We start from the raw sequence: 57,671 nt of genomic DNA on the forward strand, positions 1-57,671 counted from the left end.
CCTGCGCGAGCGTAAGATTCGGGAAGGCAAATCGTTCCCGGTCGATGAAAACATTCTGGCCGCGCAGTTACTCGGCCAGGTGGAAGGCAGTCTGAACCGCTTTGTACGCTCAGATTTCAAATACCAGCCAACCGCTAACTTTGAAGAGTACTGGTCACTGCTCAGTGCGCAGATTCAGTAATCTTGAATCATGACAATCTATTTTTACTCTTAATCAGACAGACCACATTATGAGTCAAAACAAATACGCCAAACCCGAATTTACTTTGTCACTGCTGCACCCGAAAAACTGGGGGGGTGTGGCTCGGCTTTGGTTTTCTCGCTCTGCTGGTGAACCTGCTGCCCTATTCACTGCTGCTCAAACTGGGCCGGAGTCTGGGCAAACTTGGAATGCGCTTTGGTAAAAAGCGCGTCCATGTCGCCAAACGTAACCTGGAACTGGCCTTTCCGGATAAAGCGGCCGATGAAATCGAACGCATGGTGGAAGAGAACTTCAAAAACACCGGCGCGGCGCTGATTGAAACCGGCATCGCCTGGTTCTGGCCGACCTGGCGCTTCAAACGCCGCCTGATTAATAAAGACACCAGCGCACTGGCCGAGCACTTGCGTCACAAACAAGGCGTGCTGATGTGCTGTGTGCATGCACTTAATCTGGAAATCACCGCCCGTGCGTGCGGCGCACTGGGCTTGTCCGGTTACGGAGTATTCCGCCCACATAACAACCCGGCGTATAACTTTATTCAGTACTGGGGCCGCACTCACAACGGCAATAAGCTGGTTGACCGCAAAGATGTCAAACAAATGATTCGCGTCATGCGCCAGGGTGAGCTGCTGTTCTACCTACCGGACCACGACTACGGCCGCAATAAATCCGCGTTTGTACCTTTCTTTGCGGTTGAAGATGCCTGTACCACCACTGGTACTTACCTGCTGGCCAAAGCCAGTAAGTGTGCGATTGTGATGGGTTCGGGATTTCGCAACGCGGAGGGTAAATATGAGATCTTCGCAGACCTGTCGGTAGAAGATCACTTCCCGTACGACGATGAAACCGCCTCTGCCGCTTACATGAATCAGTTTGTCGAGCAGTTGATCCTGCGCGCGCCAACCCAGTGGATGTGGCTGCACAAACGCTTTAAGACCATGCAGGATCCGAAGGTGGAAAAAGGCATTCGCTATAAGTGAGGTTGAGGCTGTAGGTTCTAGGTTCTAGGTTCTAGGAGAGAAGGTCTTAATAGCGGTGAATATCTTCACTGCGATGATGAAAAGTCTTAATCTCAGCTTGATACACTAAAAATAAAGCTCCGGCCTGAATCATCAGCGCCGGAGCTTTTAGATCTGGGTCCCTAGAGAAAAGTTTGCTCTGAATATTTAGGGTCCAAAGACTGGGCCCTAAATAAAAAATCACTCCGAACGCCTAGGTCCTAGATCCTAGGGCCTTAAATACCATATTGCGCGCGGTACGCTTTGACCGCTGCCAGGTGCTCGCTGTTACCACCCTTCTCTTCGAGGTAAGTAATCAGGTCAGTCAGGCTGACAATCGAGACCACAGCACAGCCGAAATCACGTTCCACTTCCTGAATCGCCGACAGCTCGCCTTTGCCTTTTTCCTGACGGTCAATCGCCACCAATACACCGGCCAGATCCGCGCCGTTATTCTTGATGATCTCCATCGATTCACGAATTGCAGTACCGGCGGTAATGACGTCGTCTACCAGCATGATACGCCCCTGCAGCGGACTGCCGACCAGACTCCCGCCTTCACCGTGGTCTTTGGCTTCTTTACGGTTAAAGCAGTATGGCGTATCCACATCGTGGTGATCCGCCAGCGCGACGGCAGTGGTGGTCGCAATCGGGATGCCTTTGTAGGCCGGGCCAAACAGCACATCGTATTCGATAGCCGAGTCCATCAGCGCTGCGGCATAAAAACGGCCCAGACGCGCTAAATCGCGGCCAGTATTGAACAGACCAGCGTTAAAGAAATAAGGGCTTTTACGGCCTGATTTCAAAGTAAACTCACCAAATTTCAGGACTTCCTTTTCTAGTGCAAACTCAATAAATTCACGCTGGTACGCTTTCATGACTTTCTCTCTTTGATTTAGGTTCTAGGGATTAGGATCCTAGGCCCCAGGTTGGTTGCTTATATATCATCAGCTCCAGAACAACAGGTTCTGGAGTCAATATAATCGTCGACCTTGCCGGTTAAGATCCCAGGCCCCAGGTCCTGAAAACCTTGTGCTAATCGCAGCAAGGACGACGAAAAAAACACAAAAAAATAGCCCCCATAACGGGAGCTATCGATCAATTATTTTCTAACGACGCCTTCTGCGCCGAGACAATGTCTGCAATGCCTTTCTTGGCCACCGCCAGCAAATCCAGCAGTTGCTCATGGCTAAACGGTTCGCCTTCAGCCGTACCCTGGATTTCGATCATGTTACCTTCTTCGGTCATTACCACATTCATGTCGGTGTCAGCAGCCGAGTCTTCAACATATTCCAGATCACACAACACGTCCTGCCCCAGAATACCTACCGACACCGCCGCCACATGGCCTTTCATCGGGTTCTTCTTCAGTTTACCGCTCTCGACCAGCTTATCGAATGCATCCGCCAGAGCCACGCTCGCACCGGAGATAGACGCAGTACGGGTACCGCCGTCAGCCTGAATCACATCACAGTCAACCGTAATCATCAGCTCGCCCATGGCTTTCAGATCCACCACAGCACGCAGGCTGCGCGCGATCAGACGCTGGATTTCCATGGTACGTCCGCCCTGTTTACCGCTCGCCGCTTCACGGCGAGTACGCGAGTGAGTAGCACGCGGCAGCATACCGTATTCAGCGGTTACCCAGCCTTTACCCTGGCCTTTTAGCCAGCGTGGCACGCCTTCTTCTACCGTGGCGTTACACAGCACTTTGGTATTACCAAACTCAACCAGTACAGAGCCTTCTGCATAGGCGGTGTAATGACGAGTAATCTTGATCGGACGAACCTGATCCGCAGCGCGGTTATTTGGACGCATAGGGCCTCTACCTTGTTTGTGTGAACGACGTTTTATGGTTTTACACAACACTTATGGCTGCGAAACGACGCGGAGTTGCAACGACAACCGGTCGAAACGGCGGTTGAACAAAACCGCAGCCGAAGGGTCGAATTTATTGGGGCAAAATTATAGCGGAAATCCTTGCTCAATCACAGAGTCTCTACACCCACTCGGCAACTTTTCTATGCTAGTATTATCGCCAGTTCATTTTTGAATATAAACCAAGGACATTTCGATGATTTACAGCATGACGGCGTACTCACGCAAAGAAGTCAAAGGCGATTGGGGCAGTGCCGTGTGGGAAATCCGCTCGGTCAACCAACGCTATCTGGAGACCTACTTCCGCCTGCCGGAACAGTTCCGTGGCCTGGAGCCAGTGCTGCGTGAGCGTTTCCGTAAGCGTCTGGCGCGCGGTAAAGTCGAATGTCATCTGCGTTATGAAGCCAACCATGCCGCGCAAAGTGAACTGAGCATTAACGAAGACCTGGCCAATCAGGTCATTAAAGCCGCCAGCCAGATCATGCATATGACCGGCGAGCTGAGCCGTATCAACCCGTTCCAGGTCATGCAGTGGCCGGGCGTGATGGAAACGCCTGAGCAGGATATGGACGAAATCAACCAGGCTCTACTGAACGGTTTTGAAGACGCACTGAATGAGTTTATCGAAGCACGCGGCCGTGAAGGCGACAACATGAAAGCCTTGATCGTGCAGCGCCTTGATGCGATCAGTGCCGAAGTGGTCAAAGTTCGCGCGCGGATGCCGGAAATCCTCGACTGGCAGCGTGAACGCCTGCTCACTAAATTCGAAGAAGCTAAAGTCGAACTGGAGCCAACCCGGGTTGAGCAGGAACTGATCCTGCTGGCACAAAAATCCGATGTCGCCGAAGAGCTAGACCGACTCGATTCTCACGTCAAAGAGACGCACAACATCCTCAAAAAAGGTGGCTCGTGCGGTCGCCGTCTCGACTTCATGATGCAAGAGTTCAACCGTGAGTCGAACACTCTGGCGTCAAAATCGATCAGCACTGACATCACCGCCTCCGGTGTGGAACTGAAAGTGCTTATCGAGCAGATGCGTGAGCAGATTCAAAATATAGAATAGATTCCCCTCTACTCCATACACTTCCACAACGCCCTTATTTATAAGGGCTTTTTTATTTTCACCATCCATACACTTCCATAAAATTCATCAAAAGCCATGAACAAACGGGGAGTATCTTGGGTAGCACTTTGCTATTTACTCCCCACCGTAGTATAAATATCACAACATACTCCCCCACTTCTGGAGGGTGATGTCATGATAACTTCGATTAGAGCGATAAATTCAAGGAGATAGAGATGGGGAATCTCACCGTCAACCAAGTTAAGGCGATAGTAAAAGACCAAAAAACGGGTCGTCATGCCGATGGTGATGGTTTCTATCTAATGATTCCTAGAATAGGTCGACCATACTGGATGCTAAGGTACACCCTTTTTAAGAAAAGAAAGGAGGTGACTATTGGCAAGGTCGATGAACTTTCTCTTGCAGATGCAAGGTTGAAAGCATCTGAACTTCGAAAGCAAATCAGCGAAGGGATTAACCCAATTGCAGAAAGAAAACGGAGTAAGCAAGCCGATATACAAATAATCGATGATCTCTTCGAAGACTGGTACAAGGATTTGTCCAAAAGGCTCAAGCATCCCAATATACCTAAGCGTATCTATCAGAAAGAGATCTCTCCACAAATTGGTCAATACACGTTGAAACGTGTCACACCTTTAGATATCCGTAATATCATCCAAATAGTCGCTGACAGTGGCCGTCCAACCACAGCTAACGACACGCTAATGTATTGTAAGCAGCTTTTTAAACACGGTATGAAGATTGGTGTTATTGAGTCTAACCCTGCACTAGCATTTTCTAACTATGATGCTGGTGGCATTGAAGAAAGTCGAGATCGGGTCTTAGAACTGGAAGAGATTAAACATGTTTTTTCCGTCTTCAACCAAAACATTTATAGCTTCAATCGAGACAACTACCTAGCTTGTGCTCTGCTTCTTTGTCTTGGCGTTCGTAAATCAGAGCTAACAGAAGCAAAGTGGACTGAGTTCGATCTAGATAATGCTTTATGGCACCTACCAGCGGAGCGAAGCAAATCTGGCACAGGTTTCACGATTCCGCTTCCGGAGCTGTGCATTAAATGGTTTAAAGAACTACATCAGCGAGCTTGTCGCTCGGAGTACGTCTTCCCAAACAGAAGGGAAAGCAAAGTACCTCACATGGGCAAAGACACACTGAACAGGGCTATTTCAAAGCTATTTGGTCGAGAGCCCGGTCGTAAGGTACAACCACCAAATAAAATGGGCGATATCAAACACTTTGCGGTTCACGATCTACGCCGCACCTGCCGGAGCCTACTCGCTTCAGTAAAAGTTCCTAGCCATATCGCAGAGCGCTGTCTAAATCACAAGTTGAAAGGTGTTGAAGGTATCTATGATCGATATGACTACTTGGAAGAGCGCAAAGAAGCTCTAGAAAAAGTCACCAAGCTAGTAGAGGAAAACATTGCCATTTAAAGCTGGCAACTACATTCGATAACAAGATCAATTGAAAGTGCTATAGCCACGTTGGTAGGAAATTAATGTTGAAAATAAAGGAGGGGGGTTCCTGTAGAAAAATGAAGATGTAGCGTCCCATACAATCTGATTTGCTTGGGCCAGTGCGCACAGTTACATCCTTAATACTTACCCAAATGTTAATCCAACATCTCGTTACTGACCTATTTATCAGCAAAGGTCTTGAATAACAAGAATTTTATCAATGTTTTTAAGTAAGTAACAAAAGTCACAATGATAGTAATGATATATGGTGGCATACTGATAGCTCCATTTTCATTTCTTAGAACATACATGAAAAAAGTCTCGCCTTTGCTACTATCATTTCTGCTGTGCTTTCTTAGTTACTCCCCCCTAGTAGCTGCAACAAATCCATCTTTTTCTCAAGAAACACAGACTAAAACTTCTCAACTACCAACATCTACTCAAAATAATATAGAAGCTGATAATCTTGACTTAACCTTACTCAAGGTTATCGAAAATCAAAAGTCAGCTATATCTAACCTTCAAGAAAAGCAACAACAATTACAAGAGCAGATAGAGAAATCCGAAGGAAGAATGAGTTTTTCTGTCTGGGTTAGCGTGTTATTGGCATGTGTTACCATTATTGTAACTGTGTTTGGTGTGATCGTAGCTATAGTTACTTTCTTTGGGTTTAAAAACGTAAAGGAAAGTGCAATTAAATCAGCGCAAGAACTATCAACTTCTGTAGCCTCAGAAGTCGCCCGAAATGAAGCTAATCAAAAGATTAACGAAGTGGCAAAAAAGGAAATAGCATTTTTGCTAGATAACGGTGAACTTAAGGAACACTTAGAAAGTGCAGTCGACTTAATTGTAAGACGACAAATAAAAGATAACGGATCGAATGGTTTTAGTAAGTACCCTGAGTTAGACCTTGAGGAAGAACAAGCATGAGTAAATCCGCTGAATGGACAAAGCTAAGTCAGTTTCAAAAATCAGTTATTGAGAAACAACACTCTGAAGTACCCGTAAAGCTTGGTCAGATAGCTAAAGATCTAGGTTTAGTGGTAAAGAAAACAACTTTAACTGCCAACATATCAGGTCAAATAAAAGAAGAACAAGATGGTACAGTTAACATAAAAATAAATAGGCACGATGTAAAAACAAGGCAGCGCTATACTCTTGCTCACGAGATTTCACATTTCCTCTTGCATAGGCACCTACTGAAAGATGGCATCACTGATGACGTTTTATATCGTTCGTCTCAATCTACCGCCATAGAGAGAGAAGCAGATAGATTAGCGGCAGACATCATTATGCCGATGGAACATGTTCTAAGACTTAAACAACTTCATGCAACAGATAAAAAGGGAGAATTGTTGTATGAAGCTATAGCGGAAGATATGGCAGTCTCAGCAATTGCGTTAAAAAATCGATTAGGCGTCAAGTAAGGGAGGCATCAATGAATATAAAAATAGCTTCTTACATTCCTTTTATATCTCTCAAGCCAGCAGAAATGGCAGCTCTCGAAGAACTATATGATTGTGAAAAAAATCAGATACTCCCTGCTTTCTCACTAAAACGTTGGGCGACCTGTAAAAGCTTTGACAAATCAATGGATCGCATAGAGAAAGCATTTGGGGAAAGACCATGGATAGCTGATGTTGATGATGATTTCCTCAACTCACTTGAGAGTAGAGCGCAAGAGGAAGGGGCTGCCGAAGTTTTCCTTGAATTTCAGAAACTACTCAAGCCGGATGATGGCTATAAGAACTGGGTAGAATTTATCAAAAAGCATGAACATATCATCCCTACAGTTAGACTTCAGGACTTAGAACAGCTAGACAAACAATTAGACCGACTACTGGAATTAGAAAGAACTATCGTCGTCAGATTAAAAATGGCAGGCAGTCAACCTGTAACAATTCCGGACTTCCATAAGATAATACAAACATTAAGTTCGTATAAACTAGATCAGTTGTTCTTAATACTAGATTACGGTGATCTAACTCGAATCAACCTAATTGAACACCACAAATACACCCAATTCATTCAGGGCGTACATAAGATGCTTCCTAAAGCAACAATCGCTTTTTCTGGAACGTCATTCCCTTATTCTTTTGGTCGTTCTTATCGAGGGGAAGTTTCTATTTTTGAGCGCCTTATTTTCAACAAGATAGTTAAAGATTGTGAAGGAATTAAGTTAGTCTACTCAGACAGAGCAAGTGCTCGTGCTGAAGCTATGGGTGGGGGTGGTGGCTTACCTCCTCCAAGAATTGACTATGCACTAAAAAACGACTGGAGATTCATCAGAAAAGAATTTGATGATGAAAATGAAGACGAAGAAAAAGAAGAGCTCTATCAAGAAGCTGCCCAAGAAATGATAAATTCAGATTATTGGATAAAGGACCTAAAAGCATGGGGGCGACAAATGATTGAGAAGACCGCAGAAGGTAATAAATACGGTATTAACTCAGCCCAAAAAGCAACCGCGGTAAGAATTAACCTTCATCTTTACCAGCAAATTCATTATTTTGAAGAGATAAGTGAGTTAGATACCGAAGAAGATTGGGAAGATTGAAAAAAGGTGTGGCGTCCATTTAAGCGTTCGCCACAATTTTATTTGAGCAGTTCTTAGAGCCAAAGGTCTGATTTAACTCTTCTAAAGCTGAAATGAAGCTATCTATATCAGTAGATGTAAAATCTTTTTTCGGTAATTTTAAATGCTCAAGAGCATCAGGGGTGCTCATGCCGGTTTCCAAATTTTCAAAAAAACTGTCATTTCTTGATTGATAGCGCCCTTTAATGAAGTCTATAGCAGCATTTCGAAGCTTCGACACTGCAACATTGTCCAACACTCTTTCCAAGGTTTTTCTTTTAACATTTGGGCTAGGGATCTGAAGGTTTCTAGACAATTTTTTCAACTCCACAGCGGTCATCATCTCGATAAACGCTTTCCGAGAGTTTACTTCTTTAATACGGCCTTTACGTTTAATCGTAATAACACCTTGGGATATCTCCCAAACTCCAACGTTAGAAGGAGTGAGCTCTAAAGCTTTTACAGTATGCCGAGGAGCTGTAACAACAATCACCTTATCAAAATATTCTTGGTATTTAGACACCTGACCTTCGAGCCTAATCAATGAATCAGAATCACTTTTGACCTCAAATGCAAATAGACGACTTGACTTGATGACAGCCAAGTCAACTCTGCGGGAAAAGTCTCCAACAGTAAATTCATTGATAATTAAATCTTGGGAGTTCAACTTCCAGTTTTCAATTAAGTAATTAATAACATTGGATTTTATTTCCGGCTCCAAGAATGTCTCTACTGCCGACATGACCCACTACCTTGTTTCACTTCCACTAAAACTCTGTTGAAGTATACAAAATAAAACGAGTATTTTCATTCTTGTTCTAAGCCGATTTTGATACCAAAACTAAATCCAAAAATCTTCAGGCATATGTCATCAATGTGAATACCCATCATTGATTCCGACAGGAGCCCGAAATGAATCCCAAAACTTCCGAGTACCAAAAGCAGCAACGCTATCAGGAAAATGAAATCCTAGAGCATGCGGCGGAGATACTGGCAACACGCTACGTGCGTGGTGATGCTCTAACCAATCCTGATGCCACCAAGTCGTAGACGTGGAGCAGAGAAGTCGGTATCAAGACGCGTATACTACTTTCAACAATTAATATTGTATCCTGCCTTACCCATGAAATGTTGAATTTACTATCAAAATTCGGCGAACTTCTTTCCATTCTTATATGCAACTATAAACATTGATTCCTTTGAGCTTTTCCATGTCATTTCAATTTTAAAACCTACATTCTCTAGGAGCGATATGAACCCTTTATTACTTAACATTGACACAGGAGGCGCAAGATTTAATTTTTGCATTATAGAAATGAGAATCTTCAAAATAGGATTAACTTCCAACAAAAGTGGAGTGCTAGATACGAATAGTCCATTATCGTGAAGTAGTTCGTAGATGATCTTTAAAGATGCTTCTACATCATTAACCAAATGTAAAACATTGAGAGCAAGTATAGCATCAAATCTTTCCGCTTCTTCCAACAAGTCTTCTATTGCAACCTGTTTAAAATCAATATTCCTGAGACCTGCTTGTTTTGATTTTTCAATACCATGCTGAACCATTGCTGCTGAGATATCAGTAGCTAGAACATGCTTTACATTCTTTGCATGATAGATAGCTGTTTCTCCGCTACCACACCCCACTTCCAGAATCCTATCCGTCGATGATAATAAATCCTCAGTAATTTTAAGTTTCTTATTATAGGTATTCTTATCCTTTATAGGCTTAGCTATATACTTTTGGGAATTTTTATTCCAGAACTCTTCTGAACTAATCATTTTAACTCTCATTCATTTTTATAACAGTTAACTTCATACAAAAGGCATATATTGTAAATTTCAATTTAAATTACCACTAACTACTTCTAAAAATAAATTCATTGTATGACTCAGAAACTCAAAATCAATAAGCCTGTTTTTTTAAGTAATCATCTCTATTTCTAGAATATTCATCAAATGTCTCTTGGTCGTTATAGAAACAGAATTGATTTTTAAAGTCATTATCTTTAACACACTGATCTAATTTGTATTTTTGCAAATTATTATACACGGCTCGATTAGAGCACCCACTAATAAAAAACAAAAAAATAACTAACAAAATAATTCTCATGAAAAAACCACCTTATAGAAATACAAATTAAAATGTTATATTTATTATTAAAATCCTTTTAATGCAAAACATAAAAATCCGATAAAACATTTATTTATTTTAATTAATCATTCATGCTTAACTTTTCCTAACCACATATATGGCTCGCAAGGTTTGCTAAAAAAATACCCTTGAAGATATGGTACTTTTGCACTTTTAAGTTTAGTATACATCATTTCTGTTTCTACTCCTTCTGCTACAACATTTACACCACTCTCCTCGCAAAACTCACATAACTTAGCAACCAGCTTTAAGCCAAAACTAGTCTCAATAGCCTTTTTAATGAAAGATTTATCGAGTTTTACTTGATAAATTGGCAAATGTAATAAAGTAAGTATTGAAGTGCTACTAACCCCAAAATCATCAATAGAAATTTTGAAACCATAATGATGTAGCGTTATTAATGTCTTAAATATAGCTCTAGAGTCATCAATATCATAAGATTCCGTTATTTCCAATACAATTCTTTCAGGGGACAACCTGAAACGTTTAATTAAACTTTTAACTTCATTAAAAAAGTTAGGGTTCTTAATTTGAAGAATCGAAACGTTAATATTAATTAGTGGTTTTAATTCACTAACTTTATCAAAGTTAACAAGATAATTTAAGGCTTGAGAAAAAACACTCATACCTAGTTTGTTGATATAGCCATTTTTTTCAGCAATTTCAATAAATGTTTCAGGACACACCACACCAAATTTATGATCACTCCATCTAGCTAGAACTTCAAAGCTTATCACTTCCATTGTAATAGAGTTAACTATAGGTTGTACCGCTATATTTATATGTTCAAATTCGACTGCCATCTCTAACGATTCACTTATTAATTGGTACCTTTCACTATTCACTAAAATTTACCTTTAAAATGATTTCATCCTTGCTTATTCCGCTCTAATATAGTACTTAAAACTATACGGTACAGTGACTATTTTTGTATAAGGGTATACATGTTATGAAATGGGGCTCTATTTCTTTTGATTGGAATCAAACACGGGCCTTTCTGGTTACAGCAGAAACAGGGACAATGTCTGCAGCTGCTAGAGCTCTCAAGACAACCCAACCAACATTGAGCCGCCAAATATCCGCACTAGAAGAGCATCTAGGAACCACTTTATTCTATCGATCTGGAAATGAACTGAAGTTGACACGTTCAGGCCAGGATTTATTAGTTATTGCTCGAAAAATGGGAGAAACTGCAGATCAGTTCTCTATATTAGCTAGAGCTAATGCAACAAATGAAGGCGATAAAGTGACTATTTCTACTTGTGAAGTAACAGGCATTTATCGAATGCCTGATATTCTTGATAAATTAATAAAAGTCGATCCTAATATATCAACTGAAATTATTGTCACTAATGATAGCAGTGATCTTATGCAAGGAGAGGCGGATATAGCAATAAGATGCTATAAGCCATCTAATGCAAATCTCATAATAAAAAAACTTGGTAATGAAGTTATTAACTTGTATGGTACACCTCAATATATAGAATCATTATTAAGACTCCCAAGAAAGCAGCTAATTAATGATATGAGAATTATTACGTTCTATGATTACAAGCCTGCATTAGATCATTTAGCAAAATTTAATATCAATTTAAAAAATAGTAATTTTCACATATCAACAGCCTCATTCCCAGCACAGATAATGCTAGCTAAAAGAAGTTTAGGCTTGATTTATTTAGCTAAGGATATAGCTAGTCATGAAACAGAGTTATCTATATTTCCGGAAAGCATAGTGTCTTCTATATCTGTTCCAATCTGGATTGTAAGTAATAAAGAGTTACGCATCAATAAAAAAGTAAAAAAAACTTTTGATTTTATCTCCAACGAATTGATTGATAAATTAAAATATAAAAATATCTAGATGACTTTGTTTCCCTAAATCATGGGAATAAATCACTTGGGTAAAAGGTTTTTAAGTTCCTAAAGTGTATAATCTACTCTATACCGGAATATGTTCTCATCGATATCTTTAAATATACAGAGGAGTCTACAAGATAAAACGCAAGTATGGTTCCAATAATCAATTGTAGCCTGTAGAATATTTAAAAAGATGAGCTAGCGTCTACTAATTCAGTGTCTATTCACCCAAAGCCGCCACCATACACCTCAATCCAAAAATCTTCAGGCATATGTCATCAATGTGAATACCCATCATTGATTCCGACAGGAGCCCGAAATGAATCCCAAAACTTCCGAGTACCAAAAGCAGCAACGCTATCAGGAAAATGAAATCCTAGAGCATGCGGCGGAGATACTGGCAACACGCTACGTGCGTGGTGATGCCCTAACTAACCCTGATGCCACCAAAGAGTATGTACGCTGTAAGCTAGGCAGCCATGAGCGTGAAGTGTTTGCCTTGTTGCTACTGGATAACCAAAACCGACTGATTGAGTTTAAAGAGCTGTTTCAAGGAACGGTGGATGCGGCCAGCGTCTACCCGCGAGAAGTGGTGAAAGCGGTGTTAGAAGTGAATGCCGCAGCGGTGATATTTGCCCATAACCATCCATCCGGTGACTCAACGCCGTCTCAAGCCGATAGACGCATAACCGAAAGACTCAAAGACGCTTTAGCGCTGGTGGATGTGCGAGTGCTCGACCATATCGTGACAGGCGATACCTGCACCTCATTTGCTGAAAGGGGGTGGTTATGATTGGGCAACATTACGGTGATCTTTCTATTGATGATGCTTTACATCAGTCACTAGAAGCACTTCTGAATCGATACACTCTCCCAGAGAACGCCGAGCGACTCGTATTGAACTGCCGCCAAATGAGTTACTACCGACACCGACAAGGTTTGCATCCGATAGAGATACAGCTTAAACGTGAGTCTGCCTCTAGCCCTTGGCTGGTGGTGTTCTTTGCCAGCTTCTCTTATCCCGATGACAACAGCACAACCGTTGAGCCTGAGTTGTACTTTCACCTTGCTAATCGCTGGTGCTATCAACCCGATGCGGGGAGCACGGATTTATCCCACCCAGAGGTACAAGAGCTGCTCTCGGTATGGATGAAAGCCTTTGCTCGTCACCTATCCAGAAACGTCTTTGATGGCGTGCAACTGACGATGGTCGGCACGTTCCAATAATTCTCACTCTGTATTTCTTATTTGAATCCTGAAACAAGGAGGACTCACTATGTCCAAATTAACCTTCACAGCATCATTACTACCTGTGTCAAAGAAACTGCATAAGCTGTTAAGTGAGCAATTCACCGCTCATTTGCTGAGTAATGAAGCTCTGACCACCAGCCGTTATCTGGTGTTTAATTTTCGTGATAAAACATACAGCGCGGATGAAGGCGGCTTCCATCCGGTTGAGATGGCGATTTGCCAAACCTCAACAGGGGAATGGAGCATTGAGTACATCACCGACTTTGCTTATATGGGGAATTACTATCCAGAGCTAGAGCGCAACTTAGATTTTGATTTTCGGGTTGGGCAGTTCTTTGTGGCCTATCGTGGCTGGCTACCGATGCAAGGTAGCCGTGATGCGAAAGAGCTGTATCGGCTATGGGAGAATAACTTTCTTGCCTATGTCGCTACGGACGCCTACAACGAGATAGCCGTCACCCCGCAATAACTCATGACTTCCCTTCTTCTACAAATCATCAAACTTGTCACTGCTCTCATAACGCTGTTCTCCCTTTCCCCGTTCTTCGGTGCCATAGGAGCCCTATCCACTTTAGGGTTTCTGGTGGTGCTACTGATTGGGTTACTGGCGACCATTGCCGAGCTCAGTGATAAGCATAAACCTCGTTAATGTTAATTAATTCACACTTTTATGAAACGAATTGATTGCATTTTAACCGTTGGACATTATGTGTCTGACCCACCTCTATTCTCCCGACATTAAATGTCCGACTCCGGTGTGGAGCTTTGATGTATTGAGAGCGTAGTCATGAGCAATAAAACCAGCATTGAAGGGTTATCCGCTTTGCTGCACACGCTGATGCTTATTCCTCAACATCGATGGATTACCGTTAGGGAGTTGCAGCAGCAGTTAGCCCTACTCGATATCCACCGCACCACGCGCAGCATTAAACGCTACCTCGATGACATCATTGTGGACGTGTTTAACGTGGAGTGTGATTCGATGAGCATGCCCCATGTTTATCGGAAAACCTCAGAGCAATTACTGAAACTCAACAAGCAGGAAATGCTCTATTGGCAACTGACCAACAAGTACTTACTGCCGCTGGTTCCTGATGCACTGAATCATGGGCAAGGTCGCTCCTCGGAGAGAGACAAACCCTTGTCCCACAAGGGTTCATCACATTCAAAAGAGCAAGAATGGTTAGCAAAAGTACATGTGGCTTTGCCCACTATTCGCGAGTGGAATGACGAGCAACGGCAAGTGTTGAATGCGGTACATACGGCATTACTGCACAACCGTATGCTCAAGATATCGAGCCAAGTATTGCAGCAAGAGAAGGCGCTCATTGAGCCACTGGGACTCTCGGTTCAGTGTGACGCGCTCTTGCTGCTCTTTCGATTATCCGGTCAACACACGATACGCACCCTCGCCTTGCCTCTGATTGATGAGGCCAGTGTATCGACGTTTTCTTTTACCTATCCCACTGATTTCAATCTTGAGCAGTTCATGCGTGAACATGTTGAAATCCGTGCATCCCAAATTTAACTCACCAATATGGAGAGATACCCATGAACACTCTAATTCGAACCATCATGATGGCCCTATTGCTATTCAGTATTACGGCTTGCAGCGAGCAAGATGCAGCGCAAACCGTTACCGCCGATGTTGAAGTATCTATATCCAGCAACCCTCATTGGGGAACACTGGTCTTTGATATTCAAGCTATCACAGACAGCACAGTAATAACCGGTGTGGTCATCAATCGAGGCAACTGCCGCCTACCCGTAGGCACGACCTCTGAACTATCTAGAAATGTTCAATTGAAGTTCGGTGAAACCTATACCGGATATAGCAACAACTGCACCGTGGACAGCGTGAAAGAAATCGAAGTCACTTCCAGTGCAGGCACCTTCATCTACACCTTTTAATTTCCAATTCCTCAATAACACACTCAACCAACTCGTAAGGATCAACTATGAGCAAGTCAACTCGACTCATCGCGACAGCGTTAGTTTTATCTTCTTCTTCCGCCTTTGCTGGTGGAACACTGGGTGGTAACCCATCCGCAGATTCGGGAGCCGTGAACGTCAATGTAGGCAAATGCACTCAATACAAAATGGATGTGAAAGCGGCGCAGCAGGAAGGTAAGGACGTAGCGAGCATCACCGTTCCTGAAGGCTGTGAAGCCATCAAAGAAAAGTAATACCACCTGCGAAGGTGAAAGACGAGAATGGGGAGCAATTACGCTCCCCATTCTTTTTTTGCTGCTATGCACAAGCTGCACAATCAATAAGCCATCCTTCTAAACTCGTTTTTGGACACAAATCAGTTTCGGAAAATCTAACATTAGCAAAACATGAATAACTACAGACATGGTAAATGGCCAAATTCGGCCGAGTTGAGGAGCGCTATATGTGGTTCTTTGGTATCCGTTCAATACTCAGCAGGTCATGGACGGATACTTTAAATTCGTGACTGATATGTGGATTGTGAAGTGTGAAGGAGCGTAATGCCTATATCTCGAATGAGTGTTATATTCGATGGTTATATGCATCTTATATCTTTTTATATCTAGGAAAGCACATGTTACAGATAAACCCAGAGGGGTATGATTTTACAGCAACTCCAATATTGGATGACTTAGTTAAGCGTTTGAACGAGTCATCCTTGGAGCTTGACGGCGCTCAGCTATTTGTCGACTTTCCTCTATATAAGGGGAGTGAAGATAACCTCATTATTTCGCAGCTTATCCTTGTTAGTTCAAAGTACGGTATTTGGTCTCTGCATACGACAGATGCGAACTCGTACAGTAAGGGTAAGTTGACTCATGCAGATGATGAACTTCTAGAAGTTGCCAATAACGTTTTTGCGAGGCTAATTAGGAATAAACGTCTATCTAGTGGTTTCAATCAACTTAAGGTTCCATTTAGCACCTTACTTTATGCCCCTCATTTTGAGGAAGAAGAGTTAGCAGCCATAGAGTTGAAGAATGTACATGCTCTGAATTTCCACGATGTTGAGCAAATGATAAGCGAGAGTGAAGTTGCGATTGATGATAATGTTTTCTTGGAAAGTATCTCGACGATTCAAGGAGCTAAAGGACTTTGGAAGCCAGAAGATAGAAATCTAACTGGTTTTGACGAAAATTCTAAAGTTGCCAAAATTAGTCAAATAGAGTCGCAGATATTACTTTTTGATAAAGATCAGCAAGAGGGCTACATTCCTGCACTATCTGGGCCTCAGAGGATAAGAGGTCTTGCGGGATCAGGTAAAACGGTAGTACTTGCAATGAAAGCGGCTATAACGTTAATCCGCGCAGAATCAGAACAAAGTAAAATACTGTATACCTTTTCAACAAAAAGCCTCTATCAACACGTGCAACGTTTGATCCAAAGGTTTTATCGAGAGTTTGATGATGACTTGAGCAACCTAGATCGAGTTGCAATTAAACACTCTTGGGGTGGGCGCACAAATGATGGCGTTTATTGGGAAGCTTGTAATGCATTTAACCATCGATTCCTTACTTATCCAGAGGCAATGAAATATAAACCTCACGATATGGATCCGTTTGAATTTGCGTGTAAAGACTTGCTTGATAATGTAGAAATCTCCCCTATTTACGACTATGTGTTTGTTGATGAAGCACAAGATTACAATAAGTACTTCTTGAGATTGTGCACTAAGTTAGCGAAGAACAAACAAGCTACATTTGGTGCTGATGTTTTTCAGAATATTTTTCAAAGCCAAGTACCTACAGCTGCACAGATCTATGATGATGGGACACAATTCATCAAAGAGAAATACTTAAACGTTTGTTATAGAACACCACTAGCAACGCTAGTTTGTGCTCATAGCGTAGGTCTTGGGGTTTACGGTAAGCAAGTTCAGAAAATCGAAACCGTGGAGCACTGGAAGTCGCTTGGATATCAGGTCATTGGCAAAGATGAAGGGGCTTTTCAAGAGAAAGAAGATGTTCATGTATTGAGAGATGAAAGTCATTCTCCAACACTGGCAGACCAAGAGGCACGTAACTTAATCTTAATGCATAAAGCTGCAAACATGGATGCAGAGGTTAATGAAGTTGCTCGACGCATCATAAATGATGTTAGAAGCGAGGGGTTATCGCCTGAAGATATTCTAGTCATGTGTGCCGATGACTACAGATGTAAAAGGTATTTTAATCGACTTACTGACATATTGTCGGAGCATGAAATTTATACGAATAACATTCATGCGGAGAAGTATTCAATAAGCGACTTCCGCGTTAAAGGTCGAGTTACACTAAGTACAATCCATAAAGCTAAAGGCAACGAAGCTTATTCAGTTTACCTAATGGGTACTGATTTTCTCTCTTACAACCTTAATGTAAGAAATAGAAACCTTATCTTTACAGCTTTAACACGAACCAAGGGTTGGATCTGTATTACGGGGGTTGGAGAAATTGTAGATGGGCTTTTTGGGGAGATAGAAACTGCTATCGGCAACCTTCCTAGCATTAAGTTTAAATACCCATCAGCGCTTGAGGGACAGGACATTGAACATGATCTACAGATGGCTGAGTCAGTTAGCCAAAAAGATATTGATAGCATAAAACAGCTAGCAGCAAAGTTCGGGTCTTTTGAGAAAATGCAGGAATACTTGGCTGAAAGCGAAGGTAGAAAAGGGAAGAAATAATGGACGTTGGTTCTGGTGCATCGTTAAAGCTAACCAAGCGAGTTTTAGATGAACTGGGGATCCTAGACCAATACAACCCCATGATTCATTTTCCTGAGAACTACGTTGCGGAGCTGCGAGGAAAAAACTACAGAGAGCAATGGGAGACCTATATAAAAAGCTATTGGTATCATTTTGTACTCGCAGATGGCTCATTACTCATTTATGAAGAAGATAGCTTCAGGTTTTTAATGGCTCCTCTCCGATTACCTACTCGTGAAGATTTTCTGCATGAAGAGTTTGGAGACATATGGGACGAAGAATTCACTGAAGATGATAAAAATCAGTACTTATCGTCATCGGAATTTTCGATCGCATATCAAAATTTTGTAGACAGCACGGCGACGTATAGCCCCTATACCCCCGTTAGGTATGACATGAGTCTTGATAAAAATGAGTATTGCCGTCTAACACACCCTGCATTCCACTTACATATAGGCTTTGAAAATAACTCCAGAATACCTGTTAAAGTAAAGATGACGCCATTTTCATTTACTATGTTTATTCTATCCACCTTCTATCCTAAAGAATGGAAGCGTATTTTTAATGAAGGAATGCTTTCCGACAAAGAGAAGAGCAAAGTTAAATCGAGGTTAGAGACCATTGTACATATAGACAATGAACTTTGGTGCAACGAGCACGAGGAAATCAGAGCTTACATCGGATAAATATAGGGAGGTCGCTTGACCTCCTTTTTTATAATCCATGACGAGCATTGGCTCTAAGCAATTTTGGAGCAAAAACTTACTAAGAGAGCGGTTGGTCTAATGCCCGTCCTCTCTCCCATATCGCATCAACCTTCAGATATATGTTATCTAGAAAAACGCAAATAACAGGCAATAAAGGCTTGTTGGCATGTGCCAACAAGCCGTCTTACATACATCAATCTGTATCGCTTCTCGCTGCTTCAACCGCTAACGAATCCGCTCTCTCATTCCCTTCAATACCCGAATGTGCTTTGACCTTAAATACCTCGACATACTTTCTAGAACTCAACACATCTACTTGTTGCCACAAGTGACGATTTTTGACGGGTTTCTTATCCGCACGGCGCCAACCTCGGTCTTTCCAATCGTCCATCCAGATGTTGAAACCTTTCACACAGTAATCGCTGTCCGAATAGATAACATCCCCATCTTCTGCGTATTCCAATGCTTCAATTAAGGCCAGTAGTTCCAGCTCAGCATTGTCGGTTTTTCGATTGATGGTAAAGCTCTCTTCATGAACAATCTCATTGTCTTCATCCATCACCACCAGCCCAATGCCACCTCGTGTACATCCGTGTTGGTTGTTTGGTGCAGCGCCGTCTACGTAAATTGAATAGCTCATTTTTATCTCTCTAATTGAAAAAGGGCGCATGACTTTACTTAGCCAGCGCCCTGTTGATGGTGTGATTTGATGTTTGTATTACTGAAAGGATTCTGCGTTGTCTCGCATGCTCAGACGTGATTCCATCCATTCCTCTATTTCACTTTCGACCCAAGCTACCGCTCGTCCACCGAGTGGCACACTCTTCGGAAAGTCGGTTTCATCAGCCATAAACTTGTAGATGGTTGAACGGCCTAACCCTGTTAGTGACATCACTTCTTTGAGTCGTAGAAATCTCATGGGAATTGTCTCCTGTACTTTGTGTATACCCATGGGATAAGCCGCCATTGTAAAAAAATGCAGTCGGTCTATTCCAAGCTAGAGCCAAAGCAGTAACGCTTTTCTTCCCACGCTTCAGCAAGACTGCTCATGCGGTGGAAGACAGTGTTCTTTATGTTGACGTCTTTGCTACGACAACGAGTCCCCACCCCATAATTTCCGCGGTCATTGAGAAACACCAATGAACGCGCTTCGCCGCTGTAGTGCTTTTCTATCGCTTCTTGCCAAGCCGTTTTAAGGTGCCCGACCAATTCATTGCGCTTGTCCCAACAAATAGCAGGACCAAAGTGCTGGCTATAGTCAGTAAACAGCATCACGCGATAGTTGTGGGATGGCACCTTGTCTTCCCGCTTACGCCATACATAAAACAATGAATCCGTATCAAGCTTTTCTTTAAGCAGATTAAAGTAATCGTTGAGGATACTGAGGTCGGTATCTTGATGGTCTTCTGGCAAAAACAAGTCCAAACGTGTAGCAAGAGCGATGTCAAACTGACTGAGTGCCTGTTCAAAAACATCGACCATTGAGGTCAGTGCTGATTCGTATAACCCCTTGTCGCTGTAATACAGCGGGTAATCTTCAAAAGTTCTATCAAGGGTAATGCTTGGGAGGTAGGTTCTATTCGCCATGAGTAACGCCTTTTGTGTGTGAATGACATAGGCATTACTCGCTCTGTATTTTTTAAGGTGAGTCGTGACTGCAACCAAAGCTCTTGTTGGGGTGAGCGTTCCGGTTGGCAGTGGGCTTCGCTAGACGACTGATTCGATAAAAAAACTCGTTTAACTGTAACGGGAACACTTCAGCGTCAGACAACAGCTCAAAACCTTCATTCGTAGGAGAGTAGGCTAATCCAGAGCATGGTTGGCTGTAATAAGCTTCAACCACCCTATCCCATGTCTTCCTCACTTTTTTGTAGAGAAAACGCCCCCAACCCTCTCGTCCAGTGCCGAAGTTTTGAAAGAGATCCCTATCAAAGAGCAAGATAAGATGATGGTGCTTGCTGGTGGATTCATTCGCCTTAGCCCAGATATAGCGAATGGCCGTTTGCTGATATTGATAAGTTCTGCCCGTGTATTTGTCCTTACAGAGCTCATTAGTCTCCGATTCTAAAATACGAAAGAAATGGGCGAACACCGCTAGGTAATCACCCTCAGAGTCACTCGGTAGGTTTAGGTTGAGGTGAACAGCATAGATTCTTGGATATTGATTTAGAGCTTCAGTCAGCACTCGGTCGATCTTCTCTAGGTATTCGAGAACGAGACCATCCTTGTGGTAGTAGAGTGGCTTTCCATTAAAGGTTCGGTCATGAGTGATGGTGTGGACTCTTTGATGAGCCTCGTTGAGTTGATGAATCATGATTGGTTCCTGTGGTTTGTTGTGATTCCCACAGGAACTGGTACTACCGTTACTTTTTAAGCTACTTATGACTATGACCGAAATTTCGTCTACCGCTACCAAAGTGCTTAGTATTCTCTTTTGCTAGATAGCTAATGTGCTTGAAGAACTCATCAAACGCATCATCAAAGTCATCAGAGTTACAATTCAAGCGGTGGATGACCACACTGTCACTATTCTTTCTCTTTGAAAAATGGACTAATCCATTAGCTTCTTCATAGTCGACACCTGCTACCCTCGCCCATGCTTCTACGATAAAAGAGCCTAAGTTCTCCTGTTGCGTTTGAGTTTTCCCCAACCAGTTAAATCTATCTTTGTTGAACATGAGTACTAGGTGATAGTGGTCGTTTATCGAGCTAGAGCGCTCCCTCACCCAAGCAATCCGCACTTTGCAGGGATGCACTCTACTCCCTTCTCTTTTCTTTCGTTTTCCGGAGTGATCAATCTGCGACTGTAACGAGCGTAGAAAGTCGGTCATGACATTACCGCTCTTTTCATTGTTCCTTAGCTTAGGAAACCTCAAATCCACTCGAATAGCCATCAGCCGAGGATACTCGCCCAATGCGAGATCAATCGTATCGTGCATTTTCTCTAAGTAGTCGATGTAGAGTGGACCGTGCTCGGTCTGGATAGGTCTACCCAGAAACGTTTTCTTGTTGGTCAGTCTGAGGTTTTTGTTTTTTCTAGAACGTACATTCATTCCTATCTACTCCGGTGTTTAGGTTCATAGATAGGTCTGTGTCGTTATTTTTAATTGCGTACTGTGAGTCACTATGGTGACTCAGTAGAGGGTAATATGTCGATGTAATGGGTGTATTGATAGGGTAGATATGACTGTAATAATACTAACCAGACAGACAATGCAAAAACTGCTACGTATACATTTCCTATCCGTCTAAAAGAGCAAGTGCTAGTTAACCGTCAACACCTAGGCACTGAACTGTGAAAAATCGATGTCCTCTCCTCATTCTCGAATCCAAGTAAGTTACAAGTTAAATGACAATCCGTGAGCTAGTAAATGAAGAGAGAGCTCATAATGCCCACGACTTCAACAGCAATCCATCACGCTAAAACAACCCAACGCATCCTCATTTATTGTCAAAAACTTCAGTTCATACGTTTTTACTTCTGGAGATTACTCACATAAAAAGTGAAAAAAACATTTTATCTATATTATTGATTATGAATCGGACTACACTAAATTTATAATATAATCTTCTAGACAAACAACGGCTAGAGGTCCTTATAATGGAAGAAAGTGAAAACCTAAATCTGGAAAAGAATGACACTCATCAGCTACACAATTTCATCAATCCGTACGATAGGGAAGGCGGATATATTTTGTTTTCTGGAGGGTATTCAAAAGAAGAAAAGATCGATAGGAAATCCTACTCTCCTATTCGTTATTTGATGATGAAAGATTGGCATGAACTGAAGTCAATACTGCCATACTTCACTCCTTATGCTGATACTTACCTGCTTCCTTCTTGTCCATTGAGCGAGTCTAAGTTTCGCTCAAATGTTATCTCAAAAGATCTTGTTGAATATAAAAACATCTACAACTTTTTCGAACAGAGAGACGACATTGGGCAGCAACGTAAATCAACCCTGATTAGCCTGTGTTTCCTGATAGCGGAAAACTATGTATTTGAGTTTGGAGGTATTCCGAGAGGTATAAAATGGCTCGCTGCTCGCTTAGGGACCAATAGCCGAAAGATCACTGACTGTATAAAATCGCTCGTAAAGATGGAGCTAATCATTTTCCATAAGAAAAGAGCAGATATCGACAGCGTAACTCTACCGTGCTTCATTGAACCTACAAGGACATTTCTATTCACTTTTACATCTTTATTCGTAGAGGATAAGACAAAAGAAGAATCTGGAGAAAAGGCGACTCATCGTGAGAAAAATTACCAAAAAAGAATGAGTATCATCGCCAAAAAAGAGTCCATCTATACATCTAAAGATGAAAGCTCAAATACTTCAAGCATTGACTATTATCTTTATGGTAAGGAGGGATTTTTCTGGTACCAAAACCAGCTATACACGCTGAAAGTGAATCTGTTGAAACTGGTAAGAGATCCACAAGTGGATGATGCAGTTAAAGTCCACGCTTATCGCATTTTGCTCTAGAAACACAGATGAAACATTCCTGTATTAGTGTATGTTTTCTTGCTAAATCTTACAGATCGTACTAGAGGGTTAACATCCGTCAAAGGCAATAGATTTACCTTGGAGTGCAAAGATTATCCACACCCACACGTCAATAAAAATGAATATCATTTACATTTATGTCATACCAAAATCTACCTAAATGGTAACTTATACGGATAATGTGTAAATCATTAGATATCCACCAACTGTTAAATGCGGCGACATCTCTATTCGCAGTAGTAGACAAAGGCTGGGGGCTGAATCTCAAGACAGTACGTAAAAAATGTGATATTACCTAGATTAGCACTGGAAGACTCAATCATCAAAAGTAAAACTATTGTTAATGTAAAAACGCGATGATTTAAACCAACTGGGTAGTATATTGGGTAGTAAGATCCTGAAACACACAAAACAAAAAACATAAATTACTGTTTTTAAAAAATAAAAAATAAACACTCAACGAACAGATTCAGAATATTGAATAAAGTTTCAGCCGTAAATAAACCGATTGCAAAACCCTGCCTGGCAGGGTTTTTTGATCTTTTCAATCCAGCTAGCTGGATGAAATAATTACCATTCGTCTTAAATAAGCAGATGAAACCATATGCAACATGAGTATAATAGGACCAAGAAGGCGTCGAAAAATGCAAAGAGTGTAGCTATCACGTCACATTAGGCCTTGAGTTACTAATGTCTCAATATAAATACAACCGCATTGAATCCCCCGAACTTATAATCGCCTGGCAGGTCAAATTGTCTGATGAGCTATCCGAGTCCGCGGCATACGGCGGCCACCATCTTGAATGCCTGCCATCCGGCCCTTTCCTTAACCCTGTTGATTAAAACGAATTGTATCAATAGATTTGATCGTTTGATTTTGTCTCGGAGATGTTGTTGTTATGTTGTTTAAACTCTTGTTTAAATGGTGTATCCGTTTAACTGGCAAATCGAAACCTGGTTTAGAAGTCACCGCCGAAAAACCTCGCGTTCTGATCATTCCTTATAATGCCATCGGTGATATGGTGATGACCGCGCCACTGTTCACAGCCCTTAAGAAAGCACATCCTGACTGGCAGCTTGAAGTCTTGTGCAGTTCGCGCAATCAGGACATTATCCGCTACCATCCGGCAATCCAGCGTTGCTGGCAAGTAGACCTCAGCCTTAAGCCACACCGGGCATGGTCACAACGCGCGGCCCGCAACGAATTGTATTCACAGCAATTTGATAAAATCGTCTATCTGGAAGAGCGGATTCACTGGGTCGCTTTGTGGCGGATTCATCGTTTGCACGCTGCCGAGAAACTCAGCCTGCCTTTTGCACAACGTCTGATTGAGAAAAAACAAATCGACCCGGTTGCGCTTGGAATTTTCGACCGGACTATCGGTGCTGACTATGAACACACTCCGCACTTCACCCGCCGCATGATGAGCATTGTCCCGGCATTGGGCGGTGAAATCCCGCACAAGATGGAGTATGACCTTAATCTGCCACACCAGAAAAGCGGCTGGGGCAAAGTGCTGCCGGCCGGCGAGCGTTTGCTGTTTAATCCTTGTGGCACACAAAGCGGCAACACTCTGAGCAGTGAACAGGCATGCTCGATTCTGACTCAGCTCGAAAGCCTGGATATCAAGGTGTGTGTGTTTGATTTGCCCGATGTGCGCCAGAAACTGGCCGATTATCCCCATCAGGATCGCATCTCTTATCTCGCCTCAGGCTCTATCAGCCAGGCCGGCGATTTGATTCGCGAGATGTCTTTGGTGCTGACCACAGATACGTCGATCGGTCATATTTCTTCAGCACTTGGCATTACGACTTTCATTATGCGTTCCGACGAAGCCTGGCGCGCTAACTGCGACCCGCTAGCCGATAACACATGCCTGCTGATTGGCAAAAACACCCTGGCCTCACTTGCACCAGAACTGGTTTTGGAACAGTTACAAAACTTCCTGAGTGAACACAAGCCCGCCGCATGTGCGTGACATTAGCCACATTATTAGCAGGACACACACCGTATTTAGAACGATGAAATTTTATAAGAGAAATTTCACGAGTTTGGAAGCGAGTTAGAGCCCATTAGCAGAAGCCCATTAGCAGAGCCCATTAGCAGGACACACACCGTACATTCAAAGCGGCAACACTCTGAGCAGCAAGGACATTAGCAGAATTTTAAAAGGACACTCCCCGTTCCAACGCCCTCCCCGTTCCAACGCCTCATTGTCTAATACTTGAGTGACTGCAAACGACATCTGGTTATTTGCAGTCACTCTGAATCCGGTGCAGAAAAGCTGCACTTTCCGATCATCTCCGCCATCCTTAATACATCTTTTCGCGGCAGAGAAACAACATGACCACAGCCAGAAGCAAACTGATTTGCCCTGATGTCACACCGTATTATCACTGCGTATCACGCTGTGTCAGGCGCTCTTATCTGTGCGGGCAAGATAAACTGACCGGCAAGTCATTCGAGCACCGTCGTGATTGGGTGGAACAAAAAATTCTCTCTCTTGCCACCATATTCTGTATTCGAATCTGTGCTTATGCCGTCATGAGTAACCACTATCACCTGGTCGCATTCATCGATAAAGAAGCCGCGCAAGCGCTTTCGCGGGAAGAGATCATCGAACGCTGGGCAGCCGAACATACGATTCCGAGCATCATACAACGTTATCTGGATGGCCAGCTGACTGGCCAGGCTGAATGGGAATGTTGTCTTAGCCTGATAGAAACTTGGCGAGATCGGCTTTGCTCACTGAGCTGGTTCATGAAAGAACTGAACTACAACATAGCGTTACAAGCCAATAAAGAAGATAACTGTACGGGTCGCTTTTGGGAAGGACGCTTTAAGTCCCAGGCTCTTCTGGATGAGAAAGCTTTGTTGGCGGCGATGGCGTATGTAGACCTCAATCCCGTGCGAGCCAAGCTTGCAGAAACTCCGGAGCAATCAGAGCACACCTCAATAAAAAGGCGGATCTCCAAACTAGAGCAAGAAAAAAGCACCGCAAGCCCGCTCGCCGATTTTGTCGGTTACCAGTCTCAGGGAGACACCTATGGTATTCCATTTCGGCTCATTGATTATATTGAACTGGTAGACTGGATTGGCCGACAATTTCGGACGGACAAAGCAGGTCGCATTCAACCAACTCAACCTGCCATTCTTAAACGCTTATCACTGCCTCAACAAGAATGCGTACAACTTTGCCGCAATCTGGAGCAACATGCTCGAGTTTGGATAGGTTCCAGCACCCATTTAATACATGCCAAATCGAAACTAAAACGTAAACGCCTGCTCGCCATTCATATATCCTAGTCCCTCCTCTTTTCGTCATATGCCTTCGAATAACCTGTCGGTAAAGATAATCTCGTCTGATTACTTATGATCTTACCGATCAGGATAAAGAATCCCAGCGTAGTCCATAATCCTGCTGCGACTCAGATAAACGGTTAACCTATCGCGAGTATGACGATCCTTAGAAGGACACACACCGTTCCAGGATCTCATTTCCTCATACATAAATGACTAAAAACTAAATCAGGCTGTTGTAAATCATGTGTTCCCATTAGAAATGCAGTGAAGGTGTGTGTCCCCGTTAAAAAGCCACCTATGATTTGACACAATTTAACCTTGTTTCATAAACGATGATTATAGCCAAGCAACTGAAAAGCAGAGTAATATCCGGCAGCAGAGCAATGCGGCTCTGCTCTCTTTAATCTAATAAGCAGCTTGTCATTATGGAAAATATTGTCGAAAAACTTCTTTATTCGTCGCGCTGGATTATGGCGCCAATTTATCTCGGCCTGAGTTTGGTCCTGGCTGCTCTGGGTATCAAATTTTTTCAGGAGGTGTTTCATCTCATTCCGGTGATTTTCACCATTAAGGAAGTCGATCTGATTTTGATTTCCTTATCGCTGATTGATATCTCTCTAGTCGGCGGCCTGATTGTGATGGTGATGTTTTCCGGTTACGAAAACTTCGTCTCTAAAATCGATCTGGATGAGAACGATGACAAACTCGGATGGCTGGGAAAACTTGACACAAGTTCGCTGAAAAACAAGGTATCTGCGTCTATTGTTGCGATTTCATCGATCCATCTACTGAAAGTGTTTATGAATACCGAACAGATCGACGGTGAAAAAATCAAATGGTACCTGCTGCTGCATGTCACCTTTGTTGTCTCAGCGTTTGCGATGGGCTATCTAGATAAAATCACCAAAAAGTAACAGTTAAGGTGTGTGTCCTTCGAAGAGAATTAAGGGCGTGTGTCCTCGTTATAAATGTTTTCCGGTTACGAAAACTTCGTCTCTAAAATCGATCTGGATGAGAACGATGACAAACTCGGCTGGCTGGGAAAACTTGACACAAGTTCGCTGAAAAACAAGGTATCTGCGTCTATTGTTGCGATTTCATCGATCCATCTACTGAAAGTGTTTATGAATACCGAACAGATCGACGGTGAAAAAATCAAATGGTACCTGCTGCTACATGTCACCTTTGTTGTCTCAGCGTTTGCGATGGGCTATCTAGATAAAATCACCAAAAAGTAACGGTTAAGGTGTGTGTCCTTCGAAGAGAATTAAGGGCGTGTGTCCTCGTTATAAATTATCTTCGTTATAAAAAAACCAGCCTCGGCTGGTTTTTTGTTTTTCTGGTATCAGAAATCGTAGCTGGCTGACAGTACGACCGTGCGCGGTGATCCCTGCACCAGGTAGTTGCTGCCCGGGTAACCACCGGCAGATGCCCAGTAGTTTTTGTCGGTCACGTTATCGACCCGGGCACGCAGTGTCAGTACGTTATCTCCGACTTGCATACCATAGCGGGCACCGAGATCAAAGCGGGTCCAGGACGGCAGTTCCAGTGAATTGTCAGAACTCATGTATTGTGCACCAGTATACAGGGTACGACCTTCCAGAGTCAGGCCTTCCACAAACGGAGTCGCCCATTCCAGGTTCAGGTTAGCCTGCACTTTCGGTACGCCGATCGCTTTCTTACCTTGCGATTCTGAATCACTTTTCACAATTTCAGCATCAAGCAGAGTCACACCACCCAGTACTCTTACGCGCTCGATTGGCTCACCAAACGCTGACAGCTCAATCCCACGGTGACGCTGCTCACCGTTATCGGTATAGCTGTTGTTGCTGTCGTACATGTATGTCGGTTTGCTGATTTCAAACAGGCTGACCACCGCGCCGTAGCTGCCGGTATCGTACTTAACACCGACTTCATACTGCTCTGAACGGTTAGGTTTGAATACTTCACCTTGGTTCGCCACTGCGCCGCTGGTATTTGAAGCTGGTGCTATCTCGCCCGGTAACAGTGCTTCAGCATAGTTGGCATACAGAGAGACATCCAGGGTTGGCTGATACACCACCCCCACTGACGGAGTCAGGGCCGTTTTGCTGTAAGCGCCATTTTCTGCACCAGTACCGTAATCAAAACTCTTGGTTTCTATCCTTTGCAGACGCGCGCCCAGCATCAGTTTGACCTGGTCATCAAACAACGACAACGTATCCACCGCCGCCGCACTGCTGTAAGTTACACGTTCCGTTTCAATCGGATCACTCAGGCTGCCACCAAGCCATGCACCGGCTGGCTGGCTGATCTGGGTGTAATCATCCAAAGAGCCGACGCTGGTCGTCGCTGACATCACATACGCGTTTTTCGAACGCGACTGATACAGTGAGCCGGATAGCACAACAGTATGACCAATACTGCCGGTAGTAAATTCGTGTCTTACCCCGCTGTCGGCTGACATCACGGTATCTTCACGCACGTTTTCAAACAGATACGCGGTCAGATTACCATTACCGTCAGCGGTCGGGTTAGCCAGCAGGTTATGCTCTTTGCCGCGGCGCATGCCCGCTGCAAGCCAGCCGCTCGTCTGGCTGCTGAAGTCGTATTCTGCCCGCACCACACCAAACAGCTGCTTCTCATCCGTGTATGTCCAGTCCTGAGCATAGTTAGCATCGCTGCTTGGCAATGGCGGGATCGCACCACCCGGCGTCACACTCGGGCGCGGTGAATCAATATGATGATCCTGATAACCGGCATCCGCCGACATACGGAAGTTCTCGCCCTGATGATCAAAGCCCAGGCTCAGCATACCAAGCTGGGTATCCTGATCATCAACGGCATCATTACCGCCGCGGGCAACCAGATTGACACGCAGGCCATTCTCCTGGTTGTCACCAAAACGACGCCCCAGATCCAGCGCGCCATAACCCTGACCACCGGACTGAGTACCAACCGTGACGCGGGTCAGCGGTTCGCTGCCGGCGCGCTTCGGTACCAGGTTAACCGAACCGCCAATCGCACTGCCGCCCGGCGCCGCACCATTCACAAAAGTGTTGGCACCACGGAACACTTCGACCCGTTCCAGCATTTCTGCTGCCACATACTGACGCGGTAGAATGCCGTACACGCCGTTCAGGGTCATATCGTCGGAATAAACCGGGAAACCACGAATCATGTACAGTTCCTGGAAGTTACCAAAGCCGACCGACTGACGTACCGTCGGGTCATTTTTCAGCGCATCACCGACACTTTTTGCCTGCTGGTTAGCCATCAGTTGTGAGGTGTAATGCGTTGATGAAAATGGCATATCCATGAAATCCTGATTGCCGAGAATACCCGCCCGGCCGGAACGCGCTACTTGCCCACCCTGGTACTCACCACCCAGATCAACTTGTGAACCAACAATGGTGACCACTTCGTCAGGGTGTGTGTCCTCGTTAGAAGTAGAGGTTTGGTTAAGGTGTGTGTCCCCGACAGCTGTGTCTGCCAGAGCGTAGCTGGCTTGCCCTATGGTTAACGCGGCAATCACGCCAAGTCCGACCGGAGTGAGACGGAACGATTTCATAAATACCCCTGCTGTATTAATAGACTAATCATTAATTTTTAAGGAATGATATTGCCAATGAGAACGATTTGCAATGGCAATAAGATATCAACCAGCGCGAAGCAATAAAAATGTCAGGAAAAGAGGGGATCTGAGCGCGATCCCCTGTTAAAGACGGCAAGGTTAACGGCGCGTCAGACGGTTGAACACCAGCAGAGCAAGAAAATAGAGCGCGCCGAGAATGGCGACCAGCGTACCCGCCGCTATTTGGTTCGGATACAGCACCACCTGCCCCAGCCAGTCGGACCATAACATGGTGGTACCGCCAATCAGGCTGGCGAGCAGCAGCTGTGCTTTGGTCTGCTGGGCACCGAGCATGCGCGCCAGATGTGGCGCAATCAGACCAACAAATGACACCGGCCCCATGGTCGCCGTGACTACCGCGCACAACATGGCCACCAGCACCAGTAAACCGAGCGAAGTCAGCGAACTGCTCAGCCCACGTGCCTGGGCAAAAGAGCGGCTGATCGAGATCAGCGTCAGCGCGCGGCTGCTCATCAGGCTCAGTATCAGCATGGCTGCCACCAGCGCAGCCAGCAACAACGCCTGCTCTGCGGTCACCCGGTAGGTTGACCCGGCCAGCCACTGCAGAATTTTGTAGCTGTCCTGATTGCCTTTGGCGAGACAGAACTGCACCAATGCCTGCAGCAGTGCGGTCATGGCAATCCCGGTCAGAATCACGCTCGATGGCGCAAACTGGTGTTTACGCCCCAGCACAATCAGCACCAGCAATACCGCCATACTGCCGACCAGAGCCGTGCCCCATTGAGTAGATTGCAGCGACTGTCCGAGAAACAAGCTGGAGAAAACCAGTGCAAACGTGGCACCGGCCGACACGCCGAGAATATCCGGGCTGGCGAGCGGGTTGTAAATCAGGCGCTGCAGTATGCTACCGGCCAGCGCCAGACCAATACCGGTAAACAGCGCGGTCACCATGCGCGGCCAGCGCAGAGCCCACTGGAACTCGTTTGGCCAGGCCAGTGTCAGCCCACTCTGCTGTGGCTGATAACCGATATATAAGGCAGCGCCAAGCAGCATCAGCAGGGCAATCGAGACCGGCATAGGCCATGAAATACGCGGCCGTGAGCCAGGCAATGCCACCGCTATTCCGTCCTGCGCTTTGAGCTTACGACGGCTGAACCAGATCAGCGCCGGCGCGCCAATCGCTGCAGCGGTCACCCCGCTTGGCACCACCTGACCGGCCCAGACACTGAGCCATTGTGCCAGCACATCGGTCGCCAGCAGCAATAATGCGCCGCACACCAGGCTGGCCACCAGCTCGATGCGCGGCGTGCGTGCGCCCAGTGCACGGACAATGTTGGGGGTCAGCAGGCCGATAAAGCCAATCAAGCCGACCACGGTAATCGAGGCCGACACCAGCCAGATCCCGAGAGCCATCAACAGGAAGAAGGCCGGAATCACCGGCAACCCGCGCGCCTGAGCGCCCTGATGGCCAAGACGCAATAGAGTCAGAATCCGTGGCGCAATCAGCAACAGTATCAGCAATGGAGTCAGGCGCGGCAGCAGCCATTCAATCTGCTCCCAGCCATTTTGCGCCAGGTCGCCGGCGCCCCACATAAACACATTCTGGGCGTAGTCCTGATGGAGCAGAATAATGGCACCGGCTATCGCCCCCAGCATGATATTGATCACCATACCGGCAATCACCAGCGGCAGGCCGGTCATATTATCCAGTCCGGCAATCAGCACAATCAGACCAAATGCCAGCAAAGCACCGGTCATGGCCGCCAACGCGCTGTAATCGGCAATCGCCTGCGGCCACCAGATGTTAAGGATGATCAGCGCCAGCCAGGCGCCGGATGAGGTGCCCATGGTCAGCGGTGAGGTCAGCGAGTTCTGAGTCAGTTGCTGCATCAGGCTACCGACCAGGCCGAGCACGGCTCCGACCAGCAAGGTAATCACCAGACGCGGCAACTGGGCATAGGCAAAATTGAAATCATCAAATGACTGCGCCAGCTGCGGGTCGCCGATTAAACGCCACTGCATCGTAAAGCCGAGCGTTTGATTGAACTGCAGGCTGGCCAGTGCGGCGGCCACCAGCAGCATGGTTACCGGAGTGAGGTGTCGCCAGCTCATGACTCCGGTTCCATTGCCAGCAGGCTGGCCGCAATCGCCTCAGCGGCATACTGCAGTGACATCGCACCGCCATAACTCCATACCGATTCAACCGAATTGACCCGGTGGGAACGCACAAACGGCAGCGCCTTCCACAACACCGATTTTTTCAGTTTTTGCTCTTCATTAAACGGCTTGATATACAACACATAACCTTGCTGAATTACCCGCAGATCGCTGATCGGCTTTTGCACTATGCCCCATTGTGCTGGCGGTTCGACCAGCGCCTGCTTCATACCGAGCTGATGCAGCACATAGTCAATCATCGAATCTTCGGTATAGATAAAGGTCGATTTGGTATCCGCAAAGCGCATCACCAGCGCCTGCGGCAACGAGCCGCCAAAGTGCGCTTTGAGCTGATCACTCAACTGCTGAAAGCGTTGCTGCATCTGGGCCAGCTTGTGTTCCGCCAGCTCTTGCTTAGCAAACAGCTGCGCCAGTTGGCGAAACTGTTTGATCGCCACTTCCGCCTGCTTGTCATCTTTACTGAAGTTGGTGTACAGCAGCACCGGGGCTATCTGCTCCAGACGTGGTTTGAGATCACGCTGCGCGTCGCTGATCAGAATAATATCCGGCTTGAGCGCGGCAATTTTTTCCAGGTTCGGCTCGCCGCGCGTACCAACATTCTGCGCCGAGTCCGGAATCGCCGGCTTGACCACCCAGTCGCGATAAGCGTCAGCATCGGTGACCGCAATCGGAGTGATACCGAGTTCAATCACCTGCTCCAGCACATCCCAGTTCAGCACCGCCGCGCGCTGCGGCACGGCGGGCAAAGTATGTTCACCGAGAGAATCGCTGACCTGAATCTCAGCCCAGGCAGAGGACGACGCACTGACCAGCAGGCCCAGCACCCCAAGCATTTTCTTACATTTCGACATCAGGCACATACGATAGCGACCTTATTAGTAGTAGCCTGATCAGTATCACCCGGGTGATCAATCAGACGAATCGGAGTTTGGTACAGTTCAGACAGACGCTGCTCATCAGCCAGACCGGCAGCCGGGCCGTCAAAAGCGATACGCCCTTGTTTGAGAGCCACAATGTGGGTGGCATAGCGCAGCGCCAGATTGAGGTCGTGCAGAATCACGATAATACCGCAGCCCTGCTGCTGATTAAGCTCGGCCAGTAGAGCCATGAGCTGGTACTGGTGCTGCACATCGAGTGCCGAGGTCGGTTCATCGAGGATCAACACCGGCGACTCCTGCGCCAGCAGCATCGCCACCCAGGCACGCTGGCGTTCACCACCGGACAGTTCATCCACATAGCTGTCAGCAAAGGCAGCCACGCCGGTTTTTTCCATCGCCGCGGCTATCATGTCATTATCCTGCTGACGCCAGAATCCCAGCGCGCCACGCCAAGGAAAACGGCCCAGGCGCACCAGCTCGCGCACCGTCAGCCCGGCACTGGCCGGGAGTTTCTGCGGCAGAAAGGCGACTTTTTTAGCCAGCGTTTTACTGCCCAGCGAAGCCAGCGACACAGCGTCAAGCTGCACCGTGCCGCTGTCAGGAGCCTGCTGACCGGACAGCAAACTGACCAGGGTAGATTTACCGGAACCGTTGTGGCCCAGTACCACCGTCAGCTCATTGGTGGGGATGCATAACTGATCAATCGCAAGAATCGTGCGGCCGCCGCGTACCATCTCCACGCCAGATAGGGTGAACATTGGGTTACCTCCCGGCTCTCGCACACACCTAAAGGTTATTGAGAACCATTTTAATTATCATTACTATACCACTCCGCCATTTTACTGATTATTTACTCGATGAAAAGTCAGTAACCCCATTCAAATTGCAACTACTGCCGACAAGCAAGGTCAACCTCATGTTTCACTGGTTTGAAAATCTTACCGACGCGTTTCCGGATCACGATCCGCAGAAACCGCCCAAAACTCTGTTTGGCTTCTGCCGTTACTACACCCGCGGCTTTGAAAAACCGCTGTTCATCATGTCACTGCTTAGCGCCTGTGTGGCGATCGCTGAGGTGACGCTGGTGCGCTACATGGGCGAACTGGTTGATATGCTCAGCAACAGCTCGCGCGCCAATTTCTGGGCCGACAACGGCGACACCCTGCTGTCGATGGCCCTGCTGGTAGTGGTGGTAATGCCGATCCTGGCTTTCGTCCACTCCAACCTGCTCCATCAGGCCATCCTTGGCAATTATCCGATGTCGATTCGCTGGCTGGTGCACCGTTACCTGCTCAAGCAGAGTGTCGGTTTTTTCCAGCGAGATTTTGCCGGCCGGGTCGCGACCAAGGTGATGCAGAGCGCACAATCGGTACGCGAAGTGGTGATGAAGCTGGTCGATCTGTCGGTGTATATTTCGGTCTATTTCGTCTCAATGCTGGTGATGATTGCCAGCGCCGACGACGTCTTGGTACTGCCAATCCTGGCTTGGCTTTGTCTGTACGTACTGATTCAGGTGCTGTTTATTCCGCGTCTGAAACGCATCTCCACCGAGCAGGCCAACGCCCAGTCTTCCATGACCGGTGGCATTGTTGATACCTACACCAACATCAGTACGGTGAAATTGTTCTCGCATTCCGAGCGGGAAACTGAATATGCCAAACAGGGCATGAAAGCGTATCTCGCCACTGTGTACCAGCAGATGCGCACCCTGACCAGCCTGCTGTACAGCGTAGACCTGATAAACTATCTGCTGCTGTTCTCCATGGCGGCACTGGCCATTCAGCTCTGGCTGGCCGAGAGTGTGACTGTGGGGGGTGATTGCGATTGGTATCAGCATTGCGCTGCGTCTGCAGGGCATGTCGAAGTGGATCATGTGGGAAATCCGCGGCATGTTTGAAAGTATCGGCATGGTGATCGACAGCATGAACACCATCGCCAACGACATCGAAATCGAGGACAGCCATCAGGCCAAACCACTGACGGTTTCTCAGGGTGAGATTCGCTTCCGCCAGGTCGATTTTCGCTACAACGAGCAGGAAGCGGTATTTACAGCGCTCGATCTGCACCTTAAACCGGGCGAAAAAGTCGGGATCGTTGGCCGCTCCGGCGCGGGCAAATCCACGCTGGTCAATCTGCTGCTGCGCTTTTATGAACTCAATGCGGGCAAAATTGAAATTGACGGTCAGGATATCAGTCAGGTCACCCAGCAGTCGCTGCGCCAGCAGATTGGCATGATCACGCAGGATACCTCGCTGCTGCACCGTTCGATTCGGGAAAACATCCTGTACGGCAATCCGCACGCCAATGAAGACGCGCTGATGCATGCCAGCCGCCAGGCCGAAGCGCACGATTTTATCGAACTGCTGAAAGATGAAAGCGGCCACAGCGGTTATGACGTGCAGGTGGGTGAACGCGGCGTGAAGCTGTCCGGCGGCCAGCGCCAGCGCATCGCGATTGCGCGCGTGCTGCTCAAGGACGCACCGATCCTGATCATGGATGAAGCCACTTCGGCACTCGACTCAGAAGTCGAAGCGGCGATTCAGGATAATCTGGATCAACTGATGGACAACAAGACGGTGATTGCCATTGCCCACCGCCTGTCGACCATTGCCGCCATGGATCGCCTGATCGTGATGGATAAAGGCCGGATTATCGAACAGGGTTCGCATCAGCAGTTGCTGGAGAAGAACGGCGTCTATGCCCAGCTGTGGGCGCACCAGACCGGTGGTTTTATCGGCGAAGTGTAAACTCATATCCGCACACTAAAACGCAAAAAGCCCCGCCAGGGGCTTTTATCAGGCTGGCCGACGAATACCGGGAGCAATCATTGATTGAAAAACAAATCGTTGATTAAGAAATAACGCGTTCATTAAAAACGCATCGTTCAGATGCCGCGTTGCAGCAGCGTGGCGATAAAGGCCAACTCCTCATCCGCCAGCCCCTGACCCAGTGCTTCCAGCCACACACTTTCACTGTAGTGTTCCGCGCGCAGCATCAACTGACACCCTTCAAAATCAATCAGCCACGAATGCAGATCGGCATCACTCTGCTTTTCGATGATGCGCGCCGACAGTCCGGCCACCAGGCGCTCGCCCAGCGGCGGAAACGAGTCATAATCAAACCCCGGCGCGGCAACAATAATGCGCCCCTCTGCGGCAAGGTATTGCGTTAAGCCAAACTCAGCCATGATAAGTCAGATGCTCCTGAATTAAGTCCAAAAACGGGTCGGCGTATTTATCCAGTTTACGCTGCCCCACGCCGTTGACTGCCAGCATTTCTCCGTACGACGTCGGCAGAATTTCCGCCATATCAATCAGCGTTGCATCACTGAACACCACGTACGGTGGCAGGCCTTCTTCATCGGCGATTGATTTACGCAGCTTACGCAGTTTGGCAAACAGCGCCTTATCGTAATTCTTGCTCGACAGCTTATCCGCTTTAGCGGCACGTACCGCAGTGTCCAGACGCGGCACTGCCAGCTCAATTGACATATCGCCGCGCAGCAGCGGGCGTGCCTCTTCGGTCAGCTGCAGGGTCGAATTACGGGTAATATTCTGATGCAGCAGTCCTTTATGGATCAGCTGACGGAAAATACTCACCCAGTAATCGTGGCTGTGATCGCGACCCAGGCCGTAAGTCGACAGTTTATCGTGGCCCTGCTCGCGGATACGGATATTCTGCATCCCACGCAACACTTCAACCACATAGCCGATACCAAAGCTCTGGTTGACCCGGTACACACACGACAACGCTTTGCGCGCCTCTTCTGTGGCATCGAAATGCTTGGGCGGATCGAGGCACACATCGCAGTTGCCACATGGCTTGTCACGATATTCACCAAAATAGTTGAGCAGTACCTGACGGCGGCAGGTCTGCGCTTCGGCAAAACTACTCATGGCCGTCAGCTTGTGGGTTTCGACCTGTTTCTGCGCGCCGTCCGGCTTTTCATCCAGCATGCGGCGCAGCCAGGCAATATCAGCCGGGTCATACAACATCAACGCTTCCGCCGGCAGGCTATCGCGCCCGGCGCGGCCGGTTTCCTGATAGTAGGATTCGATGTTGCGCGGAATATCAAAGTGGACCACAAAGCGTACGTTGGGTTTGTTGATGCCCATACCGAACGCCACGGTGGCGACCACGATCTGGATGTCATCCTTCTGAAACGCATCCTGCACATAGGCGCGCTCGTCGACGTCCATCCCGGCATGATACCCGGCAGCGCGGATGTGGTTGTTGCACAGCTTCTCGGTCAGCATTTCAACTTTTTTGCGACTGCCGCAATAGATAATGCCGCACTGACCTTTTTGCGTACCGAGATAACGGATCACCTGCGACACCGGCTTGTGCTTTTCCATCAGGGTGTAGCGAATGTTCGGCCGGTCGAAACTGCCCAGATAAATGTGCGGGTCAGTCAGATTAAGGCGGTGCAGAATATCACTGCGCGTCGCATCATCCGCGGTCGCGGTCAGAGCCATAAACGGCACGTGCGGGAACTGCTGTTTGAGCTGGCCGAGTGCGGCGTATTCCGGGCGGAAATCGTGTCCCCACTGGGAAATACAGTGCGCTTCATCGACCGCAATCATTGCCAGCGGCAGATTACGCAGCCGTTCGATAAAGTCCTGGGTCAGAACCCGCTCCGGCGAGACATACAGCAGTTTAATCTGCCCGGCATGTACCCGGTTATAAATAGAGATCAGCGCGTCGCGGGTCTGGGTCGAGTTGACACACTCCGCCGACACACCGTTGGCCTTGAGCTGGTCGACCTGGTCTTTCATCAGCGAAATCAGCGGTGAAATCACCACCGTCACCCCTTCCCGTGCCAGGGCCGGGATCTGGTAGCACAAGGATTTCCCCCACCGGTCGGCATGATCACCAGTGAGTCGTTGCCGGATACTGCCGCGTCGATCACTTCCTGCTGGCCAACGCGGAAAGTCTGGTAGCCAAACACATCACGCAGGATTTGCTGCGGCTCGGGCAAGGCGTCGGATTGTTCTGCGATTAAAGTGGCGGTCATGCAGGCTCTCGATGATGAACAGATGAATTAGCAATAAAGATGACTGCCGGCGCTGAGCGAGGCAGTAAGCAGCCGGATATTGTAGTGACCTTTGGCGGTGAATTAAACCGCTATCGGCAAAGTAATTGCGTTGTGCCGCCAAGCTTGAGTGCACATCGACATGGTTTACACGGTATACTGGCGGGTAAATCGCCTCCTGTGCCGGGGCGGTGTCGCGCCGGACCGGGATGGCGCTCTTAAACGAGACATTAACAATGACATTTGAACAACAACAGGAAGTCCGCAAAGGCGTCTTCCTGGCGCTGGCTGCCTACATTATGTGGGGAATTGCGCCGATCTACTTTAAAACCGTGAGTTCGGTAGCGGCATTAGAAGTACTGAGTCACCGAGTGGTGTGGTCGTTCTTTCTGCTCGCCGCCCTGCTCCACTTCAGCAAACAATGGCGCGGCGTGCTGAGTGTACTGCGCACGCCGAAAAAAGTCGGTTTTCTGCTGGTCACCGCGCTGCTGATCGGTGCGAACTGGCTGACCTTTATCTGGGCGATTAACGCCAATCACATGCTGGATGCCAGCCTGGGTTACTACATTAACCCGCTGATTAATATCGTGCTCGGCATGCTGTTTCTCGGTGAACGGCTGCGCAAACTGCAGTGGTTTGCCGTGCTGCTGGCGGTGATTGGGGTCGCGATTCAGCTGGTGGTGTTCGGCTCTCTGCCAATCGTGGCATTCGTGCTGGCCATCACTTTTGCCGTGTACGGTCTGCTGCGCAAAAAAGTCGGCGTCGACGCGCTGAGCGGCCTGTTTATCGAAACCCTGCTGCTGGTGCCGGTAGCGCTGCTTTATCTGGCCTGGTTTGCCGATTCGCCGACCAGCTCTATGCTGCTCAACGACTGGCACATCAATGCGCTGCTCATCGCCGCCGGAGTGATCACCACCCTGCCGCTGCTCTGTTTCACTGGCGCGGCGACGCGACTCAAACTGTCGACGCTGGGCTTTTTCCAGTACATCGGCCCGAGCCTGATGTTTGTGCTGGCAGTGCTTATCTATGGCGAAGCGTTCAGTGCCGATAAAGCGATTACCTTCGCCTTTATCTGGAGCGCGCTGCTGATTTTCACCTGGGACGGTCTCGGCCAACGCCGCCGCCAGAACGCGATGGTGCGCAGCGCACAGCAGGCGGCACTCAAGTAAAACCGTGATCGTTTTTTACAAGACAATCTCATTCCGCCCCGTTAAGCTGGATGAGATTGTTGCTATTTTCACCGGTTCCACATGGATAAAGTTCGCTACCGCACCACCCCCGATTCAGCCATCAGCCTGATTGAAGGTGACTATCACGAGTTCGCCTTTCAACGTCATTATCATCTCGATTTTCATCTGGGCCTTATCACCCAGGGTCAGCAGCGCTTTGCCTATCAGGGCGCCCAGCATCAGGTCGGCCACGGCGAACTGGTGATCATGCCACCGGATGAACTGCACGACGGTCGTTCACTGGCTGAATCCGGTTATCAGGTGCGGGTGTTTGCGATTGAGCCGGATTGGTTTAACCAGCACCTTGAACTGGCCCGCCCGCAGCAGATGATGAGCTTTGACCGCCTGATTGTCAGCGACCCGCAGCTGTTCAGCCGCTTGTGTCATCTGCATCAGGCACTGGCACAGCCAAGCCTGAGCCAGTTAGCCAAAGACTGCCTGCCCTACGAAGGTTTTTCCGGGCTGGTGCAACGCTACGGCGCCAGCAAGGAGCGCGCCCCGGTAGCACTCGGCCGCCAGTCGCTGGCCACCCTGAAAGAGTACCTGCTGGCCCACCTGGATCAGGCCGTACGCCTGGAACAACTGGCCGCACTGTGCGACCTGACACCGACCCAGTTGCAGCGTCATTTTAAAGCCCGCACCGGCATGACGCCTTATGCCTGGCTGAGCCGGTTACGTCTGGAACAGGGCATGAAACTGATCAAAACCGGTATTTCCGGCACTGAGGTGGCGCAGCAGGTTGGTTTCTACGACCAGGCCCACTTTACCAAAGCGTTCAAGCACACTTTTGGTGTTTCCCCTTCCGCCGTCGGCCACTGTCAGTAATTTACAAGCCACATCCTCCGCCAACTGCCACAATAGCGCCCAGATCGCAGGAGATGTGTTGTTATGAATGAAGTCAGTATTCTTGTTACCCTTGCCACCGTGCACTTTATCGCCCTGATGAGCCCCGGCCCTGATGTCGCCCTGGTGGTACAAAATGCCAGCCGCTACGGCCGTCAGACTGGACTGTATATTGCCCTCGGCTTGTCGTTCGGCATTCTGCTGCATTCTTTGCTCAGCCTGACCGGAGTCAGTTATCTGGTCCACCAGCAGCCGCTGCTGTTTGCCCTGCTGCAACTGTGCGGCGGCAGCTATCTGCTCTATCTGGGCTATGGCGCGCTGCGCGCGACGCTGGCCAACTGGTCACTGGCTCCGGGCGAACTGAGCCAGAAGCCGGAGCTGCTGCTGCATAATAAGCGTCAGGCCTTTTCACGCGGCTTTATGACCAATATTCTCAACCCGAAAGCGCTGGTGTTCTTCGTCAGCCTGATGTCGACGCTGATCCCGGCCGGAATGTCACTCGGCGGCAAAGGCATCGCGCTGCTGATCTTGTGGGGGCTGGCGCTGGCCTGGTTTGCCGCGCTGGCCTGGATGCTGTCAACCCGGCATCTGCAGCAGAAACTGCAGGCCGCCGGCCGCTACATCGATCTGCTGTGCGGAGTGATATTTACCGCCATCGGCATGATGATCCTGTACCAGTCGCTCAGTGGTTTACTGAGCTAACACCACAGTAATCGCAATCTAAACCGCTAACAATACTGCATATTTTCCTTATCATGCTGGCAAAATAGCGCGCCGGCTGCCACTCTGAACAAGTGAATGGACACTCATCAGGGAGACAGGGATGCAGCACATCAGCAGCGCGGCCCGCGCACTGGCCTTATCCGGGCTATTATTTTCGTTTGGCGCGGTCGGTACCGAATCCGTCAACTCAGCTCAGGTGACCGACAGTGTCGCTCCGGAGCAGAGCAGCGGCTATCAGGAGAAGAACCTGATCAGCACCCAGCACTGGATGGTCACAGCCGCCAACCCGCTCGCCGCCGAAGCGGGGGCCAAAGTACTGCGCGACGGTGGTAATGCCATTGATGCCATGGTGGCGGTGCAACTGATGCTCGGCCTGGTCGAGCCGCAGTCCTCCGGTATCGGCGGCGGATCATTTCTGGTCTACTTTGATGCTGAAAATCAGGAGCTGACCACTTTTGACGGGCGGGAAACCGCCCCACTTGCCGCCACCCCAACCCTATTTCAGGACGCGAGCGGCCAGCCGCTAACATTCTATGATGCGGTGGTCGGCGGGCGTTCAGTCGGCACGCCCGGCACAGTCAAACTGCTGTGGGACACCCATCAGAAATATGGCCAACTGCAATGGGCGCGCCTGATTGAGCCGGTTATTGATCTCGCCCGGCAAGGATTTGAAGTCAGCCCGCGTCTCGCCACGCTGATAGCGGAAGATGCCGACCGGTTGAGCCGCTTTGCCGGCGCAGAAGCCTACTTCTTTGACGCCAAGGGCCAGCCACTGCAGGCGGGTCATATTCTCAAAAATCCGATGTATGCCGATACCCTGGAGCAGATTGCCAACCACGGCGCCAAAGCCTTCTATCAGGGTGAGATTGCCCGCGACATCATCCGCACTGTGCAGCAGGCACCCGGTAACCCGGGCGTACTGGCGCAGGCCGACTTTGATGCCTACCAAATCAAGCAGCGTGATCCGGTGTGCGCGCCTTACCAAAGCTATCAGGTATGCGGCATGGGACCACCCAGCTCCGGCGCACTGACGCTGGGCCAAATCCTCGCCATCAGTGAGAAATACGATCTCAAAGGCTGGGGGGCCGGATAGTGCCCTGTCCTGGCAGGTGATTGGCGACGCTTCGCGCCTGGCCTTTGCCGACCGCGGCCTGTATATGGCGGATCAGGATTACGTACCGATGCCAAGCGAAGGCCTGCTGGACAAAGCCTATCTGGGCCGGCGCGCCAAACTGATCACGCCGGGCAAAGCGCTGAGTGAGGTCAAACCTGGCAATCCACACTGGCAGCATGCCATGCTGCTCAGCGCCGATCAGTCGCTTGAGCTGCCTTCGACCAGTCACTTCAATATCGTTGACCGCGATGGCAACGTGGTCTCGATGACAACCTCGATAGAGAATGTGTTCGGCTCGCGCCTGTTTGTACGCGGTTTTCTGCTCAACAACGAGCTGACCGACTTTTCTTTTGCGACCCACAACAACGGCCGCCCGATCGCCAATCGTCTCGAACCGGGTAAACGGCCACGCTCTTCCATGACTCCGACGATCGTCATGCAGGGTGACAAACCCTATCTGGCCATTGGCTCGCCCGGCGGCAGCCGCATCATCGGCTATGTGGCCCAGGCACTGATCGCCCACCTGCAGTGGGGCATGGACATTCAGTCGGCGATCAACCAGCCGCATGTGCTGAGCCGCTTTGCTGACACCGATCTGGAGCAAGGTACGGCCGCGGAAAAGCTGGCCCCGGAGCTGGAAAAACTCGGCGTCAAAGTGACCATACGCGATCTTAATTCGGGGCTGCACGCTATTCGTATCAGCGATCAAGGGCTGCAGGGCGCCGCGGATCCGCGCCGCGAAGGGGTGGCAATCGGTCAGTAACCACCACAGCACACCGCCTCGTGCTGGCCGATCAGCCCGCCGGCCTGTAAGAGATCTCTCACAAGCCGGTAGGTAAATTTCGCTTTTTATTAGGAAAAATGGGTAGAAATCAAACCTAAGTCATTGATTAAAATAGAACGCCTGTCATAAAGATGAAATAATTATTCAAGAAATCGATTTCACTACGTTGCTGAAAAGCGTGCAATCAGTAATATGAACGGTGTCGGAAGGATGCTGACACGGAATAGGGAATCACTAGGGATTGGTGATCTTCAGGATGAAGATGCGGTTGTTCAGGATGAATGATCGGCAAGGATAGCAAGCAGGACATTGAACGGACTCAATCGTTACCAGGATGGCGACGACAAAGGAAAGACAATGGACTCCTCTGGACGAGGAAAGGACTTAACATCAGGATGATGTCAGGGACACCGCTCAGGGAACAAGTGATGTGAGCTAACGTGGATGGTTAGCAGATCAGGATGATCAAGGACACCGCTAGGATGGCGATGAACGGATTGCGCTGAAGGATACAGCACACTTATCAGGGAAAAGATGCAGGGAGCACCTTTTAGTAGCCGGATTGCTGCGAGTAAGACTATAACCCCGAAGGGCTTTGGCCCCTCGGGGTTTTTCTTTTCCGCGCCAGGTACGCAGATCACGAGCGGCGCAGGCCAGCCCTTCCGCATCCAGACCAGACGACAGCGCATAAAAAAACCGGCCATCAGACCGGTTCTATTTACAGCAGCGTATGCGCGCTGAACAAAAAAAAGCGCTACACTAACGCGGTTAAAGCTTTTCCAGTTTGGCATACGCCGTCACCAGCCACTTAATGCCTTCGCCGTTGAATGCCACCTGGACCCGGCTCTGCGCGCCGCTACCTTCAAAGTTAATAATGGTGCCTTCGCCGAATTTCGGATGCATCACCCGCGACCCCAGGGTGAAGCCGGTTTCATTAAAGCTCTCTTTCACTACAGTCTGGCTGAAACGGCCACTGCTGGCCGGGCGGCTGACCTGAGCTTTCATGCGCACTTCATCCAGGCAGGTTTCCGGCAGCTCACGAATAAAGCGTGATGGCTTGTGGTACTTATCCTGGCCATACAGACGACGCATCTCGGCATAGGTGATATACAGTTTCTTCATCGCCCGGGTCATGCCGACGTAACATAAACGGCGCTCTTCTTCGAGACGCCCGGCTTCCTCGGCTGACATCTGGCTCGGGAACATACCCTCTTCTACCCCGACCATAAACACCAGCGGGAATTCCAGCCCTTTGGCACTGTGCAGCGTCATCAGTTGCACCGCATCATCAAACTCATCCGCCTGACCTTCGCCGGCTTCCAGCGCAGCATGGGTCAGAAACGCGGTCAGCATGGTCATTTCATCGGCTTCTTCCGGCTTTTCAAACTGGCGGGTCGCAGTCACCAGCTCTTCCAAGTTCTCAATCCGTGCTTTGGATTTTTCGCCTTTTTCCTGCTGGTACATTTCAAACAGGCCGGAGGTTTTGATCACATGGTCGGTCTGTTCGTGCAACGGCATCTCCGCACTGTCATCTTCCAGCGCGTTAATCAGCTCAACAAAGCGGCTCAATGCCGAAGCGGCACGGCCAGCCAGCACTTTTTCATCCAGTAGAGCGACGCTGGCCTGCCATAGGGTGCAACCGCGGTCACGCGCAGCAAAACGTATCGTATCCAGGGTTTTGTCGCCCAGGCCACGGGTTGGTGTATTAACCACCCGCTCAAACGCGGTGTCATCAAAACGGTTATTCATCAAGCGCAGATAGCTGAGCGCATCTTTGATTTCCTGCCGCTCGAAGAAGCGCATACCGCCATAAATACGGTACGCCAGGCCAGCCTGAATCAGCGCCTCTTCCAGCACCCGTGACTGGGCGTTGTTCCGGTATAAAATAGCGCAATCATTAAGGATATCGCCTTTGTCGTGCCACTCTTTAATTTTACCGACCACAAAGCGCGCTTCGTCCAGCTCGTTGTAAGCCGAATAGACCGATATCGGATCACCCACCTGGCCTTCGGTCCACAGCTCTTTACCCATCCGCTCGGTGTTATTGGCGATCAGGGTGTTGGACGCTTCCAGGATGGTTTTGGTCGAGCGGTAGTTCTGCTCAAGGCGAATGGTGTTCACGCTCGGGAATTCGAGGGTAAACTTCTCGATGTTCTCTACTTTGGCGCCGCGCCAGCCGTAAATCGACTGGTCATCGTCACCAACGATCATCACATGGGCGTCCGGGCCGGCCATCATGCGCAGCCAGGCGTACTGAATGTTGTTAGTATCCTGGAATTCGTCGACCAGAATATGTTTAAAGCGCGCCTGATAATGTTCGCGAATATGCTTGTTATCGCGCAGCAGTTCGAGCGTACGCAGCAGGATTTCGGCAAAATCAACCAGACCGGCGCGATCACACGCTTCCTGATAAGCCGAGTAAATCTGCAGGTAAGTCTGGGTAACCGGATCGCGGTACGCATCGATGTGCACCGGGCGCAGCCCTTCGTCTTTCTTGCCGTTGATCCACCACGAAACCTGGCGTGCCGGCCACTGTTTGTCATCCAGATTCTGCGCTTTGATCAGACGTTTCAGCAGACGCTGCTGATCGTCACCATCGATGATCTGAAAATCTTCCGGCAGCTTAGCATCAAGATAATGAGCGCGCAGAATGCGATGACAAATGCCGTGGAAAGTGCCGTTCCACATCCCCGAGGCGCTGCCCATCATCAGCTCTTCAATCCGGCCGCGCATTTCCGCTGCGGCTTTGTTGGTGAAGGTCACCGACATGATCGAAAACGGCGACGCCTGCTCGACCGACATCAGCCAGGCGATGCGATGCACCAGCACCCGGGTTTTGCCACTGCCTGCCCCCGCCAGTACCAACAGGTTTTCAAGCGGTGCTGCGACCGCTTCGCGTTGTTTGTCGTTCAAACCGTCAATTAAGAGAGAGGGATCTATCATGGCTAAGCTACTGGTTATTTATACATAATTTGAACGATTATACCTGTAAACGCAGTCAGACCCAAGTAGGGCCGGGAATGGATTTGCTGCAGATTTATCCAGCGAATTGCCCGCTATGCAGAGCGAAAAGACAAAAAATCATCAGATTTTTATTGTCTATAAATCATTCATTTAATCATTAATACGCTAAATAACAGCGCAAAATTTACCCACTGGGTGAAAGTTTTCTGTCCACCATCCGCTCTTTTTCTCTAAGCAAACGCGCTACTTGATTTCGTTACCACGGCCGTTTGTTACACATGGAACAGTTAAGAGGATAAGACAATGAGCAAATCAAATCTGGCGGTCACCGCCGCAATTACCGGCCTGCTGGCCATGGGTGGCACTCTGCTGAGCGCAGCGCCGGCAATAGCCGCCGAGAAAGAGAAATGCTATGGCGTGGCTAAAGCGGGCCACAATGACTGCGCGACCAAATCCAGCTCCTGCGCCGGTACGTCCAAAATGGACCATCAGAAAGATGCCTTTGTGGTAATGCCCAAAGGGCTATGCGACAAACTGGCCGGCGGCAGCACCATGGCGCCGAAATAAGCCCGCACTGCGCCCTACCTGAGAGAACGTACGGCAGCGCCGTACGTTCTGCCCGGATGACTCATCGACCGCTCTTTATGCACCGTTAGCAGCAAGTATCGAATTGCGCACAAGGATAAGGATGCCATTATGAACCCTGCGATTTCTCACCCCCTGGTCGGTGTCGGTCTGCGCCCCGCCCATCTCGATTTTTTCTGCCACCAGCCAACGCCGCTCAGCTGGCTCGAGATCCACAGCGAAAACTATTTAGCGCCCTTTTCACCGGCGCGCCGCACCCTGCAGCATATCCGCGCCAACTACGACATCAGCTGTCACGGCATTGGTCTCTCTCTAGGTTCTGCCACCAGCATCAATCCTGACCATTTACGCCAGTTGCAGGCGCTGGTGAATGACATCGAGCCCATCATGGTGTCGGACCATCTCAGCTGGAGCGAGCATGGCGGCCACTATTTTAACGACCTGCTGCCGCTGCCCTACACCGAGGAGGCACTGAATGTATTTTGCCGCAATGTGCTGCAGGTGCAAGATGCCCTGGCGCGGCCGCTGCTGATTGAAAACCCGTCCAGTTATCTGCGTTTCAGTCATTCCACCATTGATGAATGGACTTTTCTGGCCGAAGTGCAGCGCCGCACCGACTGCCGTCTGTTGCTCGACCTCAACAATGTTCAGGTCTCAGCCTTTAATCACGGTTTTGCTGTCGCGACTTACCTCGCAGCCATTCCGGCCGATGCGGTGGATGAAATTCACCTCGCCGGCTACAGCGTGCGTCAGTTACCGCAAGGGGAGATCCGCATCGACAGCCACAATCGTCCGGTCAGTGACGCGTTATGGCAGCTGTTTCGCGCCTGGACGGCGCGCCACGGTGTACGCCGCACTCTGATAGAGTGGGATACCGACCTGCCTGAAGCACAGGTCCTGCTGGCAGAAGCCGACCACGCCGCGCAGATCCTGCGGCAGGTGACCTCGGCGCGATATCGCCACCCGGTTGACAGTTTAATGGCACAAGGAGGCGCTGATGAGCTGTGATCTGGCGCGGCTGCAAGCCGACTTTGCCCGCGCACTGAACGGTGACAACAAGGCCGTTGAACACCGGCTTACCAGTGACCGCTTTAGTGGCGGGCAGCGGCTGCAGATTTATCGCAATAACTATGTGATCAGCCTGAGTGACGTGCTCGCTGCCGGTTACCCGCTGCTCAGAGCCGTGATCGGTGAAGAGTGCTTCTCTGCGCTGGCGCGCCACTATGTTATGCATCATCCCCTGACCTGCGCTGATGTCAGCGCCTACGGCGCCGGGCTGGACAGTAGCATCGCCGCGCTGCCACATATTGAGCAGGCCGTGCCTTACGCCGCTGACCTGGCACATTTTGAGTGGCAACTGGATGTGGTGCAGCAAAGCTATGCAACGGCGCCCCGTCCGGACTGCCAGCCGCTGACCCGTTTAGCGGCACTCAGCGCTGCGCAGCAGGCGCAAGCCCGGCTGCAACTGTCGCCCTGGGTCAGTTTGTTCAGTGCGCCGTACGCCTTGTTTGATCTGCGCGCAGCTTTCCACAATGATGATTTTTCTGCGCTGCAACTGGCTGAGGCGCAACGCGGCCTGATCGCCTGCGATAGCGACGGCCAGCCCTGGACCCGCGCGTGCAGCGATTCGGAATATCATCTGCTGCACGCGCTGAGCGCTGCCACTCCGCTCGGCGCAATAACAGCAGAGTTGCTGGCCACTCTGCCGGCACTGACCCAGTTAGATATTGTGGCCGGTTTTACCCTGCCCGGCACGGAATAGGAGACGGATATGAACCCCCTGATTGCACGCTATCAACAAGGCAGCGGCTGGCTGCAAACTGTGCTGGCACCACTGATTTTACTGCTGGCGCGGCTGTGGGCAGCCAGTGTGTTTTTCCAATCCGGCCTGGTGAAAATCAGCAGCTGGGACAGTACCCTGTATCTGTTTGAATTTGAATATCAGGTGCCGCTACTGCCGTGGCAATGGGCGGCTTACCTTGGCACCGCGGCCGAGCTGCTCCTGCCGCTGCTGCTGATCGCCGGCCTGCTTGGCCGCCTCACCGCACTGGCGCTGTTCGGCTTCAATATCATCGCCGTCATCTCGTATCCGCTGCTGTGGGAGCGCGGTTTCTATGACCACCAGCTGTGGGGGGCGCTGCTGCTGATGGTCGTGGTGTGGGGGCCGGGTAAATGGTCACTTGATCACTGGCTCAGCCAGCGCTGGCATGGCGCGGCGCAGTCAGCACCGAACGTACGCAGCAACGCAGAATAACGATCAGTAACAGAATAAGTATCAGTAACAGAATAACGATCAGTAACCGCAATGGCAGAACAAAAATGGCACCATAGGAATAGCACAAGCGCGGTGCGCAGAATAGCAAAAAGGCCAGCCTCAAGCAGGCTGGCCTTTAATGGTTGGACTTGGGCAGTGCTTATGCAGCGATGCCGGCGTGGCGCAGCAACGCGTCAATTTGCGGCTCACGGCCACGGAAGCGTTTGAACAGCTCCATCGGCTCTTCACTGCCGCCCATTTCCAGAATGTTATTCAGGAAGCTCAGGCCGGTGTCGCGGTTGAAAATACCGTCTTCCTCAAAGCGTGAGAAGGCATCGGCTGACAGCACTTCCGCCCACAGATAGCTATAGTAACCGGCGCTGTAACCACCGGCAAAGATATGGCTGAAGCTGTGTGAGAAGCGGTTCCACTCCAGGCTTGGCAGGACAGCCACTTTTTTCTTCACTTCGGCCAATGTTTCCAGCACTTTCGGTCCCTGATCCGGATCGTAGGTGGTGTGCAGGGTGAAATCGAACAGGCCGAATTCAAGCTGACGCAGGATAAACATCGCTGACTGGAAGTTTTTCGCCGCCAGCATTTTTTCCAGCATCGCTTTTGGCAGCGGCTCACCGGTCTGGTAATGGCCGGAGATAAACGCCAGCGCCTCTTCTTCCCAGCACCAGTTTTCCAGGAACTGGCTTGGCAGCTCGACCGCATCCCAAGGCACACCATTGATGCCCGATACCGCGCCCACTTCAACCTGAGTCAGCATATGGTGGATGCCATGGCCAGTTTCGTGGAACAGGGTCACCACTTCATCGTGGGTAAACAGCGCCGGTTTATCACCGACCGGACGGTTGAAGTTACAAGTCAGGTATGCCACCGGAGTTTGCAGTTCACCGGCCGTATTAATACGGCGCACCCGGCATTCATCCATCCAGGCGCCGCCACGTTTATGTTCACGCGCGTACAAATCCAGATAGAAGCTGCCACGCAGCGCACCATTGCTGTCGAAAATATCGAAAAAGCGCACTGACTCATGCCAGGTATCCACACCTGCACGCTCTTTGACCTGCATGCCGAACACGCGGCCCAGGACTTCAAACAGGCCGTTCACCACCTTGTGTTCCGGGAAATAAGGGCGCAGCTCTTCATCCGAGATCTGGAACAGGTGCTGTTTCTGCTTTTCACTGTAGTAAGCGATATCCCACAGTTTCAGTTCCGTGACGCCAAACTCCTGCTCGGCAAACTGGCGCAGCTCTTCCACTTCGCGCTCGCCCTGCGGCTTGGCTTTAGTGGCCAGGTTATTGAGGAAATCCATTACCTGCTGTGGCGATTCTGCCATCTTGGTCGCCAGTGATTTTTCGCTGTAGGTGTTAAAACCGAGCATACGCGAAATTTCATAGCGCAGCTTGAGCTGCTCGGCGATGATTTCGCTGTTGTCCCATTTACCGGCATTCGGGCCACGGTCCGACGCGCGGGTCACGTAGGCTTCATACAGCTCCTGACGCAGCGCCTGGTTGTCACAGTAGGTCATGACCGGCAGGTAAGACGGAATATCCAGCGTCAACAGGTAGCCGGTCAGGCCTTTGGCTTCCGCTGCCGCTTCGGCTGCTGCCAGTGCCGACTCCGGCATGCCGGACAGCTCATTGACGTCCGTCACGTGCTTGCTCCAGCCCATGGTGGCATCGAGCACGTTGTTGGAGAATTTAGAGCCCAGCTCTGACATACGCTTGCTGATCTCACCATAGCGTTTCTGCTCATCGCTTGGCAGGCCGATACCGGACAATTCGAAATCACGCAGCGCGTCAGTCACGGTTTTCTGCTGCGCACGGCTCAGCGCGCTGAACGCTTCGCTGGCTTTGATCGCCTGATAGGCTTTGAACAGCCCTTTGTGCTGACCAACCCAGGTGCTGTATTCCGACAGCAGTGGCAGGCAGCTTTCGTACGCTTCACGCAGCTCTTCGCTGTTGGTGACCGAGTTCATGTGACTGACCGGTGACCAGATGCGGCTCAGGTGATCATCCACTTCTTCGATCGGAGCAATGACATTGTCCCAGCTTGGCTCGGTATTTCCTTCCAGTACGGCGTTGATCTTTGCACGGCAATCTTCAATTGCCTTTTCAAGCGCAGGCTTGACGTGTTCTGGTTTGATAGCAGAAAACGGTGGCAAATCCGTAAAGGTCAGAAGTGGATTAGACATAGAACGTTCCTTTTGATCGAAAGAGGGTCAGTGAATGATATTCACTGGCTATTACGTTAATAGATATAGCCAGGTTCAGCAATTTTCAATACTGGCGTATAATCGGCGATAATGTTTTTTGAACTGACCAGCACCCCGCGACCGGGTGAGAGAGCGCAAATTGTTAAGTTACCGACACAGTTTCCATGCCGGAAACCACGCCGATGTGGTGAAACACATCGTACAAAGCTTAATCCTGACGTCCCTGCAGCAGAAGGATAAGCCGTTTGTTTATCACGACACCCACTCCGGCGTCGGCCGCTATGACCTGACTCATGAGTGGTCAGAAAAAACCGGCGAATATAAACAGGGCATCGCCCGTTTGTGGCAGCAGGCGGATGTGCCGGCAGATATCCAGAGCTACCTGGCGTCGATTAAAGCGCTGAATCAGGGTGACGAGCTGCGCTACTACCCGGGTTCGCCGCGAGTGGCGCGTGCTCACCTGCGTGCTGATGACCGCATGGTGCTGACCGAACTGCACCCGAGCGACTACCCGTTGCTGGAGCAGGAGTTCCACCGCGACCGCCAGGTGGCGATTTTTAAAGAGGATGGCTTTGCCCGCCTCAAAGCCAGCCTGCCGCCGAAAGAGCGCCGTGGCCTGGTGCTGATTGACCCACCGTATGAACTGGCCAAAGAGTACCGCGACGTGGTCAATGCGATAGCACAAAGCTACAAACGCTGGGCAACCGGCATCTATGCTATCTGGTATCCGGTGGTGAATCGCTGCGATATTGAAGACATGATTGAAGGCCTGCAGGGACTCGGCATTCGCAAAATTTTACAAATTGAACTCGGGGTTTCACCGGATACCAACGAGCGCGGCATGACCGCCTCTGGCATGATAGTGATTAATCCGCCGTGGAAACTGCAAAGTCAGATGGAAACCATCCTGCCGTTCCTCAAGCAGACCATTGCGCCGGCCACCGGTCACCACAAAGTGGAATGGATTGTACCCGAGTAATTAAACCGGTCCCCAGAGTCTGGGAGCTGGCAACAAGAATCAACTGCAGGGATTGAGTTCTGACATTCTGTCCTCCATCTACTGATGATACATATTAAAAAACACGCAGGGCATGCGACACCACTCGCCCCCTGCCTGACGGGAGAAAGTAATGGCAACACATTTTGACTATATCTGTATCGGCGGCGGCAGTGGCGGCATTGCGTCAGCGAACCGCGCGGCTATGTACGGTGCTAAAGTGGCGCTGATTGAAGCCAAAGATCTGGGCGGCACCTGTGTCAACGTCGGCTGTGTGCCGAAGAAAGTGATGTGGCACGGCGCGCAAGTGGCAGAAGCCATGAACCTGTACGCGGAAGATTACGGATTCGATGTTGAAGTGAAAAACTTCGACTGGAGCAAAATGGTTGAAAGCCGTCAGGCTTACATCGGCCGTATCCACCAGTCTTACGACCGCGTGCTGGGCAACAACAAAGTTGAAGTGATTCGTGGCTTTGCTAAGTTTGTCGACGCCAAAACCGTGGAAGTGAACGGCGAGCACTACACTGCTGATCATATTCTGATCGCTGTCGGCGGCCGTCCGACTATCCCGAACATTCCGGGCGCGGAGTACGGTATCGACTCGAACGGTTTCTTCGACCTGAATGAACAGCCAAAACGCGTTGCTGTGGTTGGCGCAGGTTACATCGCAGTGGAAATTGCCGGTGTACTCAACGCACTGGGCACAGAAACCCACCTGCTGTGCCGTAAAGAATCACCGTTGCGTAGCTTCGACCCGATGATCATTGATACTCTGGTTGAAGTGATGGCGGCAGAAGGCCCGCAACTGCACACCCACAGCGTGCCAAAAGAAGTGACCAAAGAAGCCGATGGCAGCCTGACCCTGCATCTGGAAAATGGTGAAAGCTGCAATGTTGACACCCTGATCTGGGCGATCGGCCGTCACCCGGCCACCGATGCCATCAATCTGGCCGCGACCGGTGTTGCCACCAATGACAAAGGTTACATCAAGGTCGACGCTTATCAGGCCACCAACGTACCGGGCATCTACTGTGTCGGCGACATTATGGAAGGCGGTATTGAGCTGACTCCGGTCGCCGTCAAAGCTGGCCGTCAGCTGTCTGAGCGTCTGTTCAACAACAAGCCGGATGCCAAGATGGACTACAACCTGGTACCGACCGTGGTATTCAGCCACCCGCCAATCGGCACCATCGGCCTGACCGAGCAGGAAGCGATTGAACAATACGGCGCCGACCAAGTGAAAGTCTACACTTCTGGCTTTACGGCGATGTACACCGCCGTCACCAAGCACCGTCAGCCATGTAAAATGAAGCTGGTGTGTGCTGGCGATGAAGAAACCGTGGTTGGCCTGCACGGCATCGGTTTCACTGTCGATGAGATGATCCAGGGCTTTGCCGTGGCGATGAAGATGGGCGCAACCAAAGCGGACTTCGACTCAGTGGTGGCGATCCACCCGACTGGCAGCGAAGAGTTCGTGACGATGCGTTAAGGCGTACCTGTCCTTTACCTCAGTAAAAAGGCCGGGTTTCCCGGCCTTTTTGTATTTCTGCTCCCGGTCATCCGGCCACCCTCAATCCCACTGGAAGCGTCATATCGACCGCCAGCCGCACCAAACAGCTCTTGTCGCACGAGCATGGAGCGTACTGACCCCTCATCTGACCCAGTGACCGACTCAGCCAACTCAGTCACCACTCAGAGTTCTCCAGCCTGAGGCCACTTTATTTACCTCTTGCTCCCCTGTCTGGCACAGCTTCTGCTTCAGTTTTGCTACCCATGGCCGATTTAAAAACGACCAGTAACAAATTTGCGCATGCATCTGCGTGCATTAGGTGCGACAATTCCCAACCGGGAAAATCGGATAAAAATTGCACTTCCTCATTAATTGTCCATCTGTGCAGCAAAATTTACTTGTCCAATTGTGCAATAAATGACAGAGTTCTATCCAGCAGCCAGACATGCGATTTTTACCTGGGTTCATCAGGATGACATCGGGTGTTGAGAGGCTTTGCAATTAACCAGCATTCTCACAAAGACATTTGAGCCGGTGAATCTGAGCGGTGGTTTGTACGTATACCTGAAGGGATCACTGAGTTTAATACGTTCTACGTGGTAAAGGAGAGAGAAATTATGGGCGACGGTAAAGCCTTTTCTAAACAGTGGCTAACCGCAGTTGTAGCCGCAATTGCGCTGGCGGGTTGTCAGCCAGATGCCACACCACAAGCTGGCGGCGACAGTGCACCACCTCCGGTGGCAGTCGATGTAGTTACCATCACGCCTCAGCCAGTCGACGTCACTAGTACCCTGCCGGGTCGAACCAGCGCCTATCGTATCGCTGAAGTCCGTCCTCAGGTCAGCGGCATCGTCACCAAACGTCTGTTTGTGGAAGGCAGCCAGGTGAAAAAAGGCGACGTATTGTTTGAACTGGATGCTTCCACTTATCAAGCTGCTCTGGCCAGTGCCAAAGCCAGCCTGGCCCGTTCAGAAGCGAGCCTGGTTCAGGCTCAGTTTCAAGCCAAGCGTTACAGCGAACTGGTGAAGAAGAACTCGGTCAGCCAACAGGATTACGAAGACGCGCAGGCAAGCTACAAGCAAGCACTAGCGTCGGTAGAAGAGGCGAAAGCCAACGTTCACTCTGCTGAAATCAACCTCGCCTACACCAAGATCACTGCGCCGATCTCCGGCCGTATCGGTCGTACTCTGATCACTGAAGGTGCATTGGTTACGGCGAACCAGACTAACGCTCTGGCAACCATTCAACAGCTGGATCCGCTTTATGTCGACCTATCTCAGCCAAGTAGTGAGTTGCTTAAACTGCGTCAGGCGACTGGCATAAAAAACACAGAGCTGAGCGGTATTAAACTGTTCCTTGATGACGGCACACCCATTGACCAGCGTGCAACGCTGCAGTTTGCGGAAGTATCGGTCAACGAAAATACCGGTACGGTCAATGTACGCGCCACCGTTGATAACGCCGATCAGTTCCTGCTGCCTGGCCTGTATATACGCGCTGCAGTTCCGACCGAGCATCGCGAAGACGGCATCCTGATTCCTCAGGCCGCAGTCACCCGCAACGCGCGCGGCGAAGCGTCGGTATTTGTGGTGGATGCAGACAACAAGGTTGAATCACGCATGGTAGAGACCAGCAACACTATCGGCAATCAGTGGCTGATTGACTCAGGCCTGAAAGCCGGCGAGAAAGTAGTGGTTAACGGTATCCAGAAAATTCGTCCGGGCAGCTCAGTCACTCCTCAAGTCCTGGAAGATTCTAAGGAATAATAAGACATGGCACGATTTTTTATAGATCGCCCAATATTCGCGTGGGTGATCGCCATCATCATCATGCTGGCGGGTGTGTTGTCAATCATGACACTGCCCGTCTCGCAATATCCGGATATCGCGCCGCCGGCGGTGTCGATTTCCGGCTCATACCCAGGTGCTTCGGCGGACACGGTGGAAAACAGCGTGACCCAGATAGTCGAGCAGAACATGAATGGTATCGACAATCTGCTCTACATGTCGGCCACCAGTGACTCTGCGGGTAACTTCAGTATCACCCTGACCTTCGAATCCGGTACCGATCCGGATATTGCTCAGGTTCAGGTGCAGAACAAGTTATCGCTGGCGGAAGCAACCCTGCCGAACGAGGTAACCCAACAAGGTCTGACGGTGGCGAAGTCCTCCAGTTCATTCCTGATGGTTGTCGGCTTTATCTCGAAAGACGGCAGCATGAACAACACTGAAATCTCTGACTTCATGGTATCACAGGTTAAAGACCCGCTGAGCCGTGTACAAGGTGTCGGTGAAGTTCGTGTGTTCGGTGCCCAGCACGCCATGCGTATCTGGCTTGATCCGAACAAACTGAGTAACTACCAGCTGACGCCTGCGGAAGTAAGCAACGCAATTCGCGCGCAAAACACCCAGGTATCAGTAGGTCAGCTCGGTGCAGCACCGGCAGTCGAAGGCCAGCAGCTTAACGCGACCATCACGGCACAAAGCCGCTTTACCACAGTCAAAGAGTTCCAGAATATCCTGCTGAAAGTGGATACTGACGGAGCGCAGATTCGTCTCAAAGACGTGGCACGGGTTGAACTTGGCGCTGAGAACTACCAGACCGCGGCCCGTTACAACGGTAAATACGCGTCGGGCATCGCGATCACGCTGGCGACGGGTGCCAACGCTCTGGACACCGCAGATGCGGTCCGCGCACGTCTGGCTGAACTGCAGCCAACCTTCCCGGACAACATCGAAGTGGTGTATCCGTACGATACCACTCCGTTTGTTAAAATCTCGATTGAAGAAGTAGTTCATACCCTGTTGGAAGCGATTGTACTGGTCTTCTTCGTGATGTACCTGTTCCTGCAAAACTTCCGTGCCACGCTGATCCCAACCATCGCGGTGCCTGTGGTTCTGCTCGGTACCTTCGGGATCATGGCGGCATTCGGCTTCTCAATCAACACCCTGACCATGTTTGGTCTGGTTCTCGCTATCGGCCTGTTGGTGGATGACGCCATCGTGGTGGTGGAAAACGTTGAGCGGGTAATGAGCGAAGACGGCTTGCCGCCACGTGAAGCAACCCGTAAATCAATGGGTCAGATCACCGGCGCTCTGGTCGGTATCGCGATGGTACTGAGTGCGGTATTTATCCCGATGGCGTTCTTTGGTGGCGCAGCGGGTGCGATTTACCGTCAGTTCTCACTGACCATTGTATCGTCAATGGTACTGTCAGTACTGGTGGCGATGATCCTGACTCCGGCACTGTGTGCAACCATGCTTAAGCCGGTAAAAAAAGGCGAAGATCACCACGTAAAATCCGGTCCGCTGGCCTGGTTCAACAAGTGGTTTGACCGTGGTACCCAAGGCTACCAGAACACCGTCGGCAAAGGCGTTAATCGTCGCTGGCGTTACCTGCTGGTTTACGGCGTGATTGTCGGCATTCTGGCCACACTGTGGACCCGCCTGCCATCTTCATTCGTACCGGAAGAAGACCAGGGTATTTTCTTGTCTGTTGTCCAGTTGCCGGTCGGTTCCACTCAGGAACAAACCCTGGCAGTGATGGATAAAGTGCGCAAGCACTTCCAGGAAGATGAAAAAGATCTCGTAGTTTCTGTGTTTACCGTTGCCGGCTTTAGTTTCGCCGGTCAGGGCCAGAACATGGGTATGGCGTTTGTGCGCCTGAAAGACTGGGATGAGCGGACTGAACCTGGCCAGTCGGTGGATGCGGTTATCGGCCGTTCATACCCTGCGTTTGCGCCAATCAAAGAAGCACAAATCTTCTCATTCAACATCCCGGCGATTCAAGGCCTGGGTAGTGCGAGTGGTTTTGATGCTTACCTGACAGATACGGCTAACCTGGGTCACGAAAAACTGATCGAAGCGCGTAACCAGTTGCTGGGCATGGCCGGTTCGAACCCCAACCTGACTCAGGTACGTCCGAACGGTATGGAAGATACGCCGCAGTTCCGCATTGATATCGACTATGAAAAAGCGATGGCAATGGGTGTGACAGTATCGGACATCAACACCACCCTGTCGACCGCGCTGGGTTCGAGCTACGTTAACGACTTCATCGATAACGGCCGGGTCAAACGCGTTTACGTGCAGGCCGATGCGCCTTACCGGATGACGCCGGATGACCTCAG

General features: G+C 49.3%; 47 protein-coding genes and 6 pseudogenes (2 of these 53 running past the window's edge). 35 read left to right on the forward strand and 18 right to left on the reverse strand.

Features of this window, described 5'->3' with window-relative positions:
• A protein-coding gene (gene slmA, locus KNV97_RS18030; protein WP_136487214.1) for a nucleoid occlusion factor SlmA crosses the window boundary here: on the forward strand, positions 1-181 show its 3' portion. It extends 410 nt beyond the left edge of the window; 181 of the gene's 591 nt are visible here — the last part of the coding sequence; its start codon lies off the left edge, out of view; its stop codon occupies positions 179-181.
• 49 nt (positions 182-230) lie between these two features.
• A pseudogene (lpxL, locus tag KNV97_RS18035) lies at positions 231-1,182 on the forward strand (LpxL/LpxP family Kdo(2)-lipid IV(A) lauroyl/palmitoleoyl acyltransferase).
• A 254-nt stretch (positions 1,183-1,436) separates the two neighbouring features.
• On the opposite strand, the gene pyrE reads toward lpxL, so the two are convergent.
• Positions 1,437-2,078, reverse strand: coding sequence for an orotate phosphoribosyltransferase (gene pyrE, locus KNV97_RS18040; protein WP_136487216.1), 642 nt, complete (start codon positions 2,076-2,078; stop codon positions 1,437-1,439).
• Positions 2,079-2,298: 220 nt separating this feature from the next.
• Complete coding sequence (gene rph / locus KNV97_RS18045) at positions 2,299-3,018, reverse strand: ribonuclease PH (RefSeq protein ID WP_136487217.1); 720 nt, start codon at positions 3,016-3,018, stop codon at positions 2,299-2,301.
• A 256-nt stretch (positions 3,019-3,274) separates the two neighbouring features.
• Here rph and KNV97_RS18050 point away from each other — a divergent pair, with 256 nt between their 5' ends.
• The 5 genes from KNV97_RS18050 (at position 3,275) to KNV97_RS18070 (ending at position 8,176) form a co-directional block, all read left to right on the forward strand.
• Positions 3,275-4,141 carry a YicC/YloC family endoribonuclease gene (locus tag KNV97_RS18050; protein ID WP_136487218.1) on the forward strand — a complete coding sequence of 289 codons (867 nt, stop codon included), beginning with the start codon at positions 3,275-3,277 and terminating at the stop codon, positions 4,139-4,141.
• 236 nt (positions 4,142-4,377) lie between these two features.
• The gene (locus tag KNV97_RS18055) at positions 4,378-5,595 is read left to right on the forward strand and encodes a tyrosine-type recombinase/integrase (RefSeq protein WP_218562509.1); all 1,218 of its coding nucleotides are present in this window, start codon (positions 4,378-4,380) and stop codon (positions 5,593-5,595) included.
• Positions 5,596-5,928: 333 nt separating this feature from the next.
• Positions 5,929-6,549, forward strand: coding sequence for a hypothetical protein (locus KNV97_RS18060; protein WP_218562510.1), 621 nt, complete (start codon positions 5,929-5,931; stop codon positions 6,547-6,549).
• Positions 6,546-7,046: an ImmA/IrrE family metallo-endopeptidase gene (locus KNV97_RS18065; RefSeq protein ID WP_021704608.1), complete on the forward strand. Its 501-nt coding sequence runs from the start codon at positions 6,546-6,548 to the stop codon at positions 7,044-7,046. The genes KNV97_RS18060 and KNV97_RS18065 overlap by 4 nt, the downstream gene beginning before the upstream one ends.
• A gap of 11 nt (positions 7,047-7,057) precedes the next feature.
• Positions 7,058-8,176 carry a beta family protein gene (locus tag KNV97_RS18070; RefSeq protein ID WP_218562511.1) on the forward strand — a complete coding sequence of 373 codons (1,119 nt, stop codon included), beginning with the start codon at positions 7,058-7,060 and terminating at the stop codon, positions 8,174-8,176.
• A gap of 19 nt (positions 8,177-8,195) precedes the next feature.
• Here KNV97_RS18070 and KNV97_RS18075 read toward each other — a convergent pair whose 3' ends face one another.
• Positions 8,196-8,936 (reverse strand): sce7726 family protein, encoded by a 741-nt coding sequence (locus tag KNV97_RS18075; RefSeq protein ID WP_218562512.1) that lies wholly within the window; start codon positions 8,934-8,936, stop codon positions 8,196-8,198.
• A gap of 170 nt (positions 8,937-9,106) precedes the next feature.
• Here KNV97_RS18075 and KNV97_RS18080 point away from each other — a divergent pair, with 170 nt between their 5' ends.
• Entirely contained in the window at positions 9,107-9,244 is a 138-nt protein-coding gene (locus tag KNV97_RS18080) for a hypothetical protein (RefSeq protein WP_218563466.1), read from the forward strand.
• A gap of 93 nt (positions 9,245-9,337) precedes the next feature.
• Here the strand turns inward: KNV97_RS18080 and KNV97_RS18085 are convergent, their stop codons facing one another.
• Both KNV97_RS18085 and KNV97_RS18090 read right to left on the reverse strand, forming a co-directional pair.
• Positions 9,338-9,976, reverse strand: a complete 639-nt coding sequence (locus KNV97_RS18085; protein ID WP_218562513.1) for a class I SAM-dependent methyltransferase — start codon at positions 9,974-9,976, stop codon at positions 9,338-9,340.
• Positions 9,977-10,414: 438 nt separating this feature from the next.
• Positions 10,415-11,152, reverse strand: coding sequence for an EAL domain-containing protein (locus tag KNV97_RS18090; protein ID WP_218562514.1), 738 nt, complete (start codon positions 11,150-11,152; stop codon positions 10,415-10,417).
• A 146-nt stretch (positions 11,153-11,298) separates the two neighbouring features.
• Here KNV97_RS18090 and KNV97_RS18095 point away from each other — a divergent pair, with 146 nt between their 5' ends.
• From KNV97_RS18095 to KNV97_RS18135, 9 genes are all read left to right on the forward strand, one after another.
• Positions 11,299-12,210 (forward strand): LysR family transcriptional regulator, encoded by a 912-nt coding sequence (locus tag KNV97_RS18095; protein ID WP_218562515.1) that lies wholly within the window; start codon positions 11,299-11,301, stop codon positions 12,208-12,210.
• A gap of 315 nt (positions 12,211-12,525) precedes the next feature.
• The gene (gene radC / locus KNV97_RS18100; RefSeq protein WP_218562516.1) at positions 12,526-12,999 is read left to right on the forward strand and encodes a RadC family protein; all 474 of its coding nucleotides are present in this window, start codon (positions 12,526-12,528) and stop codon (positions 12,997-12,999) included.
• On the forward strand, positions 12,996-13,433 hold the full coding sequence (locus KNV97_RS18105; protein WP_218562517.1) for a DUF2787 domain-containing protein: 438 nt from the start codon (positions 12,996-12,998) through the stop codon (positions 13,431-13,433). Before radC ends, KNV97_RS18105 begins: the two co-directional genes overlap by 4 nt.
• A gap of 49 nt (positions 13,434-13,482) precedes the next feature.
• Positions 13,483-13,926 carry a DUF2787 domain-containing protein gene (locus KNV97_RS18110; protein WP_218562518.1) on the forward strand — a complete coding sequence of 148 codons (444 nt, stop codon included), beginning with the start codon at positions 13,483-13,485 and terminating at the stop codon, positions 13,924-13,926.
• Between the two features lie 318 nt (positions 13,927-14,244).
• Complete coding sequence (locus KNV97_RS18115; protein ID WP_218562519.1) at positions 14,245-14,985, forward strand: WYL domain-containing protein; 741 nt, start codon at positions 14,245-14,247, stop codon at positions 14,983-14,985.
• A 23-nt stretch (positions 14,986-15,008) separates the two neighbouring features.
• Positions 15,009-15,368 (forward strand): hypothetical protein, encoded by a 360-nt coding sequence (locus KNV97_RS18120; RefSeq protein ID WP_218562520.1) that lies wholly within the window; start codon positions 15,009-15,011, stop codon positions 15,366-15,368.
• Positions 15,369-15,415: 47 nt separating this feature from the next.
• Positions 15,416-15,643, forward strand: a complete 228-nt coding sequence (locus tag KNV97_RS18125) for a hypothetical protein (protein WP_218562521.1) — start codon at positions 15,416-15,418, stop codon at positions 15,641-15,643.
• Between the two features lie 380 nt (positions 15,644-16,023).
• Positions 16,024-18,114 (forward strand): DEAD/DEAH box helicase, encoded by a 2,091-nt coding sequence (locus tag KNV97_RS18130; RefSeq protein WP_029823999.1) that lies wholly within the window; start codon positions 16,024-16,026, stop codon positions 18,112-18,114.
• On the forward strand, positions 18,114-18,821 hold the full coding sequence (locus tag KNV97_RS18135) for a DUF2290 domain-containing protein (RefSeq protein WP_218562522.1): 708 nt from the start codon (positions 18,114-18,116) through the stop codon (positions 18,819-18,821). The genes KNV97_RS18130 and KNV97_RS18135 overlap by 1 nt, the downstream gene beginning before the upstream one ends.
• A 214-nt stretch (positions 18,822-19,035) precedes the next feature.
• Here KNV97_RS18135 and KNV97_RS18140 read toward each other — a convergent pair whose 3' ends face one another.
• From KNV97_RS18140 to KNV97_RS18160, 5 genes are all read right to left on the reverse strand, one after another.
• Entirely contained in the window at positions 19,036-19,482 is a 447-nt protein-coding gene (locus tag KNV97_RS18140; RefSeq protein WP_218562523.1) for a ribonuclease HI, read from the reverse strand.
• Between the two features lie 78 nt (positions 19,483-19,560).
• A complete protein-coding gene (locus KNV97_RS18145; protein WP_001211743.1) occupies positions 19,561-19,761 on the reverse strand; it encodes an AlpA family transcriptional regulator in 201 nt (66 codons plus the stop codon).
• A 68-nt stretch (positions 19,762-19,829) separates the two neighbouring features.
• On the reverse strand, positions 19,830-20,429 hold the full coding sequence (locus KNV97_RS18150) for an inovirus Gp2 family protein (protein ID WP_005496780.1): 600 nt from the start codon (positions 20,427-20,429) through the stop codon (positions 19,830-19,832).
• Between the two features lie 52 nt (positions 20,430-20,481).
• The gene (locus KNV97_RS18155) at positions 20,482-21,156 is read right to left on the reverse strand and encodes an inovirus Gp2 family protein (protein ID WP_218562524.1); all 675 of its coding nucleotides are present in this window, start codon (positions 21,154-21,156) and stop codon (positions 20,482-20,484) included.
• Positions 21,157-21,217: 61 nt separating this feature from the next.
• The gene (locus KNV97_RS18160; RefSeq protein ID WP_218562525.1) at positions 21,218-21,895 is read right to left on the reverse strand and encodes an inovirus Gp2 family protein; all 678 of its coding nucleotides are present in this window, start codon (positions 21,893-21,895) and stop codon (positions 21,218-21,220) included.
• Between the two features lie 548 nt (positions 21,896-22,443).
• On the opposite strand from KNV97_RS18160, the gene KNV97_RS18165 reads away from it, so the two are divergent.
• The 5 genes and pseudogenes from KNV97_RS18165 to KNV97_RS18185 form a co-directional block, all read left to right on the forward strand.
• A complete protein-coding gene (locus KNV97_RS18165) occupies positions 22,444-23,328 on the forward strand; it encodes a hypothetical protein (protein ID WP_218562526.1) in 885 nt (294 codons plus the stop codon).
• Between the two features lie 920 nt (positions 23,329-24,248).
• Positions 24,249-25,328, forward strand: a complete 1,080-nt coding sequence (locus KNV97_RS18170) for a glycosyltransferase family 9 protein (RefSeq protein ID WP_218562527.1) — start codon at positions 24,249-24,251, stop codon at positions 25,326-25,328.
• Positions 25,329-25,693: 365 nt separating this feature from the next.
• Positions 25,694-26,656: a transposase gene (locus KNV97_RS18175; RefSeq protein ID WP_218562528.1), complete on the forward strand. Its 963-nt coding sequence runs from the start codon at positions 25,694-25,696 to the stop codon at positions 26,654-26,656.
• A 422-nt stretch (positions 26,657-27,078) separates the two neighbouring features.
• Positions 27,079-27,567, forward strand: coding sequence for a TIGR00645 family protein (locus KNV97_RS18180; RefSeq protein WP_136487221.1), 489 nt, complete (start codon positions 27,079-27,081; stop codon positions 27,565-27,567).
• Positions 27,568-27,621: 54 nt separating this feature from the next.
• Positions 27,622-27,891, forward strand: a pseudogene (locus tag KNV97_RS18185) (YqhA family protein); the annotation flags it as partial.
• 107 nt (positions 27,892-27,998) lie between these two features.
• Here the strand turns inward: KNV97_RS18185 and KNV97_RS18190 are convergent.
• From KNV97_RS18190 to KNV97_RS18205, 4 genes are all read right to left on the reverse strand, one after another.
• On the reverse strand, positions 27,999-30,203 hold the full coding sequence (locus tag KNV97_RS18190; protein WP_218562529.1) for a TonB-dependent receptor: 2,205 nt from the start codon (positions 30,201-30,203) through the stop codon (positions 27,999-28,001).
• Positions 30,204-30,365: 162 nt separating this feature from the next.
• Positions 30,366-32,339, reverse strand: coding sequence for a Fe(3+)-hydroxamate ABC transporter permease FhuB (gene fhuB / locus KNV97_RS18195; protein ID WP_218562530.1), 1,974 nt, complete (start codon positions 32,337-32,339; stop codon positions 30,366-30,368).
• Positions 32,336-33,265, reverse strand: a complete 930-nt coding sequence (locus KNV97_RS18200; protein WP_218562531.1) for an iron-siderophore ABC transporter substrate-binding protein — start codon at positions 33,263-33,265, stop codon at positions 32,336-32,338. The genes fhuB and KNV97_RS18200 overlap by 4 nt, the downstream gene beginning before the upstream one ends.
• Positions 33,256-34,041, reverse strand: a complete 786-nt coding sequence (locus KNV97_RS18205) for an ABC transporter ATP-binding protein (protein WP_136487225.1) — start codon at positions 34,039-34,041, stop codon at positions 33,256-33,258. Before KNV97_RS18205 ends, KNV97_RS18200 begins: the two co-directional genes overlap by 10 nt.
• Positions 34,042-34,199: 158 nt before the next feature.
• Between KNV97_RS18205 and KNV97_RS18210 the strand changes: the two are divergent.
• A pseudogene (locus KNV97_RS18210) lies at positions 34,200-36,030 on the forward strand (ABC transporter ATP-binding protein).
• Positions 36,031-36,167: 137 nt separating this feature from the next.
• Here KNV97_RS18210 and KNV97_RS18215 read toward each other — a convergent pair.
• Positions 36,168-36,470 (reverse strand): DUF3630 family protein, encoded by a 303-nt coding sequence (locus KNV97_RS18215; RefSeq protein WP_218562532.1) that lies wholly within the window; start codon positions 36,468-36,470, stop codon positions 36,168-36,170.
• Positions 36,463-38,297: pseudogene (recQ, locus tag KNV97_RS18220) on the reverse strand (ATP-dependent DNA helicase RecQ). Before recQ ends, KNV97_RS18215 begins: the two are co-directional and overlap by 8 nt.
• Positions 38,298-38,551: 254 nt before the next feature.
• Between recQ and rarD the strand changes: the two are divergent.
• The 4 genes and pseudogenes from rarD to ggt all read left to right on the forward strand — a co-directional run bounded on the left by rarD (position 38,552) and on the right by ggt (position 42,987).
• On the forward strand, positions 38,552-39,484 hold the full coding sequence (gene rarD / locus KNV97_RS18225) for an EamA family transporter RarD (RefSeq protein WP_136487229.1): 933 nt from the start codon (positions 38,552-38,554) through the stop codon (positions 39,482-39,484).
• A gap of 81 nt (positions 39,485-39,565) precedes the next feature.
• Positions 39,566-40,369 carry an AraC family transcriptional regulator gene (locus KNV97_RS18230; RefSeq protein ID WP_136487230.1) on the forward strand — a complete coding sequence of 268 codons (804 nt, stop codon included), beginning with the start codon at positions 39,566-39,568 and terminating at the stop codon, positions 40,367-40,369.
• Positions 40,370-40,432: 63 nt separating this feature from the next.
• Entirely contained in the window at positions 40,433-41,089 is a 657-nt protein-coding gene (locus KNV97_RS18235) for a LysE family translocator (protein WP_136487231.1), read from the forward strand.
• A 121-nt stretch (positions 41,090-41,210) separates the two neighbouring features.
• Positions 41,211-42,987 (forward strand): annotated as a pseudogene (ggt, locus tag KNV97_RS18240) (gamma-glutamyltransferase).
• A gap of 789 nt (positions 42,988-43,776) precedes the next feature.
• Here ggt and uvrD read toward each other — a convergent pair.
• Positions 43,777-45,951 carry a DNA helicase II gene (gene uvrD / locus KNV97_RS18245; RefSeq protein WP_136487234.1) on the reverse strand — a complete coding sequence of 725 codons (2,175 nt, stop codon included), beginning with the start codon at positions 45,949-45,951 and terminating at the stop codon, positions 43,777-43,779.
• A gap of 324 nt (positions 45,952-46,275) precedes the next feature.
• On the opposite strand from uvrD, the gene KNV97_RS18250 reads away from it, so the two are divergent.
• From KNV97_RS18250 to KNV97_RS18265, 4 genes are all read left to right on the forward strand, one after another.
• Positions 46,276-46,539, forward strand: a complete 264-nt coding sequence (locus KNV97_RS18250; protein ID WP_136487235.1) for a BufA1 family periplasmic bufferin-type metallophore — start codon at positions 46,276-46,278, stop codon at positions 46,537-46,539.
• 129 nt (positions 46,540-46,668) lie between these two features.
• Positions 46,669-47,565, forward strand: coding sequence for an MNIO family bufferin maturase (bufB, locus tag KNV97_RS18255; RefSeq protein WP_136487236.1), 897 nt, complete (start codon positions 46,669-46,671; stop codon positions 47,563-47,565).
• On the forward strand, positions 47,555-48,319 hold the full coding sequence (locus tag KNV97_RS18260; protein ID WP_136487237.1) for an HvfC/BufC N-terminal domain-containing protein: 765 nt from the start codon (positions 47,555-47,557) through the stop codon (positions 48,317-48,319). Before bufB ends, KNV97_RS18260 begins: the two co-directional genes overlap by 11 nt.
• Before the next feature lie 9 nt (positions 48,320-48,328).
• Entirely contained in the window at positions 48,329-48,811 is a 483-nt protein-coding gene (locus KNV97_RS18265) for a DoxX family protein (RefSeq protein ID WP_136487238.1), read from the forward strand.
• A gap of 160 nt (positions 48,812-48,971) precedes the next feature.
• Here KNV97_RS18265 and prlC read toward each other — a convergent pair whose 3' ends face one another.
• Complete coding sequence (gene prlC, locus KNV97_RS18270; protein WP_136487239.1) at positions 48,972-51,014, reverse strand: oligopeptidase A; 2,043 nt, start codon at positions 51,012-51,014, stop codon at positions 48,972-48,974.
• 160 nt (positions 51,015-51,174) lie between these two features.
• On the opposite strand from prlC, the gene KNV97_RS18275 reads away from it, so the two are divergent.
• The 4 genes and pseudogenes from KNV97_RS18275 to KNV97_RS18290 all read left to right on the forward strand — a co-directional run.
• On the forward strand, positions 51,175-52,014 hold the full coding sequence (locus KNV97_RS18275; RefSeq protein ID WP_136487240.1) for a 23S rRNA (adenine(2030)-N(6))-methyltransferase RlmJ: 840 nt from the start codon (positions 51,175-51,177) through the stop codon (positions 52,012-52,014).
• A 151-nt stretch (positions 52,015-52,165) separates the two neighbouring features.
• A complete protein-coding gene (gene gorA / locus KNV97_RS18280; RefSeq protein ID WP_136487241.1) occupies positions 52,166-53,521 on the forward strand; it encodes a glutathione-disulfide reductase in 1,356 nt (451 codons plus the stop codon).
• 638 nt (positions 53,522-54,159) lie between these two features.
• On the forward strand, positions 54,160-55,308 hold the full coding sequence (locus KNV97_RS18285) for an efflux RND transporter periplasmic adaptor subunit (RefSeq protein WP_136487242.1): 1,149 nt from the start codon (positions 54,160-54,162) through the stop codon (positions 55,306-55,308).
• Between the two features lie 6 nt (positions 55,309-55,314).
• Positions 55,315-57,671, forward strand: a pseudogene (locus KNV97_RS18290) (efflux RND transporter permease subunit) (it continues 773 nt past the right edge of the window).

This window comes from Vibrio ostreae, from assembly GCF_019226825.1.
In the GTDB taxonomy this organism is placed as follows: domain Bacteria; phylum Pseudomonadota; class Gammaproteobacteria; order Enterobacterales; family Vibrionaceae; genus Vibrio; species Vibrio ostreae.

What these genes read in the sequence shown, in the direction of transcription:
- prlC (WP_136487239.1), bottom strand. Translation starts at nt 51,014, where the DNA reads ATGTCTAATCCACTTCTGACCTTTACGGATTTGCCACCGTTTTCTGCT.
- KNV97_RS18170 (WP_218562527.1), top strand. Translation starts at nt 24,249, where the DNA reads ATGTTGTTTAAACTCTTGTTTAAATGGTGTATCCGTTTAACTGGCAAA.
- rph (WP_136487217.1), bottom strand. Translation starts at nt 3,018, where the DNA reads ATGCGTCCAAATAACCGCGCTGCGGATCAGGTTCGTCCGATCAAGATT.
- KNV97_RS18070 (WP_218562511.1), top strand. Translation starts at nt 7,058, where the DNA reads ATGAATATAAAAATAGCTTCTTACATTCCTTTTATATCTCTCAAGCCA.
- KNV97_RS18200 (WP_218562531.1), bottom strand. Translation starts at nt 33,265, where the DNA reads ATGTGCCTGATGTCGAAATGTAAGAAAATGCTTGGGGTGCTGGGCCTG.
- fhuB (WP_218562530.1), bottom strand. Translation starts at nt 32,339, where the DNA reads ATGAGCTGGCGACACCTCACTCCGGTAACCATGCTGCTGGTGGCCGCC.
- KNV97_RS18250 (WP_136487235.1), top strand. Translation starts at nt 46,276, where the DNA reads ATGAGCAAATCAAATCTGGCGGTCACCGCCGCAATTACCGGCCTGCTG.
- KNV97_RS18080 (WP_218563466.1), top strand. Translation starts at nt 9,107, where the DNA reads ATGAATCCCAAAACTTCCGAGTACCAAAAGCAGCAACGCTATCAGGAA.
- KNV97_RS18215 (WP_218562532.1), bottom strand. Translation starts at nt 36,470, where the DNA reads ATGGCTGAGTTTGGCTTAACGCAATACCTTGCCGCAGAGGGGCGCATT.
- KNV97_RS18265 (WP_136487238.1), top strand. Translation starts at nt 48,329, where the DNA reads ATGAACCCCCTGATTGCACGCTATCAACAAGGCAGCGGCTGGCTGCAA.
- KNV97_RS18145 (WP_001211743.1), bottom strand. Translation starts at nt 19,761, where the DNA reads ATGAGATTTCTACGACTCAAAGAAGTGATGTCACTAACAGGGTTAGGC.
- KNV97_RS18050 (WP_136487218.1), top strand. Translation starts at nt 3,275, where the DNA reads ATGATTTACAGCATGACGGCGTACTCACGCAAAGAAGTCAAAGGCGAT.
- KNV97_RS18105 (WP_218562517.1), top strand. Translation starts at nt 12,996, where the DNA reads ATGATTGGGCAACATTACGGTGATCTTTCTATTGATGATGCTTTACAT.
- KNV97_RS18135 (WP_218562522.1), top strand. Translation starts at nt 18,114, where the DNA reads ATGGACGTTGGTTCTGGTGCATCGTTAAAGCTAACCAAGCGAGTTTTA.
- KNV97_RS18230 (WP_136487230.1), top strand. Translation starts at nt 39,566, where the DNA reads ATGGATAAAGTTCGCTACCGCACCACCCCCGATTCAGCCATCAGCCTG.
- KNV97_RS18160 (WP_218562525.1), bottom strand. Translation starts at nt 21,895, where the DNA reads ATGAATGTACGTTCTAGAAAAAACAAAAACCTCAGACTGACCAACAAG.
- KNV97_RS18055 (WP_218562509.1), top strand. Translation starts at nt 4,378, where the DNA reads ATGGGGAATCTCACCGTCAACCAAGTTAAGGCGATAGTAAAAGACCAA.
- KNV97_RS18180 (WP_136487221.1), top strand. Translation starts at nt 27,079, where the DNA reads ATGGAAAATATTGTCGAAAAACTTCTTTATTCGTCGCGCTGGATTATG.
- KNV97_RS18095 (WP_218562515.1), top strand. Translation starts at nt 11,299, where the DNA reads ATGAAATGGGGCTCTATTTCTTTTGATTGGAATCAAACACGGGCCTTT.
- KNV97_RS18120 (WP_218562520.1), top strand. Translation starts at nt 15,009, where the DNA reads ATGAACACTCTAATTCGAACCATCATGATGGCCCTATTGCTATTCAGT.
- KNV97_RS18155 (WP_218562524.1), bottom strand. Translation starts at nt 21,156, where the DNA reads ATGATTCATCAACTCAACGAGGCTCATCAAAGAGTCCACACCATCACT.
- KNV97_RS18190 (WP_218562529.1), bottom strand. Translation starts at nt 30,203, where the DNA reads ATGAAATCGTTCCGTCTCACTCCGGTCGGACTTGGCGTGATTGCCGCG.
- bufB (WP_136487236.1), top strand. Translation starts at nt 46,669, where the DNA reads ATGAACCCTGCGATTTCTCACCCCCTGGTCGGTGTCGGTCTGCGCCCC.
- KNV97_RS18085 (WP_218562513.1), bottom strand. Translation starts at nt 9,976, where the DNA reads ATGATTAGTTCAGAAGAGTTCTGGAATAAAAATTCCCAAAAGTATATA.
- rarD (WP_136487229.1), top strand. Translation starts at nt 38,552, where the DNA reads ATGACATTTGAACAACAACAGGAAGTCCGCAAAGGCGTCTTCCTGGCG.
- KNV97_RS18165 (WP_218562526.1), top strand. Translation starts at nt 22,444, where the DNA reads ATGGAAGAAAGTGAAAACCTAAATCTGGAAAAGAATGACACTCATCAG.
- KNV97_RS18075 (WP_218562512.1), bottom strand. Translation starts at nt 8,936, where the DNA reads ATGTCGGCAGTAGAGACATTCTTGGAGCCGGAAATAAAATCCAATGTT.
- KNV97_RS18175 (WP_218562528.1), top strand. Translation starts at nt 25,694, where the DNA reads ATGACCACAGCCAGAAGCAAACTGATTTGCCCTGATGTCACACCGTAT.
- uvrD (WP_136487234.1), bottom strand. Translation starts at nt 45,951, where the DNA reads ATGATAGATCCCTCTCTCTTAATTGACGGTTTGAACGACAAACAACGC.
- KNV97_RS18060 (WP_218562510.1), top strand. Translation starts at nt 5,929, where the DNA reads ATGAAAAAAGTCTCGCCTTTGCTACTATCATTTCTGCTGTGCTTTCTT.
- KNV97_RS18065 (WP_021704608.1), top strand. Translation starts at nt 6,546, where the DNA reads ATGAGTAAATCCGCTGAATGGACAAAGCTAAGTCAGTTTCAAAAATCA.
- KNV97_RS18125 (WP_218562521.1), top strand. Translation starts at nt 15,416, where the DNA reads ATGAGCAAGTCAACTCGACTCATCGCGACAGCGTTAGTTTTATCTTCT.
- KNV97_RS18260 (WP_136487237.1), top strand. Translation starts at nt 47,555, where the DNA reads ATGAGCTGTGATCTGGCGCGGCTGCAAGCCGACTTTGCCCGCGCACTG.
- KNV97_RS18090 (WP_218562514.1), bottom strand. Translation starts at nt 11,152, where the DNA reads ATGGCAGTCGAATTTGAACATATAAATATAGCGGTACAACCTATAGTT.
- KNV97_RS18285 (WP_136487242.1), top strand. Translation starts at nt 54,160, where the DNA reads ATGGGCGACGGTAAAGCCTTTTCTAAACAGTGGCTAACCGCAGTTGTA.
- KNV97_RS18115 (WP_218562519.1), top strand. Translation starts at nt 14,245, where the DNA reads ATGAGCAATAAAACCAGCATTGAAGGGTTATCCGCTTTGCTGCACACG.
- KNV97_RS18130 (WP_029823999.1), top strand. Translation starts at nt 16,024, where the DNA reads ATGTTACAGATAAACCCAGAGGGGTATGATTTTACAGCAACTCCAATA.
- KNV97_RS18235 (WP_136487231.1), top strand. Translation starts at nt 40,433, where the DNA reads ATGAATGAAGTCAGTATTCTTGTTACCCTTGCCACCGTGCACTTTATC.
- KNV97_RS18140 (WP_218562523.1), bottom strand. Translation starts at nt 19,482, where the DNA reads ATGAGCTATTCAATTTACGTAGACGGCGCTGCACCAAACAACCAACAC.
- KNV97_RS18150 (WP_005496780.1), bottom strand. Translation starts at nt 20,429, where the DNA reads ATGGCGAATAGAACCTACCTCCCAAGCATTACCCTTGATAGAACTTTT.
- KNV97_RS18205 (WP_136487225.1), bottom strand. Translation starts at nt 34,041, where the DNA reads ATGTTCACCCTATCTGGCGTGGAGATGGTACGCGGCGGCCGCACGATT.
- pyrE (WP_136487216.1), bottom strand. Translation starts at nt 2,078, where the DNA reads ATGAAAGCGTACCAGCGTGAATTTATTGAGTTTGCACTAGAAAAGGAA.
- gorA (WP_136487241.1), top strand. Translation starts at nt 52,166, where the DNA reads ATGGCAACACATTTTGACTATATCTGTATCGGCGGCGGCAGTGGCGGC.
- KNV97_RS18110 (WP_218562518.1), top strand. Translation starts at nt 13,483, where the DNA reads ATGTCCAAATTAACCTTCACAGCATCATTACTACCTGTGTCAAAGAAA.
- radC (WP_218562516.1), top strand. Translation starts at nt 12,526, where the DNA reads ATGAATCCCAAAACTTCCGAGTACCAAAAGCAGCAACGCTATCAGGAA.